59 protein-coding genes and 1 pseudogene (2 of these 60 only partly in view) are annotated in these 55320 nt (G+C 61.7%); 23 read left to right on the forward strand and 37 right to left on the reverse strand.

Translation table 11 applies throughout. From position 1 onward, the window contains the following. The 3 genes from PYH37_RS12440 to PYH37_RS12450 form a co-directional block, all read left to right on the forward strand. Positions 1–232: the 3' portion of a hypothetical protein gene (locus PYH37_RS12440; RefSeq protein ID WP_280735255.1), read on the forward strand. Its footprint begins 20 nt before the window's first position; the window shows 232 of its 252 coding nt (coding positions 21–252); its start codon lies off the left edge, out of view; its stop codon occupies positions 230–232. Positions 233–318: 86 nt separating this feature from the next. Further along, positions 319–1905: an exodeoxyribonuclease VII large subunit gene (gene xseA, locus PYH37_RS12445; RefSeq protein ID WP_280735257.1), complete on the forward strand. Its 1587-nt coding sequence runs from the start codon at positions 319–321 to the stop codon at positions 1903–1905. A 66-nt stretch (positions 1906–1971) separates the two neighbouring features. Beyond that, the gene (locus tag PYH37_RS12450) at positions 1972–2562 is read left to right on the forward strand and encodes an NAD(P)H-dependent oxidoreductase (RefSeq protein WP_280735258.1); all 591 of its coding nucleotides are present in this window, start codon (positions 1972–1974) and stop codon (positions 2560–2562) included. A 12-nt stretch (positions 2563–2574) separates the two neighbouring features. Here PYH37_RS12450 and PYH37_RS12455 read toward each other — a convergent pair whose 3' ends face one another. Next, positions 2575–3057 (reverse strand): MarR family winged helix-turn-helix transcriptional regulator, encoded by a 483-nt coding sequence (locus PYH37_RS12455; RefSeq protein ID WP_280736022.1) that lies wholly within the window; start codon positions 3055–3057, stop codon positions 2575–2577. A 109-nt stretch (positions 3058–3166) separates the two neighbouring features. Between PYH37_RS12455 and PYH37_RS12460 the strand changes: the two genes are divergently transcribed. Further along, positions 3167–4045: an EamA family transporter gene (locus tag PYH37_RS12460; RefSeq protein WP_280735259.1), complete on the forward strand. Its 879-nt coding sequence runs from the start codon at positions 3167–3169 to the stop codon at positions 4043–4045. 65 nt (positions 4046–4110) lie between these two features. Here PYH37_RS12460 and PYH37_RS12465 read toward each other — a convergent pair whose 3' ends face one another. Beyond that, on the reverse strand, positions 4111–5367 hold the full coding sequence (locus PYH37_RS12465) for an aminopeptidase (RefSeq protein ID WP_280735260.1): 1257 nt from the start codon (positions 5365–5367) through the stop codon (positions 4111–4113). Between the two features lie 38 nt (positions 5368–5405). Continuing rightward, complete coding sequence (locus PYH37_RS12470; RefSeq protein ID WP_280735261.1) at positions 5406–6143, reverse strand: glutathione S-transferase family protein; 738 nt, start codon at positions 6141–6143, stop codon at positions 5406–5408. 85 nt (positions 6144–6228) lie between these two features. Between PYH37_RS12470 and PYH37_RS12475 the strand changes: the two genes are divergently transcribed. Further along, a complete protein-coding gene (locus tag PYH37_RS12475) occupies positions 6229–6684 on the forward strand; it encodes a MarR family winged helix-turn-helix transcriptional regulator (protein ID WP_280735262.1) in 456 nt (151 codons plus the stop codon). A 26-nt stretch (positions 6685–6710) separates the two neighbouring features. Here PYH37_RS12475 and ybaK read toward each other — a convergent pair whose 3' ends face one another. The 7 genes from ybaK to PYH37_RS12510 form a co-directional block, all read right to left on the reverse strand. Then, positions 6711–7184 carry a Cys-tRNA(Pro) deacylase gene (ybaK, locus tag PYH37_RS12480; protein ID WP_280735263.1) on the reverse strand — a complete coding sequence of 158 codons (474 nt, stop codon included), beginning with the start codon at positions 7182–7184 and terminating at the stop codon, positions 6711–6713. Between the two features lie 10 nt (positions 7185–7194). Further along, positions 7195–7554, reverse strand: coding sequence for an ArsC family reductase (locus PYH37_RS12485; protein WP_280735264.1), 360 nt, complete (start codon positions 7552–7554; stop codon positions 7195–7197). 70 nt (positions 7555–7624) lie between these two features. After that, on the reverse strand, positions 7625–8260 hold the full coding sequence (locus PYH37_RS12490; RefSeq protein WP_280735265.1) for a YitT family protein: 636 nt from the start codon (positions 8258–8260) through the stop codon (positions 7625–7627). A gap of 13 nt (positions 8261–8273) precedes the next feature. Then, positions 8274–9443, reverse strand: a complete 1170-nt coding sequence (gene tatA, locus PYH37_RS12495; RefSeq protein ID WP_280735266.1) for a tyrosine aminotransferase — start codon at positions 9441–9443, stop codon at positions 8274–8276. Positions 9444–9717: 274 nt separating this feature from the next. Further along, positions 9718–10779: a succinylglutamate desuccinylase/aspartoacylase family protein gene (locus tag PYH37_RS12500; protein WP_280735268.1), complete on the reverse strand. Its 1062-nt coding sequence runs from the start codon at positions 10777–10779 to the stop codon at positions 9718–9720. A 115-nt stretch (positions 10780–10894) separates the two neighbouring features. Continuing rightward, the gene (locus PYH37_RS12505; RefSeq protein WP_280735270.1) at positions 10895–11461 is read right to left on the reverse strand and encodes a 2'-5' RNA ligase family protein; all 567 of its coding nucleotides are present in this window, start codon (positions 11459–11461) and stop codon (positions 10895–10897) included. 168 nt (positions 11462–11629) lie between these two features. Further along, on the reverse strand, positions 11630–12529 hold the full coding sequence (locus PYH37_RS12510) for a LysR family transcriptional regulator (RefSeq protein WP_280735271.1): 900 nt from the start codon (positions 12527–12529) through the stop codon (positions 11630–11632). A 104-nt stretch (positions 12530–12633) separates the two neighbouring features. On the opposite strand from PYH37_RS12510, the gene PYH37_RS12515 reads away from it, so the two are divergent. Continuing rightward, positions 12634–13623, forward strand: coding sequence for a zinc-dependent alcohol dehydrogenase family protein (locus tag PYH37_RS12515; RefSeq protein ID WP_280735272.1), 990 nt, complete (start codon positions 12634–12636; stop codon positions 13621–13623). Positions 13624–13645: 22 nt separating this feature from the next. Here PYH37_RS12515 and PYH37_RS12520 read toward each other — a convergent pair whose 3' ends face one another. Both PYH37_RS12520 and PYH37_RS12525 read right to left on the reverse strand, forming a co-directional pair. After that, positions 13646–14542, reverse strand: coding sequence for an arginase family protein (locus PYH37_RS12520; protein WP_280735273.1), 897 nt, complete (start codon positions 14540–14542; stop codon positions 13646–13648). 487 nt (positions 14543–15029) lie between these two features. Then, positions 15030–15641 (reverse strand): TetR/AcrR family transcriptional regulator, encoded by a 612-nt coding sequence (locus tag PYH37_RS12525; RefSeq protein ID WP_280735274.1) that lies wholly within the window; start codon positions 15639–15641, stop codon positions 15030–15032. A gap of 97 nt (positions 15642–15738) precedes the next feature. On the opposite strand from PYH37_RS12525, the gene PYH37_RS12530 reads away from it, so the two are divergent. Together PYH37_RS12530 and PYH37_RS12535 are read left to right on the forward strand one after the other, a co-directional pair. Further along, the gene (locus tag PYH37_RS12530) at positions 15739–17166 is read left to right on the forward strand and encodes a coniferyl aldehyde dehydrogenase (protein WP_280735275.1); all 1428 of its coding nucleotides are present in this window, start codon (positions 15739–15741) and stop codon (positions 17164–17166) included. Positions 17167–17207: 41 nt separating this feature from the next. After that, a complete protein-coding gene (locus tag PYH37_RS12535; RefSeq protein WP_280735276.1) occupies positions 17208–17669 on the forward strand; it encodes a GFA family protein in 462 nt (153 codons plus the stop codon). A 348-nt stretch (positions 17670–18017) separates the two neighbouring features. Here the strand turns inward: PYH37_RS12535 and guaA are convergent, their stop codons facing one another. The 3 genes from guaA to PYH37_RS12550 form a co-directional block, all read right to left on the reverse strand. After that, on the reverse strand, positions 18018–19580 hold the full coding sequence (gene guaA, locus PYH37_RS12540) for a glutamine-hydrolyzing GMP synthase (RefSeq protein ID WP_280735277.1): 1563 nt from the start codon (positions 19578–19580) through the stop codon (positions 18018–18020). A 94-nt stretch (positions 19581–19674) separates the two neighbouring features. Beyond that, positions 19675–20313, reverse strand: a complete 639-nt coding sequence (locus PYH37_RS12545) for a 5'-methylthioadenosine/S-adenosylhomocysteine nucleosidase (protein ID WP_280735278.1) — start codon at positions 20311–20313, stop codon at positions 19675–19677. Next, positions 20310–20762: a PaaI family thioesterase gene (locus PYH37_RS12550; RefSeq protein WP_280736023.1), complete on the reverse strand. Its 453-nt coding sequence runs from the start codon at positions 20760–20762 to the stop codon at positions 20310–20312. The genes PYH37_RS12545 and PYH37_RS12550 overlap by 4 nt, the downstream gene beginning before the upstream one ends. A 229-nt stretch (positions 20763–20991) precedes the next feature. Between PYH37_RS12550 and PYH37_RS12555 the strand changes: the two genes are divergently transcribed. After that, positions 20992–21546, forward strand: a complete 555-nt coding sequence (locus tag PYH37_RS12555; protein ID WP_280736024.1) for a GNAT family N-acetyltransferase — start codon at positions 20992–20994, stop codon at positions 21544–21546. Here PYH37_RS12555 and PYH37_RS12560 read toward each other — a convergent pair. The 7 genes from PYH37_RS12560 to PYH37_RS12590 form a co-directional block, all read right to left on the reverse strand. Beyond that, complete coding sequence (locus tag PYH37_RS12560; RefSeq protein WP_280735279.1) at positions 21492–22643, reverse strand: DUF1513 domain-containing protein; 1152 nt, start codon at positions 22641–22643, stop codon at positions 21492–21494. The genes PYH37_RS12555 and PYH37_RS12560 overlap by 55 nt on opposite strands. An 80-nt stretch (positions 22644–22723) precedes the next feature. Next, the gene (locus PYH37_RS12565; RefSeq protein WP_280735280.1) at positions 22724–23713 is read right to left on the reverse strand and encodes a magnesium transporter CorA family protein; all 990 of its coding nucleotides are present in this window, start codon (positions 23711–23713) and stop codon (positions 22724–22726) included. A gap of 219 nt (positions 23714–23932) precedes the next feature. Continuing rightward, on the reverse strand, positions 23933–25060 hold the full coding sequence (locus tag PYH37_RS12570; protein WP_280735281.1) for an imelysin family protein: 1128 nt from the start codon (positions 25058–25060) through the stop codon (positions 23933–23935). After that, positions 25060–26601, reverse strand: coding sequence for a di-heme oxidoreductase family protein (locus tag PYH37_RS12575; protein WP_280735282.1), 1542 nt, complete (start codon positions 26599–26601; stop codon positions 25060–25062). Before PYH37_RS12575 ends, PYH37_RS12570 begins: the two co-directional genes overlap by 1 nt. 48 nt (positions 26602–26649) lie before the next feature. Continuing rightward, positions 26650–27930 carry an imelysin family protein gene (locus tag PYH37_RS12580; RefSeq protein WP_280735283.1) on the reverse strand — a complete coding sequence of 427 codons (1281 nt, stop codon included), beginning with the start codon at positions 27928–27930 and terminating at the stop codon, positions 26650–26652. A gap of 154 nt (positions 27931–28084) precedes the next feature. Further along, on the reverse strand, positions 28085–29374 hold the full coding sequence (locus PYH37_RS12585; protein ID WP_280735284.1) for an RsmB/NOP family class I SAM-dependent RNA methyltransferase: 1290 nt from the start codon (positions 29372–29374) through the stop codon (positions 28085–28087). Between the two features lie 127 nt (positions 29375–29501). Further along, positions 29502–29876: a septal ring lytic transglycosylase RlpA family protein gene (locus PYH37_RS12590; RefSeq protein WP_280735285.1), complete on the reverse strand. Its 375-nt coding sequence runs from the start codon at positions 29874–29876 to the stop codon at positions 29502–29504. A gap of 178 nt (positions 29877–30054) precedes the next feature. Between PYH37_RS12590 and PYH37_RS12595 the strand changes: the two genes are divergently transcribed. After that, entirely contained in the window at positions 30055–30315 is a 261-nt protein-coding gene (locus PYH37_RS12595; protein ID WP_280735286.1) for a hypothetical protein, read from the forward strand. 25 nt (positions 30316–30340) lie between these two features. On the opposite strand, the gene PYH37_RS12600 is transcribed toward PYH37_RS12595, so the two are convergent. The 3 genes from PYH37_RS12600 to PYH37_RS12610 are packed head-to-tail and all read right to left on the reverse strand — an operon-like array spanning position 30341 to position 33076. Continuing rightward, entirely contained in the window at positions 30341–31213 is an 873-nt protein-coding gene (locus PYH37_RS12600) for an SDR family oxidoreductase (protein ID WP_280735287.1), read from the reverse strand. Then, on the reverse strand, positions 31201–32373 hold the full coding sequence (gene queG, locus PYH37_RS12605) for a tRNA epoxyqueuosine(34) reductase QueG (protein WP_280735288.1): 1173 nt from the start codon (positions 32371–32373) through the stop codon (positions 31201–31203). Before queG ends, PYH37_RS12600 begins: the two co-directional genes overlap by 13 nt. A 10-nt stretch (positions 32374–32383) precedes the next feature. Continuing rightward, a complete protein-coding gene (locus PYH37_RS12610) occupies positions 32384–33076 on the reverse strand; it encodes a glutathione S-transferase family protein (protein ID WP_280735289.1) in 693 nt (230 codons plus the stop codon). Between the two features lie 159 nt (positions 33077–33235). Between PYH37_RS12610 and PYH37_RS12615 the strand changes: the two genes are divergently transcribed. Next, on the forward strand, positions 33236–34042 hold the full coding sequence (locus tag PYH37_RS12615) for an undecaprenyl-diphosphate phosphatase (protein ID WP_280735290.1): 807 nt from the start codon (positions 33236–33238) through the stop codon (positions 34040–34042). Positions 34043–34179: 137 nt separating this feature from the next. On the opposite strand, the gene PYH37_RS12620 is transcribed toward PYH37_RS12615, so the two are convergent. From PYH37_RS12620 to dnaN, 7 genes are all read right to left on the reverse strand, one after another. Further along, positions 34180–34341, reverse strand: a complete 162-nt coding sequence (locus PYH37_RS12620) for a hypothetical protein (RefSeq protein WP_280735291.1) — start codon at positions 34339–34341, stop codon at positions 34180–34182. 231 nt (positions 34342–34572) lie between these two features. Beyond that, the gene (locus PYH37_RS12625; protein ID WP_280735292.1) at positions 34573–35553 is read right to left on the reverse strand and encodes a complex I NDUFA9 subunit family protein; all 981 of its coding nucleotides are present in this window, start codon (positions 35551–35553) and stop codon (positions 34573–34575) included. 121 nt (positions 35554–35674) lie between these two features. Next, positions 35675–35962, reverse strand: a complete 288-nt coding sequence (locus PYH37_RS12630) for a DUF1330 domain-containing protein (protein WP_280735293.1) — start codon at positions 35960–35962, stop codon at positions 35675–35677. 136 nt (positions 35963–36098) lie between these two features. After that, complete coding sequence (gene pyrF / locus PYH37_RS12635; RefSeq protein ID WP_280735294.1) at positions 36099–36803, reverse strand: orotidine-5'-phosphate decarboxylase; 705 nt, start codon at positions 36801–36803, stop codon at positions 36099–36101. Between the two features lie 7 nt (positions 36804–36810). Continuing rightward, positions 36811–37389, reverse strand: a complete 579-nt coding sequence (locus PYH37_RS12640; RefSeq protein ID WP_280735295.1) for a histidine phosphatase family protein — start codon at positions 37387–37389, stop codon at positions 36811–36813. Positions 37390–37501: 112 nt separating this feature from the next. After that, positions 37502–38104 (reverse strand): phospholipid N-methyltransferase PmtA, encoded by a 603-nt coding sequence (gene pmtA / locus PYH37_RS12645; protein WP_280735296.1) that lies wholly within the window; start codon positions 38102–38104, stop codon positions 37502–37504. A 224-nt stretch (positions 38105–38328) separates the two neighbouring features. Then, positions 38329–39447 (reverse strand): DNA polymerase III subunit beta, encoded by a 1119-nt coding sequence (gene dnaN, locus PYH37_RS12650; RefSeq protein WP_280735297.1) that lies wholly within the window; start codon positions 39445–39447, stop codon positions 38329–38331. 239 nt (positions 39448–39686) lie between these two features. On the opposite strand from dnaN, the gene rsmI reads away from it, so the two are divergent. The 9 genes and pseudogenes from rsmI to PYH37_RS12695 all read left to right on the forward strand — a co-directional run bounded on the left by rsmI (position 39687) and on the right by PYH37_RS12695 (position 48919). Continuing rightward, positions 39687–40634: a 16S rRNA (cytidine(1402)-2'-O)-methyltransferase gene (rsmI, locus tag PYH37_RS12655; protein ID WP_280735298.1), complete on the forward strand. Its 948-nt coding sequence runs from the start codon at positions 39687–39689 to the stop codon at positions 40632–40634. After that, a complete protein-coding gene (locus tag PYH37_RS12660) occupies positions 40624–40992 on the forward strand; it encodes a YraN family protein (protein WP_280735299.1) in 369 nt (122 codons plus the stop codon). Before rsmI ends, PYH37_RS12660 begins: the two co-directional genes overlap by 11 nt. 220 nt (positions 40993–41212) lie before the next feature. Continuing rightward, positions 41213–42529 carry a sn-glycerol-3-phosphate ABC transporter substrate-binding protein UgpB gene (gene ugpB, locus PYH37_RS12665; protein ID WP_280735300.1) on the forward strand — a complete coding sequence of 439 codons (1317 nt, stop codon included), beginning with the start codon at positions 41213–41215 and terminating at the stop codon, positions 42527–42529. Positions 42530–42626: 97 nt separating this feature from the next. After that, a complete protein-coding gene (gene ugpA / locus PYH37_RS12670; protein ID WP_280735301.1) occupies positions 42627–43511 on the forward strand; it encodes a sn-glycerol-3-phosphate ABC transporter permease UgpA in 885 nt (294 codons plus the stop codon). Between the two features lie 9 nt (positions 43512–43520). Then, the gene (gene ugpE / locus PYH37_RS12675; RefSeq protein ID WP_280735302.1) at positions 43521–44369 is read left to right on the forward strand and encodes a sn-glycerol-3-phosphate ABC transporter permease UgpE; all 849 of its coding nucleotides are present in this window, start codon (positions 43521–43523) and stop codon (positions 44367–44369) included. Between the two features lies 1 nt (position 44370). Beyond that, the gene (locus tag PYH37_RS12680) at positions 44371–45492 is read left to right on the forward strand and encodes a sn-glycerol-3-phosphate import ATP-binding protein UgpC (protein WP_280735303.1); all 1122 of its coding nucleotides are present in this window, start codon (positions 44371–44373) and stop codon (positions 45490–45492) included. Positions 45493–45696: 204 nt separating this feature from the next. Continuing rightward, positions 45697–46656, forward strand: coding sequence for a glutathione synthase (gene gshB / locus PYH37_RS12685; protein ID WP_280735304.1), 960 nt, complete (start codon positions 45697–45699; stop codon positions 46654–46656). A 147-nt stretch (positions 46657–46803) separates the two neighbouring features. Continuing rightward, positions 46804–48336 (forward strand): annotated as a pseudogene (locus tag PYH37_RS12690) (YifB family Mg chelatase-like AAA ATPase). A gap of 103 nt (positions 48337–48439) precedes the next feature. After that, positions 48440–48919: an SRPBCC family protein gene (locus tag PYH37_RS12695; RefSeq protein ID WP_280735305.1), complete on the forward strand. Its 480-nt coding sequence runs from the start codon at positions 48440–48442 to the stop codon at positions 48917–48919. Positions 48920–49500: 581 nt separating this feature from the next. Here PYH37_RS12695 and cysK read toward each other — a convergent pair. Both cysK and PYH37_RS12705 read right to left on the reverse strand, forming a co-directional pair. After that, positions 49501–50481: a cysteine synthase A gene (gene cysK / locus PYH37_RS12700; protein WP_280735306.1), complete on the reverse strand. Its 981-nt coding sequence runs from the start codon at positions 50479–50481 to the stop codon at positions 49501–49503. 136 nt (positions 50482–50617) lie between these two features. Then, positions 50618–51235: a LysE family translocator gene (locus tag PYH37_RS12705; RefSeq protein WP_280735307.1), complete on the reverse strand. Its 618-nt coding sequence runs from the start codon at positions 51233–51235 to the stop codon at positions 50618–50620. A 177-nt stretch (positions 51236–51412) separates the two neighbouring features. On the opposite strand from PYH37_RS12705, the gene PYH37_RS12710 reads away from it, so the two are divergent. Next, positions 51413–52045, forward strand: a complete 633-nt coding sequence (locus PYH37_RS12710; RefSeq protein ID WP_280735308.1) for a LysE family translocator — start codon at positions 51413–51415, stop codon at positions 52043–52045. Between the two features lie 7 nt (positions 52046–52052). Here the strand turns inward: PYH37_RS12710 and PYH37_RS12715 are convergent, their stop codons facing one another. Beyond that, the gene (locus PYH37_RS12715; protein ID WP_280735309.1) at positions 52053–52358 is read right to left on the reverse strand and encodes an NIPSNAP family protein; all 306 of its coding nucleotides are present in this window, start codon (positions 52356–52358) and stop codon (positions 52053–52055) included. Further along, a complete protein-coding gene (locus PYH37_RS12720; protein ID WP_280735310.1) occupies positions 52355–53269 on the reverse strand; it encodes a DMT family transporter in 915 nt (304 codons plus the stop codon). The genes PYH37_RS12715 and PYH37_RS12720 overlap by 4 nt, the downstream gene beginning before the upstream one ends. 133 nt (positions 53270–53402) lie before the next feature. Between PYH37_RS12720 and PYH37_RS12725 the strand changes: the two genes are divergently transcribed. After that, entirely contained in the window at positions 53403–53840 is a 438-nt protein-coding gene (locus PYH37_RS12725) for an Lrp/AsnC family transcriptional regulator (protein WP_280735311.1), read from the forward strand. Here the strand turns inward: PYH37_RS12725 and dut are convergent. Next, positions 53833–54303: a dUTP diphosphatase gene (gene dut, locus PYH37_RS12730; RefSeq protein ID WP_280736025.1), complete on the reverse strand. Its 471-nt coding sequence runs from the start codon at positions 54301–54303 to the stop codon at positions 53833–53835. The two genes, PYH37_RS12725 and dut, sit on opposite strands and share 8 nt — an antisense overlap. A gap of 96 nt (positions 54304–54399) precedes the next feature. Between dut and PYH37_RS12735 the strand changes: the two genes are divergently transcribed. Further along, on the forward strand, positions 54400–55320 hold the 5' portion of the coding sequence (locus PYH37_RS12735) for a peptide chain release factor 3 (protein WP_280735312.1). It continues 663 nt past the right edge of the window; 921 of the gene's 1584 nt are visible here — the first part of the coding sequence; the start codon lies at positions 54400–54402; its stop codon lies beyond the right edge, outside the window.

Here is a 55320-nt window from a genome sequence, read left to right on the forward strand (position 1 = left end):
CGGATTGGCTGCGTCGGATGAGGCGGCGCGGATGCTGAAAGCACTCGGCGATCCGTTGCTGGCCTTCTGTGCCCGCGATCCGCAGACGAGGATGATTGTAAAAAGGGCGCCCAAAGGCTTCTACGGACGTCTCGACTCGCGCGCGGTACCGGAGTTCCTTGAGCTTCTGCCGGTTACGCCGGGAACGGGCGTGAAGCTCTTTCGGCTCAAGCCCGACGTGGTGCCGCTGTAGCGAATTCGACCTTGCGCCGGCAGAAAAACGGTAGATAGCGCCGCGTGGCTACTGATCTTACGGGCGCTGTCGGATACAAAGAGCGCATGAGTACGTTCTTCGATTCCGATTCTCCGTCGAATGTCACCGAATATTCGGTGTCGGAGCTTTCCGGCTCGATCAGGCGCACGATCGAGCAGAACTTCGAGCATGTCCGCGTGCGGGGCGAGATTTCCGGCTATCGTGGCCCGCATTCGTCGGGCCACGCCTATTTTGCGTTGAAGGACGATCGCGCCCGCATCGACGCGGTCATTTGGAAGAGCGCCTTTTCGCGGCTGAAGTTCCGCCCGGAAGAGGGGATGGAGGTGATCGCGACTGGCAGGGTGACGACCTTTCCGGGCTCGTCGAAATATCAGATTGTCATTGAGACGTTGGAGCCGGCGGGTGCGGGCGCGCTGATGGCGCTGCTCGAGGAGCGCAAGCGGAAATTCGCGGCCGAAGGCTTGTTCGATGCCGCTCGCAAGCGGCCGCTGCCCTTCATGCCGAAGGTGATCGGCGTCGTCACCTCGCCGACCGGTGCCGTCATCCGCGACATCCTGCATCGCATCGCCGATCGGTTCCCGGTCCATGTCATCGTCTGGCCGGTGCGCGTCCAGGGCGATGGGGCCGGCGACGAGGTTGCGGCCGCCATTCAGGGCTTCAATGCGCTGGAGACGAGTGGGCCGATCCCGCGGCCGAACGTTCTGATCATCGCGCGCGGCGGCGGCAGCCTCGAGGATCTCTGGTGCTTCAACGACGAGGCGGTAGTGCGCGCAGCGGCCACCTCCGGCATCCCGTTGATCTCGGCCGTGGGTCACGAGACAGACTGGACGCTGATCGACTATGCGGCCGACCAGCGGGCGCCGACGCCCACAGGTGCCGCCGAGATGGCGGTGCCAGTGAAGGCGGACCTCGAGGCGCAGGTCGCCAATCTTGCGGCGCGGCTTAAGGGGGTCGCCACGCGGCAGATGGACAACCGGCGCCAGGCGCTGCGTTCGCTCGCCCGCGCCCTGCCGTCGCTCGACCAATTGCTGGCGCTGCCACGGCGGCGCTTCGACGAGGCGGCCGCCGGTCTCGGCCGGGGGCTGCAGATGAACACGGCGAACAAACGCCGAAGCTTCGAACGCGTCGCCGCCCATCTCCGGGCCGATCTGCTGAGGACAAGGATACGCGATCGTCGTCGGCATCTTCTGGAGGCTATGAATCGCGTCGAGCGGTGCGTGGAGCGTCAACTCGATCGCCGGCAGTCGCGTGTTTCTGCCGCCGACGCTTCACTCCGGGCGCTCCCTTCGCGGCTTGTGGGGCAGATCCATCGGGCATCGGACCGTATCCGCGGTCTCGGGGCACGCGCGGATGCGGCGATGGCCGCTGAGACGCGCAGGCTCAAAGGCGCGCTGGTGGCGCAGGACCGTGTCCTGCAATCGCTTTCCTATCGCAATATTCTGCAGCGCGGTTTCGCGCTCGTGCGCGATGAGGCCGGCGAACCAGTGAAGCAGGCAGCCGCGGTCGCACCTGGAATGGCGCTCTCGCTTGAGTTTTCGGATGGCCGCGTCTCGGCGGTCGCTAGCGACGGCGGTGCTCCGCCTTCACCGCAATCGCCGAAAAAACGGCCGACGCGACCGCCGGAACCAACGAAGCAGGGCAGCCTGTTCTAGCGCGGATGAGGGAAAAGTGTGCGGTTTTCCGCCCGCATCCCGCTTTAACTATTGGAATGGACCACGATGCACATCCTGATGGTGCTCGCCCATCCTCTTGAAGAGAGCTTCGCGGCCAGCGTCGCGCGCGCCGCTAGGGAAACGCTGGAGGGCCGGGGGCACACGGTCGACCTGCTCGACCTCTATCGCGAGGGTTTTGATCCGCGGCTGAGCGACAGGGAGCGGGGCAGCTACTTCAACGATCGCTATGATGCATCCGAAGTCTCGGGTTGGATCGCGCGGCTGCAGGCGGCCGACGGGCTCATATTCGTCTTCCCGCAATGGTGGTTCAATTTTCCGGCGATCCTCAAGGGGTTCTTCGATCGCGTTTTCGCACCTGGCGTAGCCTTCGATAACGACCCGGCTGGCGGCCGCATCGTTCCGCGGCTCGGCAACATCAAGTTGTTCTGGGCACTGACCACCACCGGCTCGCCCTGGTGGGTTGTGCATCTCTATATGGGAAATCCGGTGCGGCGGCTGCTCAAGCGCGGTATCGCCGCCTTATGCGGCAAAGGTTTGGATTTCCGCATGATCAGCTTGCATGACATGGACAGGGCGACGGACCGCAAAAGAAAGCGCCATCTCGATCGGGTGAGGGCTCACCTCAGCCGCATCTGATCCGTCTTCCCGTCATTCGAACGCAGCAAGGAACTTCCTGAGCAGCGCATCCAACCTATCCCGCTCTTCGGCGCTGAGCGAGGCGACAAGACGTTGCTGATTGGCGACGTGGGCGGTCACGGCCGCGTCGACGCGCTTCAGACCCTCGGGCGTCAGCGAAATGATGACGCCGCGCCGATCTTCAGGGTTGTTCAAGCGTTCGACGAGTCCGGCCTTTTCAAGCTGGTCGATGCGGTTGGTCATCGTGCCCGAACTGACCATGGTCGTCGCCAGGAGATCGCCCGGGGAAAGTTGAAACGGCGGGCCGGAACGCCGGAGCGCCGCCAGGACGTCGAAACTCGCCGATGTCAGGCCATGGTCGGTGAAGGTCTTCTCGATTTCGCGGCCGAGGTGGGTTCTGAGCCGCGCGAAGCGGCCGAGAAGGCCCATCGCCGAAACGTCCAGTTCCGGCCGTTCTCTGCGCCATTGTGCCAGGATCTTATCTACGTGGTCCATCATCCGTCGCCATCTATCCTCCCCGTCACTAGTCGCGCTATATCTTGACGTCAAGATAAATTGCGCTATGCTGCGATTATCTTGATATAGAGATTCTTGAGGCAAAGATATGCCGACGACCCGAAGCTTTGATATCCCACTTACAGCCGTGGCCCCGGCGATCTGGGGCAGTACCTATCTCGTCACGACCGAATTGCTGCCGGCCGGCTATCCTTTGACGGTCGCGATGCTGCGGGCGTTGCCGGCCGGTTTGCTGCTGCTTCTCGTCGTCCGGCAGTTGCCGAAGGGTATCTGGTGGCCGCGTACCCTCCTGCTTGGTGCACTCAATTTTTCCTTCTTCTGGGCGATGCTGTTCGTTTCCGCCTACCGCCTGCCCGGTGGCGTCGCGGCCACCGTCGGTGCTATCCAGCCGTTGATCGTCGTCGTGCTGTCACGGATCGTTCTCGGCTCGCCGATCAGGCTCTTAAGCATCGTTGCCGGTGCCGCGGGCATGGCAGGCGTTGCCCTCCTGGTGCTGACGCCTGGAGCAGCGCTCGATCCGATCGGAGTGGCCGCGGGGCTTGCGGGCGCGGTTTCGATGGCTTTCGGCACGGTGCTCAGTCGTCACTGGGCGCCGCCGGTCTCGCCGCTGACTTTCACCGCCTGGCAACTGACGGCAGGCGGGTTCCTGCTGATTCCGGTTGCGCTCTTTTTCGAGCCGTCGCTACCGGCGCTCACCGCAGCCAACCTGACGGGTTTTGCCTATCTCGGCCTGATCGGAGCGGCATTCACCTATCTGCTCTGGTTTCGCGGCTTGTCACGGCTGGAGCTATCCCAGGTCGCGCCGCTCGGCTTCCTCAGCCCGGTTGTTGCGATCCTGCTCGGCTGGGCCGTCCTCAACCAACAACTGACAGCCGTACAGTTGCTCGGGATCATCGTCGTGTTTGGGAGCGTCTGGCTGAGCCAGCATGCGCAGACGGCACGGCGGGTACAGCTTGCACGCGCGTGAAGAGATCGCCGACAGTCGAGATAGCCGCGGCACATATAGCCGCGGCAAATCTTTTCCGCGTGTCGTCAGGCCCACTCGCCCATGCGCATGACCGGCACGCGCCTGCCGTCCGCATGCACGCCATCGATATCGACCTCACCCGAACCGATCATCCAGTCGATGTGGATCAGGCTCGAATTGCCACCCTGCGCGCGAATTTGCTCCTGGCTGAGATTTGCCCCGTCCAGGAAGCACTTCGAGTAGCACTGGCCGAGTGCAATGTGGCAGGACGCGTTTTCGTCGAACAGCGTATTGTAAAAGAGGATGCCGCTCGCTGAGATCGGCGAGGAATGCGGCACCAGTGCCACTTCGCCGAGGCGACGCGCGCCCTCATCGGTGTCGAGTATCTTCTTCAGCACTTCCTCACCGCGCGATGCCTTGGCGTCGACGATGCGGCCTCCGTCGAAACGCACCCGGATATTGTCGATCAGCGTGCCTTGGTGCGACAGCGGCTTGGTGCTCGAGACAAAACCCTCGACGCGCAGCGCATGCGGCGTGGTGAAGACCTCTTCGGTCGGGATGTTCGGATTGCAGGTGATACCGTTTTTGGCGGTCGAGGCGCCGCCGTGCCATTCGTGGCCGTCGGCAAGTCCAGCGGTCAGATCCGTGTCCGGACCGGTGAAATGCAAGGCTGCGAAACGTTCGCCGTTCAGCCAGGAAGAACGCCTGCGAAGATTTCCGTTGTGCTCCTGCCAGGCGGCGACCGGGTCGTCGACGTCGACCCGGGAGGCGGCGAAGATGGCGTTCGCCAGTTTTTCGATAGCGATCGCCTCCGGATCGTCCGGAAACACCTGCTTTGCCCAGGACGGATTAGGATAGGAGACGATGTTCCAGTTGATGTCAAAGTTCGAGATCTTCTCGAGCGCCGGCTTGTAGGCGATCGAATTGGCCCTGTTGGCGCGGGCCACCTTCTGCGGGTCCTGTGACGAAAGCAGCATCGGGTTGTCGCCGGCTATCGCAAGCCGGGCCGCGCCGGCGGCAAACGCCTTCGCCATGCCATCGTAAAGCCAGTCGCTGGCGCGGTCGAAGCTCTCGTCCGGCGCATGGGCATAGCGGGCAAGTGTCGCTTCCTCGTCGCCATAGAACGTGGTCACCAGTCCGGCGCCCGCCATATAGGCATGCTTGGTAATCAGGCGGACAAGCGGCAACGCCGCGATCGGCGCCGTCATCACCAGATCCTGACCCTTCTGCAACTGCAGACCGATCTTGACGGCGACCTCTGCGAGTTTTTCTAGTTTAGCGAGATCGACGGGATTTCTGGTCGATTGAAGGGGGGCGTTCATGGCAGCTCCTTGGCGGATGTTATGCGATGCGCCCCGTTTTAGACCGGATCAGTGGAAAACAGAAGGCGCCTGCGATCCCTCACCGTAAGCCAGGCGGCCGCCTTTCCCGTCCTTAGCAGGGCCGCATCGTGCTTCTTCAGGAAATCCATCAGGCGCTGCGGATAGTCCTCCGTGACCGCCGCTTTCACGCTCGGTCGTGCGGCAAGCGCCTTTCGCCAGGCAGCAACGCGCGGAAGGCCGTCAAAGATCCCCATGTCCGAAATCGTGTCGAACACGTCGAAGTAGCGGAAGATCGGCGCGAAGACGGCATCGACCAGGCTGAAATCGGTGCCAGCGAAATAGGGGCCATCTCCAAGCTCTGCTTCGACAGCGGCGAACTTCGTCTTGAGAATCTTTCGCTTGGTTTCCAGCGTCTCCGCATCCTGGGTGGTCTCATAGACCCAGAGATCGGAAAGAATGGTCGAGCCGAATTCCATCCAGCCGCGATGGCGTGCACGCCTCAGCGGATCGGCCAGGTGCAGTTTCGCGCCGGGTTGCGTCTCCTCGAGATATTCGCAGATCACCGTACTTTCGAAGAGGACGGCCTCTTCGTCGCCTTGAGAGATGCGCAGCAGAGGCACCTTGCCCAGCGGCGAGATTTTCAGGAACCAATCAGGCTTGTTGGCGAGGTCGATATAGACGCGTTCGAACGGGACGCCCTTTTCGAGAAGTGCGATCGCCGCCCGCTGAACGTAGGGGCAGAGATGATGGCTGATCAGGGTAAGCGCTGCGGTCATTGGTAATCTCCCTGCTTCGACAAAGTAGATGCAAATGCATATATTATGACTTGCCAAATTCGTCAAGATAGATGTAATTGCATTTATGGAAGACGAGCGATTGATAGAGAGTGGTCAACCTACATTGGCAGCCACGCGCGCATGGATCGCGCTCATGCGGGCACAGCAGCGCGTGCTCTCTCACATCGAGAAGGATTTCAAGGCGGCTGGCCTGCCGCCGCTTGGCTGGTATGACGTGCTCTGGGAACTGGTGAAAGCCGAAACCGGGAGGCTGCGCCCCTTCGAGATCGAGGCTCGAACGCTGCTCGCCCAGTACAATCTCTCACGCCTGATCGATCGGCTGGAGAAGGAGAAATTGGTGCGCCGTGAAGCGTTTGATGAGGACGGCCGAGGCCGTTGGGTCGCCATCACCGAAGCGGGCCGTGCGATGCGCAGTCGCATGTGGCAGACTTATTCAGGGTCGATTGAAAGGCATGTCGGCGCGAAGCTCAGCGAAGCGGAAGCAAGCGATCTCGCCGACCTTCTTTCGCGACTAACCTGAACGATTGGGACGGTCTGCCGAGAAAATCAGCCAATCAAAGGGGCGGCGATCGCCTTGAGCACCGCTTGCGCGTCTTTCGGTGCAAGCCGCACCTGCAGCCCCCGCTGACCGCCATTGATGAAGGCCAGCGCTTCGCCGAGCGCCGTTTCCTCTATCGCTGTCGGCACGATCTTCCTTTGGCCGAAAGGGCTGATGCCGCCGACATGGTAGCCCGTCAGCCGCTCTGCTTCGGCGGGTTTCATCATGTTTGCCGATTTGCCCCCGAAAGCGGCTGCGAGCTTCTTCATGCTGACTTCGCGATCGGAGGGCACGATGCAGCAGACCGGCTTGCTGTCCACCTCGGCCATCAGCGTTTTCAGGACGCGGGAAGGATCTTCGCCGAGCGCCTCGGCGGCCTGCAGACCGACGCGTTCTGCCCCGGGATCGTAATCGTAGCTGTGGACGGTGAAGGAAATGCCGGCCTTGGCGAGCGTCTGGGTGGCGCGGGTCGTCTTCGACATGGCTCGCCTCTCAGGCGCCATTTACAGCGAACAGAGCTTCGTAGAGCTCCGGCTTGAAACCGACCAGCAGCCGGCCGTCGGCCTCGATCACCGGACGCTTGATCATGGACGGCTGTCCCAGCATCAACGAAATAGCCTTCTCGACCGTCAGCTCGTGCTTCTCCGCCTCGGGCAAATTGCGGAAGGTCATGCCCGACCGATTGAGAACCGTCTCCCAGCCAAATTCTGCGCACCAGCGTTCGAGATGCGCGCGGTCGATGCCTTCGAGCTTGTAGTCGTGGAACCCGTAGGCGACGCCCCGGCCGTCGAGCCAGCCGCGAGCCTTCTTCATCGTGTCGCAGTTCTTGATGCCGTAAATCGTGACCGTCATTGCCAAACCTGTTGCGTATAGAGATCTCCGAGCGACCGCGCGCCGCCCCGGAGAAAAGACATGCCGGTGATCAGCTTATACCGACATAGCGGCCCGGCTTGTGGTTGATCGCGAGCGTCATGTTCACGGCGGCCGCGCCGAGGATCGAAAGCAGCAGGTTTGCAGGCGGCAGCACGAAGAAGGCGGCCGCGAGGATCGCCAGATCGACTGCCAACTGGAAATAGCCGGCACGGATTCCCAATCTGTCCTGCAGATAGATTGCCAGGATGTTGATGCCGCCGAGGCCGGTGCGGTGGCGGAAGAGAACGAGCAGGCCCACCCCCATCAACCCGCCGCCGACGATTGCGGCGTAGACCGGATCGAGCCTGGCGAATTCCACCCATTGCGTGGTCAGGCGCGAGAACAGCGAAACGAGGCTGACGGCAACAAAGGTGCGCAAAGCGAACGGCCAGCCGAGCCGCTTGATTGCCAGGAGATAGAACGGCAAGTTGACGAGCGAGAAGACAAGCCAGAAAGCGGTACCGGTCGCGTATTGCAGAAGCAGAGCGAGGCCGGCCGTGCTGCCTGCAAGCAGCATGGCCTTGCCGTAAATAACGACGCCGAGTGAGACGATCAGCGTGCCGGTGAGGATGGCAAGTGCATCCTCATAGAAGCTGTGGCGCTCCGGCGATGCGGTGCTGATGTGCGTTGTCCCCTCGGCTTTCATCGCGCGATCCAAACTAAAGACTGGTGAAGTTGCGAACGACGTCGGCGACTTCCGCCGTCTTCAGCCCGGCGATGTTGATGCGGCCTGACGTCGGCATGTAGATGCCGTGCTCGGTCCGGAGCCGCATCACCTCCGCTTCGCTGAGCGGCAGCATTGAGAACATGCCCTCCTGATCGGCGATCGCGCCGAGCGTCTGCCAGCGCGTTCTGAGACCTTCGGCGAGCGCGCGGCGGATACCGATCATGCGGAGCCGCATCGCCTCGAGCTCCTCCGCCCAGTCGCGCGCAAGGTCCTGATTGGCGAGAATGGTGCGCACGACGGCGGCGCCGTGATCCGGCGGCATCGAATAGCTGGTGCGGGCAAGGCCGGCGAGGTTGGAGCGTACGGTATCGGCCGTTGCGGGCGAGGCCGTCAGTGCGAAGATGGCGCCGGTGCGTTCGCGATAGAGGCCGAAGGACTTGGAGCAGGAAACGGCGACAAGCGCTTCTGGAACGATGCCGATGAGGTGCCTGAGGCCGGCGACGTCCTGGTTGAGGCCGCGGCCGAATCCCTGATAGGCGAGGTCGACCAGCGGCAGCAGACCACGCTGCGCCACGATCGCTGCGACCTCCAGCCATTGCGCCTCGGTCAGCGCGCCGCCGGTCGGATTATGGCAACTCGCATGCAGCAGCACGGCGTCGCCGGCCGCCGCGCCCTCAAGCGCTCTGATGATGTTGTCGAAGAGCACCGCCTGCGAGGGAATGTCGAAAAAATCGTAGGGTGCGGTTTCGAGGGCGGCCGCCTTGAAGATGGCCGCGTGGTTGGGCCAGCTCGGCAGACCCAGCCAGATCCGTCGGCCGCCCAGGCGATGGATGAGGTCCGCCGCCAGCCGCAGCGCGCCCGAGCCGCCAGGGGTCTGCACGCCTGCAACACGGCTCCGCTCCACAGTGTCGCCGCCGACGAGCGACCAGAGGTGATCCAGGAAAACGGGATCTCCCTCGGGGCCGACGTAGGCCTTTGTATTCTGCGTTTCCAGAAGCCGCTTTTCCGCCGCCTTCACGGCACGAAAGATCGGAGTGTGCCCCGTTTCGTCGCGATAGACCCCGACGCCGAGATCCACCTTGCCGGGGCGCTCGTCCTTTCCATAGAGGCCGATCAGGGCCAGCAGTGGGTCGTCGGGTTGGCGGGCGAGAGCATCGAACATGGCGGAGTTCCCCTTGGTGCCGCGGACGAGGAATAGTCGTTTCGGGCAGGAAGAAAGGCAAGCCGCGTGAGCGACATGTCTCTTTCTTCTGTAAAATAATCGTGGCGCAAAATCGATGCTATATTTGCCCGAATTTCCGCATGGAACGTGCGAAATTCACGCTGTACCGCGGTTGATTTGTGCAAATTCGCGCATAGGGCCTGGAGGCGTCCGATCGAGCGATCGCGCCCCAGCCTCGCGATCAATGTTGACTGCCCGGGCGACCGTCAGGCGTTCAAGCTTCGAGCGTGCCGGGCTTGCGGATCGCCCGCGACGGTTCGGCGCAAGCGACCTTCATCAGATCCGACCGGCGGCGGGCGAAGCGGGTCGAGACACGGGTGACGATCAAGCCGTCCTGGGGCGCCCGGACCTCGACTGTGCCGTCGGGCATGCCGGGTTTGGTAACGATCGTCGCGAGCACGTCTCCAGCCTTTACGCTCTCGCCGATATCACGGTGAAACAGGATCGCACCTGCTTGCGGAGCGCGGATCATCTCGACATTGTCGAGGGGTACGGCCTTACCTGCGAACACCGGAGGCTCGGGGAGGGTGGCCGCGATGACGCCACGGCCGACGAGAAATCGCCAGACGCCTTCAGCGTCGTTGCGTGCCGTTTCCGAAGAAACATCACGCGTGCCGCGCAATTCCACGGTCACGGAAAGACGGCCGGGCAGGCGGGTCTTTCTTTCACCTTCCGCCTGATATTTCCACGCGTAGGCGACGGCCTCCTCGAAAGCGGAGCTTTCCCCGTCGGAGAGGAGCACGGCTTTCATGTCGAGCGCCGCTGCGAGATCCGCCGCTTCCGGCCAGAAGGCCTCGTCGATATAGGCGTATTGCAGTCCTTCGTCGTCGCAATGCAAATCGAGGATCAGCTCGGCGCCGAGCGCCATGTGCAGCAGATGCCGCTTCAGCCTGTCGGTTGCCGGATACCGGTCGATATTCTCGAGCAGGCTGCCGCGCTCTCGAAGGGCGATCAGCGGAAAGTCGCGGTTGAAATTGGTCCGCGAGCCCAGGTCGAAACGGCCCTCCAACTCCCCGAAATGCGTTTGCGCCGCACCGATCGGGTTTGCTTGGGGAACGATGATGACGTCGCCGAGGATTGCGCCGTTCCGGTCTGCATGGCGGAGCTTCTCCAGGAGGAAATGGGCGAGCGCGGTGCCGGGGAGCTCGTTGGCGTGGAGCGCCGCTTGAATATAGGTTCGCGGCGCACCCGGCTCTATTCCGGCAAATCGGAACACCGGCAGCCGCCATTCGATTCCCATGGTGTCGCCGGCGATGATGATTTCGGAAATTTCCACTTTTCTCGTCCCTCGCGATTGTCGGCTGGAAGCCGGTCCGGTTTATGGCGCTTTGAGCTAACCTAGGCAAGGCGAGGGCTCTCAACCGGCGCAGCTTGGACGCGACGGAAGTTGATCACACGGCAAGCGGCCAGCGATTGAGATGACGCTGGCGGCTTTGACCATAAAGACTGTGCACAAGCGTGAACTCGCGTACCGTCCAGGTGATGGGCTCTTCGAGGCGAACCTCAGGAACGACCCGATAATCGTAGAGCAAGGTCATATGCGGCTCGAATGGCCTGCGCTGATGCAGAAGATCGGCAAGCTGTCCATGAATCTCGCCGAGCATGCCGGCACCCTCGCGACATCTGAGGACGAGCGCCCGACTGTTCCTCGTCCGGAAGCTCGATGTTCGGTCGAGTGTCAACTCGAAAGGAGGGGCTCTGACCCTGCTGCCAATGTTGCCTGCGGCCGAAATTGCGCGCCGAAACATATGACTCGGAACGGCGAGACTGACGAGCGAGATATGCAGCCGCTCCGGTGGATAGAGCCGCCCTGATAGGCTGTATTCCCGCTTCAACCGAAGTCCCGCATCGAGGATGCGCTGAGCGGCGCTCAGCTCCGGCAAAACGGCGAAATAGAGGAGGTCGTTTTCGGCAGGTGCCGGCGTCGGACCGAAGCACAATGAAAGCTGATCGCTCATGGCACCCTCCACCAGCCTCAGGATCGCGATGCGGCTGCTCCGCAGGAATGGGAATATAGTCCCATACTGCGATCGTACCAAGCCCTGCGCCGACTCGAGCGACGATTCGGCGCTAGATCGTGCCGGGCGTCACTCGGAGCGACCATGCGAACGATCGCCTCTCGGCTTTCACATCATGAACTTGGGCAATGCAGCCGCCAACGCATCCACAGCAACGCGGACCTTGAGCGGCAAGTGAGGTGTCTTCACCCATAGGGCATGGTTGTCGAAAACATACCCGGGTTCATTCGGCAAAAGCGCAATGAGCGCGCCCACGCGTATGCGCTCACGGACGAGCCAGGACGGCAGCCAGGCAAGCCCTAGGCCGGCTGCTGCAGCATCGGCGATTGCATCGAGATCGTCGAGCCGCAACCGGACGGTTGGCGTGACCTCTGCCGTTGGCTGGTCGTCGCGCGGAAACAGCCATGGGTGGACCCAACCCGGCCGATTGTAGATGATGGCGTCATGCCCGCTGAGATCCTCGACGGCCACCGGCCGGCCGTGTGTCTCGAGATAGGATGGCGAGGCGCAGACGACCATGCGGTGGCGCGCAATGCGACGCGCAATCACCCCGGCCCTGTCCTCCAGATTGCCAGTTCGAATGGCGAGATCATAGCCATCCTCTACCAGGTCGACGAGGCGGTCGCTGAACGACAGATCAAGCTCCAGCCTGGGATATTGCTGGGCAAGCTCAAGCAAAATGGGAGCAACGCAGTGTCGGCCGAGCAGCGCGGGCATGGTGATGCGCAGCCTTCCGCGCGGCTCGGAAAGCTGCCCGGTCACCAGCGCGTCCGCGGCTTCAGCCTCAGCGACCACCAGCCGGCATCGCTCATAATAGGTACGCCCGAAGTCCGTCAGGCTTTGGCGGCGTGTGGTCCGGTTGATGAGGCGCACGCCCAGACGTTCTTCAAGAAACCGGACATGCTTGCCGACCATAGGCCCAGATAGACCGAGAGCGTTCGCGGCGGCCGCAAACGAACCCAGATCCACGGCCTTGACGAACACGGCCATGCTCGTAAGGCGGTCCATATTCAAAACTCCCGGTTTCTACTATCCTTCCTTTGCAGCTATTTATCCGCCTGACGCCCGCTGGCATAGCTTATTCAGTTCAATCATTTTGGGGTTATGGCCGGATGACACGAGTTGTTCGCTTTCATGAGCATGGTGGTCCTGAGGTTCTGCGTATAGAGAATGTCGATGTTCCGGCGCCCGGTCGAGGCGAGGTGCAAGTTCGTGTCAAGGCGTTGGGCCTAAACCGAGCGGAGGTCTTGCTGCGGACGGGCTCCTATATCGAAACGCCGACACTGCCTTCCGGTCTTGGCCTCGAAGCAGCAGGTATCATCGAATCGGTCGGCGAAAGCGTGGATGGTTTCATGCGAGGTGACGCGGTCAGCATCGTTCCGCCACGATCGATGGTCCGCTGGCCTGCCTATGGCGAGCTCGCCACATTTCCTGCCGAACTCGCGGTCAAGCACCCGCCATCGCTTAGCTTCGAAGCGGCGGCCGCCCTTTGGATGCAATATCTCACCGCCTATGGCGCGCTGATCGACATTGCCAAACTCCACAGCGGCGACTTTGTTGTCATTACCGCGGCGTCGAGCAGCGTCGGACTTGCCGCGATCCAGATCGCCAACATGGTTGGCGCGACCGCCATCGCGGTCACGCGAGGGTCGGCGAAGAAGCAGGCCTTAGTTGAGCATGGCGCGACACATGTCATCGCTTCGGCGGAAGAAGATCTGGAGGCCCGGCTGAAGGAGATCGCCGGCCTGAATGGCGTACGCGTGGTGTTCGACGCTGTCGGCGGCCCGATATTCGAGCCGCTGACGGCCGCCATGGCCCCGGGTGGCATTCTCATCGAATATGGTGGCCTGAGCCCAGACCCGACACCCTTCCCGCTGTTTGCCGTTCTCAGCAAGTGCCTGACGCTGCGTGGTTACCTCGTTCACGAGATTGTCGGCGATCCCGCGCGATTGCAGGCGGCCACGGCATTCGTCCTCAAAGGACTGGAAGCGGGTGCTCTCAAGCCTGTAATCGCCAGGACCTTCCCGTTCGATCAGATCGTCGAAGCGCATCGCTTTCTGGAGTCGAACGAACAATTCGGCAAGGTTGTCGTGACCGTTTGAGCGACCATGTGCACCCCTTGCGTTAGGCAGGCGCGGCCGATCCCAGGGTTTCCGCGAGCACGTCAGCCAGACCGCGACCGGCGCTGCCATCCTCATCAAGGTGCGGATTGTAGATGGTCACTTCGATGCCGACCGCCTTGCCACTCGCCAGAATGATCCGGAGCGCCGCCCCCAGCTCATCCCATGACAGCCCGCCCGGAACACGGAAATCAACCGCCGGCATGATGGCATCGTCGAGACAGTCGGCGTCCAGGTGTATGAAGAAGCCATCCAGTTCCGCCCGCGTCAGGTGTTGAACCGCCGCGCGGGCGGCGTTGTCAATGCCCAGGCGACGCACGGCGTAGAGATCGTAGGCGCGGAGCTCCCGGGGCAAAGGCTGGCTACCGAAATCTGCCTGATCTTCATGGTCGCGAAAGGCGAAGGCGACGGCATCCTCTGGCCGCACCAGCGGACGACGACCTTCGAGATCGGTCAGCAGTGCCGGGCCATAGCCGGTGACGAAGGCGAGGTCCATCGATGCGCCCTCGCTATTGGGCTCCGCCTCCGGCTGAAAAAAGTCGGCATGGCCGTCTATGAAAAACAGGCCATAGCGGCCGCGCCGCCGCAACGCGAGCATTGGACCCAAGAGGATCGTGCAGTCGCCGCCCAGTACCACCGGAAACTCGCCCGCGTCTAGCACCGCCGTAAAAGCGTCGGCGAGCCTCGGCGACCAAGCGGCGATCGCCTTGGCGTTCAATGTCAGGGTTTCGGGGTCAGGTATCGCGTCCTTCGGCGGAACGGCGAGACGGCCGGCACGGCGCGCCCGGAGGCGATCCGCCAGCCCCAGCTCCAGGAGCCGGGCAGGCAACTCCTCCACGCCGTCGGCCGCCAGACCGAGCGCGGAAGGGGCTTCGAGGATGGCATATCGGCGCGTGGACATGCAAAGCTCCGGCTGCTGTGAGCTCGAACCCATGCAAGGCCGGAATGTTCCTCACGCCGATCTGCTTACTCCCACTCTATTGTTTTTGATCCAGCTAGACGATTGATCTACCTAGGTTTTTCTTGTTTCTGGCCTGGAGAGCCGGCGCTCGAGCCGGCAAAAAACTACGGTGTTGATATTAAGGGGAAATCGCCACAAAAATATTTTTGACATTTCACCAACTATCGGGACCGGTCGTAGGATTTACGCCCCTCGCGTCGCGACTAACACGACGCACCTCGAAGAGTACCGTCATCAACGCCCGGCGGGCCAAACCGGCCTTCTTCTCTTGGCGAACAGATCGTGATGCTACCGGGGCGACAAGGCAACAGGCACTGTCCGCCTTCCACCTGCTGGCGACGGTGCCACCGAGCATCGGCACGCCGGAGGACTTGCTGCCGCGCGGGATTCCGTTCACGAAGAAGACGTCAACCATGCACAGCCAGTGTCATGTTGCTGGGGTTCCCAGCCCTTCCAGCAGCGTGCTCAAGGCCGCATCCAAGGGGGCCGATCCCACCTTCTCGGGCACCAAGAGCCCATCGATCGCAAGCATGGTCATGCCGTGGATGAGCCCCCACCAGGCTGCCGCCTGACCTTCTATCGGCCGCTTGCGAATGCTCCCCGCGGCCTGACCGCGCCGGAGGATTTCGAGCGCCACATCGAAGACCGCGAGCGCCCGCTCATTGAGATGCATCCCTGCGGCTTTCTCCTCCCCTGCGCTAAACATCAGGCGGTAGAGAGCCGGGTTGTCCGTTCCGAACGCGACGTAGGCCCTAGCTATCGGAGTGATTTCGTCGCGCAGAGTTTTGGGCGCTTCAGACTTCGCAGCCGATAGGGACTCGCGCAGCCGGTCGAACCCAATCATAGCGAGTTCTGCAAGCAGCGCGGCCTTATCGGGGAAGTGCTTGTAGGGTGCCGCGTGGCTTACGCCAGCCCGGCGGGCGACTTCCCGCAGCGTGAACTGCCAGCCCTTCTCCTCCCGAAGCATATCCAACGCCGTCTCGATAACCGCACGACGGAGATCACCGTGGTGATAGGGGCGGTTGGGTGCGTCCTGCATGGTACCTCGAAGTTTCTTGTGCTTACATTGTTGACAGTGGCTACTTAAGCGCCTATGTCAAGGGCATAAGTTTCTCTTGTCTACATTGGAGTGGACCATGAACGCAACCGCAAATATCACCGACGCTAATCGGCTGGGCAGTCTCCTCGTGGCCCAGCGTGCTGCCTTCCTGCGTGACGAAGCGCCATCGCTGGCGCAGCGACGCGCTGATCTGGCTAGGTTCAGGGCCACGATAATCGGGCACCGCAAAGCGATCGAAGATGCCATCAATGCCGATTTCGGGCATCGCTCGAGGTATGAGACGGCGATCATGGAGGTTGGAGGGGTTGCCGAGGGCACGAAGTATCTGATCCGCAACCTTCGTAAATTCATGGCGCCTTCCCGCCGCCACGTTGCTCTGCACATGCGGATGGGCAACGCCCGCATTGAATATCAGCCGCTTGGTGTCGTCGGCGTGATGTCACCGTGGAACTATCCGGTGAACCTCGCGCTGATGCCGGTCGTAACGGCCATCGCTGCCGGAAACCGGGTGATGCTGAAACCTTCGGAGTTTACACCCGTCACCAATGCGCTACTCGCAAACATGTTCGGCGAGATATTCTCCGAGGACCAGTTCGCGATCGTGACCGGTGATGCGGCGGTGGGGGCGGCATTCACTGCCCTACCGTTTGACCATCTCGTCTTCACCGGCAGCACCGCAGTGGGGCGGGCGGTGATGAAGGCTGCTAGCGACAACCTTGTCCCGGTCACCCTTGAACTGGGGGGCAAATCGCCGGTCATCGTCGCCAAAGGCCACTCCCTCGACCAAGCGGCGGCGTCCATTGCTTTCGGCAAGCTGCTCAACGCCGGCCAGACATGCATCGCCCCCGATTACGCACTCGTCCACGAAGACGACGTCGACTCGTTCGTCGGGGCGTATGACCGGAAAGTGGCGTCCTTCTATGCGGATGGGCCGACGAGTGAACACTATACTTCCATCATCAACGAGCGGCACCACGCCCGGCTCCAGGGCCTGATCGAGGATGCTAGAGCCAAGGGAGCGCGGATCATCGAGGTCGGCAACCGGCCCGGTGATGCATCTCGTCGCCCCAACACGCTGGCGCCAACCGTCGTGCTTGGCGTCACAGACACCATGCGCATCGCTCATGAGGAGATCTTCGGCCCGGTCCTGCCGATCTTTCCCTACCGCGACATCGGCGATGCGATTGCCTATGTGAACGCCCGGCCTCGGCCGCTCGCGCTCTACTATTTCGGTGCCGCTGATGAAGACCGACGCATGGTGCTGAGCCGAACAACCTCAGGCAACGTCACTATCAACGGCACGATCATGCACATCGCCCAGGATGACTTGCCCTTCGGCGGCGTCGGGCCCAGCGGCATGGGCGCTTACCATGGCGTCGAGGGCTTCCGTACGCTCAGCCATGCCAAGGGGATCTACGAGCAGGGTCGCTGGAACCTCTCCAACCTGCTCCATGCCCCGTTCAGACAGCCGATCGACATCATCCTCAACATGATGCTCCGGTGACCAGCATGCCCTCGTCAAATCAAGCTCAGGAGCATCCGCACATGACCACCCACACATCGTTGCCGCTACGCGGTTCCTGCGAATGCAGCGCTTGCTCGTTCGAGGTGCATACGTCGCCGAGAGCCAGGTTCCGGTGCCACTGCCTGATCTGCCAGGCGTTCAACGACAAACCGTTCGCGGATGTGGTCGCTGTTCGCGCCAGGGATGTCGTGCTGAAAAACGCCGGCAATATCTCATTCAAGAAGTACCGTCCGCCACCGAACTTCAATCGCGGAGTCTGCCGGACCTGCGGCAAGCCCGTTGTGGAGGTTGCGGGCGTCGGGCCGTTCAAGGTGATGTTCATCCCGGCGAGCAACTTCGAGCCCGAGGCCCGGCTGCCGCCGGTTCGGATGGATATTTTCTATCACCGTCGTGTGCTGGACATGCCCGATAGCTTGCCCAAATACAGCGGCTATTTCGCGAGCGAGCTGGCGATCGGGAAAATGATCATGAGTGGCTTGTAGGGCGCCGGCTAAAGTATCGTTCGCACGGAAGCGCCACGTGAAGGCCTGCTTTCACATTGGATTTCAATGCCTTGATCGGCAAAAAAGTACCGTCAGACCGAAAATGGATTGACGGTACTTTTCTCAGACGTTCGGCCGCACACGACAAGTACCGTCAAAAGTACCGTCAAACAGATCCGCTTCACTTTCGCCGCCCGTGACCGCCGGCGGATAAATTTAACGAAATCAGTCGCTTGAGCATCAACGATTCAATTGATGATGCATCTTGGATAGTGCTTGCACTGTTCGAAATCGTTGTATTTTTTCAACGACAGGCTACGATTTCCTACGCCAGGCTGCGCTATTCCCCTACTCCCACTCGATCGTGCCCGGCGGCTTCGAGGTGACGTCGTAGACGACGCGGTTGATGCCGCGGACCTCGTTGATGATGCGGGTTGCCGCACGGCCGAGGAATTCCATGTCATAGTGGTAGAAATCGGCGGTCATGCCATCGACCGAGGTAACGGCGCGCAACGCGCAGACGAATTCGTAGGTGCGCCCGTCGCCCATCACCCCGACCGTCTGAACCGGCAGCAGGACCGCGAAGGCCTGCCAGATGGCGTCGTAGAGGCCAGCCTTGCGGATTTCGTCGAGATAGATCGCATCCGCCTCGCGCAGGATTTCGAGCTTCTCGCGGGTGATGCCGCCGGGGCAGCGGATCGCGAGACCCGGGCCGGGGAACGGATGGCGGCCGATGAAGCTGTCGGGCAGGCCGAGTTCGCGGCCGAGCACGCGGACTTCGTCCTTGAACAGTTCGCGCAGCGGCTCGACCAGCTGCATGTTCATGCGCTCCGGCAGGCCGCCGACATTGTGGTGCGACTTGATCGTGACTGAAGGACCGCCGGTGAAGGAGACGCTCTCGATGACGTCCGGATAAAGCGTGCCCTGGGCGAGGAAATCCGCGCCGCCGAGTTTCTTTGCCTCTTCTTCGAAGACCTCGATGAACAGGCGGCCGATGATCTTGCGCTTCGTTTCCGGATCGCTGACGCCTTCGAGTTCGCCGATGAAGCGATCGGACGCGTCGATATGGAGCAGATGCAGGTTGTAGTGCTCCTTGAACATGGCGACGACGTTGTCCGCCTCGTCCTTGCGCATCAGCCCGTGATCGACCAGGATACAGGTGAGCTGGTCGCCGACGGCTTCGTGGATGAGGAGCGCGGCGACCGAGGAGTCGACGCCGCCGGAAAGCGCGCAGATCACCTTCCTGTCGCCGACCTGCTCGCGGATCGCCTCGACCGCCTTGGCGCGGTAGGCCGACATGGTCCAGTCGCTCTTGATGCCGGCGATCTTGTGCACGAAATTCGCGATCAGCTTGGCGCCATCCGGCGTGTGGACCACTTCCGGATGGAACTGCACGGCGTAATACTTGCGCTTCTCGTCGGCGATGAAGGCGAAGGGCGCATTCGACGAGGTTGCGACGACCTCGAAACCGTTCGGGATCGCGGTGACGCGATCGCCGTGCGACATCCAGACCTGGTGGCGCGAGCCGACCGACCAGACGCCGTCGAAGAGAGCACATTCCTTCTCGACGTCCAGGAAGGCGCGGCCGAATTCGCGGTGATGGCCGCCCTCGACCTTGCCGCCGAGCTGCGCGCACATGGTCTGCTGGCCGTAGCAGATGCCGAAGACCGGCAGGCCGCTGTCGAAAATGATCGACGGCGCACGGGGAGAATCGATATCAAGCGTCGAGGCCGGGCTGCCGGAAAGGATCACCGCTTTGGGTTTCAGCCGCTTGAAGCCGTCTTCCGCCGACTGGAAGGGGACGATTTCGCAATAGACACCGGATTCACGCACGCGCCGGGCGATGAGCTGGGTCACCTGGCTGCCGAAATCCACGATGAGAACGGTGTCGGGATGGGCTGTCTGGGTCATGTCGGGCCTTCAAACAAGCTTGATCATGGCGAGCCTTTAATGAAAGCCCGGCGTTGGCGCAACGATTACATTGCACCCCGACAATTTAGGCCCGTCAGAGCCCGATTTCACCGGTTTCGATCGCTCTTTCCAGCCTGTCGATCACTGCTGCGAGCTTTTCGTCGATGACGTGGAGATATTCGGTCCAGTCATCGACATGCTTCAGCTCCGCCTTGCCGTCCGAGATGCCGCGCAGTCCGATGAGCGGCACCCCGAAGGATTGGCAGGCGCGCAGGACGGCGAAGGTCTCCATGTCGACCATGTCGGCGTCGATGCCGTCATAGGCGTCCCCGGAAACGATGTCGGCGCCGGTCGAAAGCCGCGCCTGCTTTACGCCGGGGATGCGCAGCGGCAGTTCGATGACGGCGGGCAGATCGAGGAAGGGTGTCGCGCCTTTTTTAAAACCGAGCGGCGAGGCGTCCATGTCGCGATAGCTGACGGAAGCGGCCTGGTAAATTTCGGTCTGTTCGAGTGTGGCGGAGCCCGCCGAGCCGAGCGAGACGACGAGATCGGGCAGGCTATCGCTGGCCGCGAGTTCGGCGAGCGTTCGGGTCAAGGTGACTGCCGCCTCGACCGGGCCGACGCCGGTCATCAGCGGCGCAAACCGGTCGCGCAGACTTGGGCCATATTCCGCATCGACGGCCATGACATAGAGGACCTTCCTGCCGGCGACCGGCTTCAGCTCGAAGCTCATCCCTCGATCCCCTCGCGTCCGCGCACCACCATCATCGTTCCGGTCATCGAGGCGATCAGTTTGGCCGGCCCGTCGGATCTCACCGCATAGGCGCGCCCGTCCGAAACGATGATCGTCGAGCCCGGCTTCGTCACCTCGCCACGGAAGAGGAAGCGCTCGCCGCGGCCGGGCGAAAGAAGGTTCACCTTGAACTCGATCGTCAGCAGCGATGCCTCGGCATCGATCACCGAATAGGCCGCATAGGTGCCGGCGGCATCGAGGGCGGCGGAAATTACGCCGGCATGTAAGAGACCGTGCTGCTGCGTCAGCTTGGGATCGAACGGCAATTCGATCTCGACGGTCCCCTGTTCGACGCGCGTCAGTTCGGCGCCGATGGTGCGCATGGCCGCCTGACGGTCGAAGCTTTCCCGAATACGGGCGCGGAAGTCGTGCGGCTCGCTGTCGTCGATCAATATAGAAGACCTTCCCGAGAACGGGCCCAACCGCCCGCGTCGGCTGACAGTCGCATGCGCGCGGAGACAGGACAAGCATGAGAGATGCGGAAAATCGACGCGCTCGGGGCACCAACACGACGCGGCGTACCGCGCATGAATCCGACGTGGAAAATACCCTCCCGCAGGCGCGATATTGAAGCCGGTGCCGCTTTCGCAAGGCCCGCCCGATCCATATATTTCTATGATGAAGAACATCAGACGCATTGAAATCCGTCCAGCCGTGCCCAGCGACGCCCTGATGATGGCATCCGTGCTGGTCGAAACCTGGCGGTCGACGTTTCGGGGGCTCATCTCGGACGCCTATCTTGACGCGATGACGGTCGAAGACCAGGCGATCCGGCACGCGCGACGAATGCGCGTTGCCGGCGTTTTTCATACCGTCGCGGTCGAGATGGCGACGAAGAAGGTGATCGGCCTGGCAAGTTACGGTCGGGCGCGATCGATGCCGCCGGCCTTCGACCGGGAGCTCTATACGCTTTATCTCCTAGAGGAGTTCCAGGGTGCCGGCATCGGTTCTGCCCTGGTGCGCACGATTGGCGGGCATTGTCGGCAGATGGGTGCCTCGTCGCTTTTTGCCTGGGTGCTTGCCGGCAATCCGAACCGTGTTTTCTATGAGCGGCTCGGTGCCCGTGCGGTCGGTCAAGGGCGCGTCAGCGTCGGCGGCGAAAGTCATGACCAGGTCGCCTACCGCTGGGATGATCTCGCGGCGCTCGCGGGCGCCGGCACTGTCGCTATGTGACGCGGCGCGGAACGCCATTGCAGTCTGACGATATGTTGATCCCAGGCAACTGCGCTTTGGCGTTGCTTGAACCGACCGTCATAGGAAGAGATCGCGAAGCCGTGTTCGGCCGCCGCCACGCCTGCCGCGTCTGCTACCGGCTCCTCCTTCACTACCGCCCCCGTCCTTGCGTCGAGCGTGACGGCGACACTGCCTTTCGGAGAGGTGAGGCCGACGAGCCCCTCGTGGCGGTTGACGGCAATGGCGCCGACATAGTTGGCGAGCGCCTCCGTGGTCCTGTCCGGCAGCGTGATGAGGGTCAGGTCCTTGCCTTGCGAGAAGTGCCCGACGAGCGGTGGCAGGTCGTTGCGGGCCCCTTCATATTGGCAGGCAAACCATATCCTGCCATCGGCGCCGATATCGACATGGCGGGTCGAAAGCCGGCTGAGTTCCTTTGGCAGCATGTGCTTCTGGATAAGCGCTCCAGTCGCCGTATCGACGAGGGTGAGGCTCGGCTCCATATGGTCGAGATTGAGCTTGGTGCGGCCGAAGTCCGGGTGAGTTTCGATACCGCCATTGGCGATCGCGAGCGTCCGTCCGTCGGAGCCGAGCGCCATGTCATGCGGACCTATGCCGTAGGTCGGGAATTCGCCGATGCGGGCAAAGCTCCTCGTCCCGTCATAGACGCCGATCATGCCCCGATTGGCGGAAAAATCGTTCTCGGTGGCATAGAGCAGGCGCCCGTCTGCGGAGAAGCAACCGTGCCCGAAGAAATGGCGGCCCTCAGTGGCGGCGATCACGATCGGCTCGGCGGCACGGTCCGTCGCAAGGATCATGGCGTAGGTGCCGGGCCGGCGGGCAAAGGCGACCGCGTGCCGGCTTTCTGGCGAGAAGGCCATGCCGTGCGCCCGCGCCGGCAGCAGCGTGCGCTCGATGATCTCTCCTTCTTCAGTGAGGGTCGCAATGCCATAGCCGCCGTCCGGCGCCATGAAGGCGGAGGCGAAGACGGCATCGGCTCTCTGGAGCGCGAAGGCGTCTCGCGGGGCAAGTGTTGCCACCCAGGCCGTGCCCGCCATCTTGACGAAGCTGCGTCGGTCGATGAGCTTTTTGGCGTCCATCCGGTCCTCGCCATAAGCAGGGCACCGACGGCAGCGATGCTGCCGCCGAGTTTCCGTTGAGGCTGTAGCAGATTGCGGCGTCAGAGCCATCCCCGCCGCTTGAAGTAGAGATAGGGCAGCACCGCCGAAAGCACCATCATCGACAGCACGTAGGGATAGCCGAGCTGCCAGTGCAACTCCGGTATCACCTCGAAATTCATGCCGTAAATCGAGGCGACCAGTGTCGGCGGCAAAAACATCACCGCAGCGACCGAGAAGATCTTGATGATCTGGTTCTGCTCGAGATTGATGAGGCCAAGCGTCGCATCGAGCAGGAAATTGATCTTGTTCGACAGGAACAGGGCATGATCGCCGAGCGAGGCCGCATCGCGCTGGATCAGCTTGATCCGCTGCCGGCTCTCCTTGGCGGCCTTGCGAGGGGCGCTTCCTTCGAGAGCGACATGATAGGCGACGAGCCTTCCGACACTGACCAGGCTTTCTCGGATGATCGTCAGCAGGTCACCCTTTTGGCCGATCTGCTCGATCAGCGACTGCAGATCACGCGTCTTCTTGGTGGCGCTGGGGCCGGACTTGCGGAAGACTTCGCGCGAGATCGCGTCGACGTCGCTGCCGGCGCGCTCCAGCGCATCCGCCGTACGGTCGATCATCGCTTCCAGTAGCCCGAGCATCACCAGCTCGCCCGTCTCGCAGGCTGCTCCATTCGGCTTCTGGATGCGGTTGGCATAGACCTGAAACGACTTCGGATCCGCATGGCGAACGGTCACGAGGGTCGTTCCCTTGAGGATGAAGGTTACCGGCACCTTGACCGGATAGTCACTGTCGAGCTTGGCCGTCGCCGTCATGGTCATGAACTCGGCGCCGTCTTCCTGATAGAGCCGATCGGAAAGCTCGATCTCCTGCATCTCGTCGCGCGTTGGAATTTCGAGGCCGAGCCGGCTTTCAACCAGCCGCGTCTCCTCGGCGGAGGGACTGAAAAGATCGAACCAGATCACCGGCTCGGCGGAGGCGAGACCGTTGAGCAGATCGACGAGCGCGAGGTGGCTGTTCTGGCTTTTGTAGATGCGCAGCATTTTGGGCTCCATGGGGCGAGTCATCCGACCGCCTGGAGCCCTGATCAATCAGGACAGGACGGCCGTGAGCATGAAGGCTCGACTTCGACTGTCGGGGTTCATCTTGAGTTGATCCTTGATGCGTGAAACATGCTCATGAAAGCGGACACGGAATGCGCTTTGCTCCCAAAAGCCTGGCTTGTCAACCGCCGGGCTCTGCGGACCTTTCATGTTCGTGTGTCAATCGCCGTCGGCAAAGGAAAAGCCCGCCCCAAGTCCGATAGCGCCGCCGAAATCCCGATTCAGCCGGTCGAGCAGGTCGGCGGTGTTAAGCGCGATGAAATCGAGTTTCGCGCGGTGCCTGTCATCGGTGAGCGCCGCATCGATCGGCCCGTCGACACGGTCTGCCGCGCTGATCAAAGCCTTGAAGAGAAAATTCACCGAGCCGGCGATCGAGCGGCTATCGGCCGGGAGCAGGTTCTCCATGCCGGCCGTATCGAAGAGCCTCTGCAGGCCACGGAAATTTCCGGAAACGGCGGCCATCGTACTGCCCGAGCGCCAGTAGATGGCGAGCTTCGGGTGGCCCTTGTCCTGTTTTCCGCTAATCGCTCCGGCATAGAACGGCCGTAGCCGCTGATCCTTTATCATCTCGACGCTGTGCACGAGAACGCCGAGCAGTTCCGTTGCCGCTTCCCTGTTGTCGCGGAAGAGCGGATTGCCAAGGCCCGGTTTCTTCCAGGCGGCCTGGATGCCGTCGGGCTTCTCCCATTCGGCAAGGAACTCGCCGGCAATCGCTTTCAGGTTCTGCGATATCGCCACGCCATAGCGGCAGCGAAAGTCGCCTTGCTTGCTGGAGAGGGCCTCCGCTCCCGTGCCGTAGAGCACATATTCGAGCGCGCCGAGGCCCTGGACTGCGACGCTCTTCATCTTCAGGCTTTCCGCGCGCGTTGCGCTTTTGTCGCCCTTGGCGAGGATCGCCTGCACCTGCTTAAGGCCGGTGCTTTTGCGGTCGGGATAGAACAGGAAGCGTTCGAAACGGTTTTGCTCAAGCGCCGGTCCCAAACGCACGATCTCGATCGTGGACCATTTTTGCACGACGTCGGAAAAAGCTGATCGTGTGGTTTGCAGCGCCGCATCGGAGGGCACCTTGCAGAGCGCCGCGCTTGCTTCTGAAAGGGCAGTCGTCACCTGTGAAAGCTCGCGGTAGCCGGGAATGATGAAATCGTCCACCGCCTTCGCCATCACACCCGGCAGAGCGGCCTCGTCAAGAACGCGCGGGGAAAGCGCGTTGCCCTCCTGCGCGGCCGCCGGCGCGCCGACAGCGCTTGCGAGGAGAAGGCCGAGGATAAGGGCGAACCTTGAACGCATCAAAGTGACTCCAAAAATGCCAGCAGGGCTTGTCGGTCATCCTTGGACAGAGCGGCGAAAGCATTGCGGGCCTTTTCCGCTTCGCCGCCGTGCCAAAGAATAGCCTCGGTAAAATTGCGGGCGCGCCCGTCGTGAAGCAGGAAAGTGTGCCCACTCACCGTTCGCGTCAAACCGATGCCCCAGAGCGGCGGCGTGCGCCACTCGCGGCCATTGGCGACTCCGACCTCTTGGCCGTCGGCAAGGCCCTCGCCCATGTCGTGCAGCAGGAAATCGGAATAGGGCCAGATCAGTTGGAAAGCCTGCTCCTTATGCGGAGCGTCTCGCCGCGTCACGTATTTCGGCGTGTGGCAGCCGGCGCAGCCCTTTTCATAAAAGATCTGCTTGCCCGTCAAAGTCTCCGGGAAGCTTGCCCTGCGCCGCGCGGGTACCGCGAGATTGGAGGAATAGAACGTCACGAGACCGAGCACCGGATCCGGCGCCTCGACCGGGCCGAGGCGTGCTTGCACGCCGGTCGGAAGCGCGAGGCAGGCGGTCTGAGCCGGGCTGCAATCGCCGAGGCTGCGGTCGACGTCGGGCGTGGAGATGCCGATGTCGGTGGCGAAGGCGTCAGCGGTCTGCTGGCGAACCGAAGGGTTCTGCGCCTTCCAGCCGAAGCGCCCGAGTGCGATGCTGCCCGTCTTGCGGTCGCGCACCAGTGCCGCCCGGCCGCTGATGCCGTCCCTGTCGCGATCATCCGGATCCGCGCGCGCCAGGATGTCGGCCGCGTGGATCGCTTCGACCAGGCCGAGACCGATCATCGGAGAGGCGACACGCGGTGACAGCGTCGTTGCCGGATCCATCTCGCCATAGCCAATATCGGCGACCGCATAGTGTGGTTTACGAAGCGAAATCGTCTCGCCGTCCGCGAGCGTCACCGGATGCTCCGTGTAGGCGATCTTGACGCGGCCCTCGGCGGCAAGGCCGGGCACCGCACTGTCCTGAAGCTGCGCGCCGTAGACCGGATCGGGAAAATTGAGCGCCTCGTGGGCAGCGATCATATCGCGTTCGGCGTTGTCGCGCGGCGGGCGGGCGAGTCGGTAGAACATCGATGTCGCGTCCGCCGCGCCTTCGGGAGGACGCCCGCGCCCGTCGCGCAGATGACAGCTTTCGCAGGCGCGGGCGTTGTAGAGCGGCCCGAGCCCGTCGGAGGCTTGCGTGGAGGAGGGAGAAGAGACCCAGAGCTTTTCGAAGAGCGCCTTGCCGAGCCTGAAACTCTCCTCGGCTTCGAACGGCAGGTTGGCTGAGAACTGGGAGAAGACCTTCTCGTCGACGGGTGCGATCGTCGTCGTTGCGCCGGCGGACATGGCTTCGAACCGCTCGGCGTTCGAAAAGTCGGTCGCCGGCCGGGTGACGGCCTCTACGCGCCGGAGTTCGTCTTCGGTAAGGTCGTCCCGCTTCGAATCCAGAATGGGATCGTTGCCCGATATCGCCGACGCGGCTGCGGCAAGGCTGATGAGCGCCGCGAGCGGCAGGGCGAGGAAGCGGGCGGTCAGGACACTCATCGGGCGAGGGCCGGGCCGCGCCTTCCGGAGTGGCCCGCCTTTTTCAGCTTATTGAAAGACGGCGTTAGGATTATCCAAGCTGTCCGAACCTTCAAGCTCGATCGTGCCGAGATCCAGCGCCGCAATGACGCGCTCGACCGTCTTGGCCTGGGCGATCAGTCCGTCGATGGCGGCCTGGACGGTGGCGTTGCCCTCGGCATTGCCTTCGCCAATCATCTGGTCATAAGTCTCGACCGTTTCGGCGCGCTTCGCCATCGCCTGCATCTTCTCGACGGTGGCTGTGAGGTTGTCCTTCATTTCCTTGTCGAGGGCCGCGTCCTTGGCCGCAACGAGCTCCGAAAGCGAAGGCCCGGTCAGCTTGGTGCCGTCGACACGCGTATATTCGCCGGTATAGGCCGACTGAATGCCGATCGCGTCGTGCAGATGCGAGTTATGGGTATTGTCCGAGAAGCAATCGTGCTCTTCTTCCGGATCGTGCAGCAACAGGCCGAGTTTCATGCGCTCGCCGGCGAGTTCGCCGTAGGAAAGCGAGCCCATCCCGGTGAGGATCGCCGCCAAACCGGCCTTAGAATCGGCTTCAACAGCCTTGGCGGCGGCACCGTCCGGCGTCCAGTTTGCGACCATTTCCTTGAGGTCGGAGACGAGCAGGCTCGAAGCCGCCTTCAGATAGGCGGCGCGGCGGTCGCAATTGCCGTTCGTGCAGGTCTTCGTGTCGAAGTCGGTATAGGGGCGGTTGCCGGCGCCAGCTCCGGTGCCGTTCAGATCCTGGCCCCAGAGCAGGAATTCGATGGCGTGATAGCCGGTTGCGACATTCGCCTCGATGCCGCCTGCTTCCTGCAACGTTCCGGACAGGAATTCCGGTGTGATATTCGTCGCATCGACGTCTTTGCCGTCGATCTTGATCGTCTTGTTGGCAATCACGTTCGCGGTGAAGAGCGCGTTCTCGTCGCTCTCCGTGCCGTAGCTCGGATCGACATAGTCGATCAGGCCTTCGTCCAGCGGCCAGGCATTCACCTTGCCTTCCCATTCATCGACGATCGCATTGCCGAAGCGATAGACTTCCGTTTCCTGGTAGGGATTGCGCGCCTTAAGCCACGCCTCGCGTGCGGCCTTCAGCGTCTCTTCACTCGGGCTTGCGATCAGCGCGTCGACGGCCTTGTCGAGCGCTTCGGCGGTCGTCAGCGCGTCCTCGTATTTGGCATGCGCCACGACGGCATAATGCTCGAGAACGGCAGCAGCATCGCTCGCGGCGTTGGCGGGCTGCAAGGCCAGTGCCGATGTCGCCGTCATGAGCGCCAGCGCCGCGGCGCGGATGAAGTTTTTGGTCATGACCCTCTCCTTTGCTTTCCGCAGGGCGAGTAAACGTCTAGGCGCCCGTTGAAGCCCAGGTGTCATGGACCAAAACTAAACTTGTGTCAAAGCGTATAGTTTAGAACATTTTCAATCTATATTGTCGCCTTGCGCGGAAGACGATTGAGGGTCACTACCCTCTTCTACCCATCAGGCAGAAAAAAAAGCCATCGGTTCCGGTCGAAGCGGGCGTCAGCGTGACGCTTTTCATATCGGCAGACCACGGCTGCGGCTTGTCGGTGCCGAAGAGCTTCGCCCAGTTGTCCGCGGCAGAAAGAATTTCGAACTCCGGGTTGTCCTCGCAGAAGCCGTAGACCTGCGATTCGTTTTCCTCGGGCAATACGGAGCAGGTGACGTAGATCAGATATCCGCCGGGGCGAACGAATTGGGCGGCGTTGGCAAGAGCCTCTTCCTGTTGGGCCAGCCTCTCTTCGAGGTTCTTCTGCGTGAGGCGCCATTTCGTGTCGGGGCGGCGTCGCCAGGTTCCGGTGCCGGTGCAAGGTGCATCGACAAGCACGCGGTCGAAGCGTGCGCTGAGCGGCGCTAGGGAGTCCACGGATTCATGCACCTGCACGTTGCGGGTGCCGGCGCGCTTCAGCCGCTCGATGATCGGCGCCAGCCGCTTGCGGTCGGTGTCATAGGCGTGGACCTGGCCCTTGTTGTTCATCGCCGCCGACATGGCGAGCGTCTTGCCGCCTCCGCCGGCGCAATAGTCGAGCACCTGCTCGCCCTCCTGTGCGAAGACGAGATCGGCAACGATCTGCGAGCCTTCGTCCTGAACTTCGAACCAGCCCTTCTGAAAGGAGATTTCCGCCGTCACGTTCGGCAGGCGCGAAGCGCCTTCGCCGGCGGGAATACGCACGCCATGGCGGGCAATGGTGGCTGGTTCCGCACCACTGCGCTCCAGCGCTTTTAGCACCTTCTCGCGGGTGGCCTTCAGCGTGTTGACGCGCAGATCGAGAGTCGGCCGCCCGGCAAGCGCCTTCGCCTCATCAAGCCAGCTGTCGGAAAAATTCGCTTCGAACGAGCCCTGCGTCCATTCCGGAATATCGGCCTGTACGTGAGCGGGCGCACCTTCGAGCCGGCGTTCGCTGAAGGCCTTCGTCATCTCCGCCGAAAGCGGCGCGGGGGCGAATTTGTCGCCCTCCAGCTCCGCGGCAAGCGCATCGGCGGTAAAGCCCCATTGCCGGAACATGACTGCGTGGGCAAGCGCGGTCGGGCTGTCGCTGTCCATCAGGTAGGCGTGGGAGAGTTTCATGCGCAGCGCGTCGTAGACGATGTTGCCGATCGCGGCGCGGTCGCCGGAGCCAGCGAAGCGGTGGGACAGTCCCCAGTCCTTGAGCGCGTCGGCGACGGGGCGCTTCCGCTTTTCGATGTCGTCAAGAACCTCAATGGCTCCGGAGAGCCGTCCGCCCAATCGCATTTTCGATGAACTCCTTTTTCGCCGTGGTAGCGGCGATGGCATCGAAGAGCAAGACGAAAGCCGGATAATTGCGCGGGCGCGCGGTCGTAGAAGCAAAGCCGCCCGCGCCAAGCGCGGACGGAATCGATCAGGAATTGATGACGCGGTAACAGATGCTTGCGGTGCCGGAGCGGATCATTCCAATCTGGGAGGCGGCGGCCTTGGAAAGATCGATCACTCGGCCACGGATGAATGGGCCGCGATCGTTGATCCTGACGACGACGGTCTTGCCGTTGCGCTTGTTGGTGACCTGGACCTTGGTGCCGAACTTCAGGCTGCGATGTGCTGCCGTCAGGCGGGCGGCGTTCATTCGTTCGCCGGAGGCCGTCTTGGAGGTGAGGGCGTACCACGATGCCCCGCCGCAACCAGCGCCTGCTGCCTGACTATCGGATGCCGAGACCAACCCCATCCCGACGGTGAATAGCGCTGCCGCGGCAGCAGTCTTGATTTTCGCTGGCTTCAAGCGATGCCCCCTTCGGTTTGAAAATTTAATTAGTTCCCTTGCTGATCGAGCTATTTGAGGTGAAAAATGGCAAAAGCGTGCTTCAACCGTTAACGTTCCATTAGGATTTATCGAAAAGCTGCAAAAATTTAAAATTAACGATTGTTTGAATTATTTTAGAGAGTCCCAGGAAATTCTTTTGAATCAGCAACTAAACGTCCTTCGCCGCTCAGAGTGGCAGCCAAACTTCCGGCTGGCGAAAAAAATCATTAAAAATTTCGATCCCGATGAAATTCCACGAATTTCGATCGATAAATTTTCGCCACTATCGCGATGGTTGCATAAAATGGCAGAGTATAGGCGAAATATTGACGACATAGGGCAGTCAAGCGGCGGCCATCGTCGCCGTTACTTTCGGATGATCTGCCGACATGCTTTTGCGGTCACGCAGATATTCTGATCCACCGGTCTCGCAGCGGGATCTACTATCCGCGCCACGTGCCGCTCGCCCATAACTGTGCAAGCGAGACGCGATAGGTGGGGAAGGCGAATTCAAAGCCGGCCTCACGGAGGCGGGCATTCGAGACACGCTTGTTCTCGCCATAGAAGGAGCGGGCCATCGGCGAAAGCTCGGCGGTTTCGAAAGGGATTTCCGGCGGCGGCTCGACACCCATCAGCCGCGCGGCTTCAGCGACCACGTCCTGTGGCGGGGCCGGTTCGTCGTCGGTGACATTGAAGATCCCGCCCATGCCCCGGTTCGCGAGGAAGGCGGCCGCCGAGCCGATGTCTTCGACGCGGATGCGATTGAAGACCTGGTTCGGCTTCACCAATCGGCGCGCCGTGCCTTCGGCGAGATTGCGAAAGGCGTTGCGGCCCGGCCCGTAAATGCCGGCAAGCCGCAGCACTGCGACCGGAATGCTCTGTCGGGCCCCGTAATCCATCCAGGCGTTCTCCGCCGCTACCCGCTCGATGGAGCGCTGCGAGACGGGGTTAAGCGGCGTATCCTCCGTTACCCAACCGCCGCCATGGTCGCCATAGACACCGACGGTGGAGAGATAGCCGGCCCAGCGAAGGTTCGGCAGAAGTTCGGCAAGCGGCGGAGTGCCCGCGCGGAACATCGGATCGCCGTCGCGCCCGGGGGCGATGGACTGGACGAGGTGCGTCGCCTCACGCATCGCGTCGGCAAGCTCGGCGGAAATCGTCGTTCCATCGAAAACGACGGGGCGGATGCCGGCTTGCTCAAGTTCGGACAGCTTTTCCGGCGAACGGGTCGTGCCGGTCACCGACTGTGCGGCGGGGGCAAGCGCCTTCGCGATCGCCGTGCCGGAATAGCCGGCGCCAAGAATCAGGACATGCATCGGCTCACTCCTGCCATTTCCCATTCCGAAAGTACCTCACTGTCGGTCTCCGGCCGGCACTGCCCGGCGAATGTCGCAAGTTCTCCGGGCCCCATCAGCCGCGAGAGCGCCCAGATAGCCATGCCCCTTACTGTCGGCGAGGCGTCGCCCGCCAGCGCCTTGCAGATTGGTATCAGCTTTCTTTCACCGGAATTGCCCGCGGCGATCAAGGCATTTCTGACAAAACGGTCACGGCCGATGCGCTTCACCGGGGAGCCGGAGAAGAAGGCGCGGAACGCCGCATCATCCAGCCTCAGCAGGTCGGCGAGCTCCGGCTCCTTCAGGTCTTCGCGCGCCTTGAGCTTTATTTCCGAAGCGGACTGCGCGAACTTGTTCCACGGACAGGCCGCAAGACAGTCGTCGCAGCCATAGATCCGATTGCCGATCAGTGGACGAAGTTCTGGCGCGATCGGTCCCTTGTGCTCGATCGTCAGATAGGAGATGCAGCGGCGCGCATCGATCCGATAGGGTGCCGGAAAGGCTCCTGTCGGACAGACGTCAAGGCAAGCGCGGCAGGAACCGCAATGATCGCGCTCGGGCTCGTCGATGTCGAGATCGGCGGTGGTGAAGAGACTGCCGAGAAACAGCCATGAGCCGAATTCCCGACTGACGAGATTGGTATGCTTACCCTGCCAGCCGATGCCGGCTTTTTCCGCAAGCGGCTTCTCCATAACCGGGGCTGTATCGACAAAAACCTTCACGTCCTCGCCAGCGCGCGCGGCAAACCGCGTCGCGATCTCCTTCAACCGCCCCTTGATGACGTCGTGATAATCGCGGTTCTGGGCGTAGACGGATATCGCCCCACGATCCCGCTTGGTCAAAATGTCTCGCGGATCCTCTTCGGGGCCATAATTCATGCCGAAGATCACGACGGCGCGAACATCGTTCCAGAGAGCGCGCGGATCGGATCGGCGCTCCGCCGTCTCGGCCAGCCATTCCATGGTGCCGTGGTAACCCGTGGCCAGGAATTCCCGCAGTCGGCCAGGCGCCGCGGGAATCGAGTCTGGCCGCGTGACGCGACAGATGTCGAATCCCTTATCCGCAGCCTCGGCCTTCAGAAACGCGGTGAGTGTCCGTCGTCTCTTGCCCTGGTTCTCCGCTCTTGCAGCGTTGCCGGGCATGGCAATGTCCTTAGAAATCGAGATCCGCATAATGCGAAACCGGCGTGACGCCGCGTACCCGCTCCGCCAGCAGCGGCCGGAAGGAGGGGCGGGATTTCAGCCTCTGGTACCACTCCTTGGCGGTCGGGGAGTCGGACCAGTCGATCTCTCCGAGGTAATCGAGCACAGAGATCGCGGCGGCTGCCGCAAGGTCGGCATAGGATATACGGTCGCCGGCAAGCCAGGGCCGCGATCCCGCGAGCCAGGAGAGATATTTCATATGCTGGCGGATATTGGCGCGCGAGGTGCGCAGGACCTTCGAGTCCGGCGCGCCGCCGCCCTGGTCCGGGGTCATCTGCAGCTTGAAGATGCGTTCGCGCACCAGCGGGCGCGTCACGTCGGCCTCCATCTTCTGCAGAAACCATTCAGTGAGGCGGCGGATCTCCGCCCGCTGAAACGGATCCTCGGCCAGGAGCCGGCGATCCCGTTTCAGGATGCCGTTGGTCTCATCCAGATATTCCGAAATGATCGTCGCGCCGCAGAGCGCGCGCATGCTGTCATCGACATAGACCGGCAACGTGCCGGCCGGATTGAGCGCCAGAAAGTCGCGCCGGTTCTCCCAGGGCTGTTCCTCGCTGAGCTCCGTCTGATAGCCATATTCGGAGAGAATAAGGCGTACGAACCGCGAGGCTGAGGACATGGGGTGATGGTACAGTGTCGGCATCGATGATCAGGTTTCGCAGCTATTTTCCGGGGTTGACAGCATCGCGGCACATGCGTCTGGCCACGGCTTATCATAACGAGCTATAGGTAGTTGCGGTGGCAAAAACAAGCGAATCGACCTTTTCCTCCCAAATCCCAAGATATCAGGAACAACTTATTCATGGCGGATCAATCGATCATCAGCGCGCTCGTTCTCGGGCTCATTGAGGGACTGACAGAGTTCATCCCGGTATCGTCGACGGCGCACGTTCTTCTGGCCGGACACTTCCTCGGCTTCAGGTCGCCGGGAAATACCTTCGCGGTTCTGATCCAGCTCGGCGCCATACTTGCCATTCTGCTCGTCTACTTCCAGCGGCTGCTCAACATCGCTTTTTCCCTGCCGACGAGCGTCAAGGCGCGCCGTTTCGTTTTTTCGGTGCTGCTCGCCTTCCTGCCGGCTGCCGTCATCGGCGCGGCGGCGCATGGCTTCATCAAGTCGGTGCTGTTCGAAACGCCGATGCTGATCTGCGTCGTGCTGATTGCCGGCGGCATCGTTCTCTACGTCATCGATCAACTGCCGCTGACGCCGCGTTATACCGAGGCGATGGACTATCCGCCGTCTCTGGCGCTCAAGATCGGCCTGTTCCAGTGCCTGGCGATGATCCCGGGCACGTCGCGTTCCGGCGCCACGATTGCCGGCGCCCTCCTGATGGGGGCCGACAAGCGTTCGGCTGCGGAGTTCTCCTTCTTTCTCGCGATGCCGACAATGGTCGGCGCCTTCGCGATCGATCTCTACAAGAACCGCGCCGCACTCTCCTTCGATGACATCTCCCTGATCGCGTTCGGGTTCGTTGCGGCCTTCGTCGCCGGGATCTTCGTCGTCCGCTCTCTGCTCGATTTCGTTTCGAACCGCGGCTTCACGCCGTTCGCGATCTGGCGCATCCTGATCGGGACGGCCGGTCTCATCGGTTTGTGGCTGCTTGGATAGCCTCAGGCCGGGAACATAAAGCCGCATGCGTCTCTTTCGAAACGCATGCGGCCCCTGGCCCCCGCCAAAACTTGAAATGTCTCTGCCTCTCAACGGTGCCGCGCGTCTCAGATGCGTCAGGCGAAGGAGGCGTCGGCTTATTCGCCGGAAAACTCGATCGAGGCCGTGGTGCAGGGATCGACGCCATAGGCCGGGGTGCAGCCCTTGCTGCTGCTCGCCACGGTGCTCGGAGCCATGAATGAGCCAGCCAGAATGATCAGTGCCGCAGACGCAAAAAAGATTGCGATCGACTTGCCCATGGGACGTCGTGCCTTTCGAGTGTGATGTTGCCGCCGCTCGCCGAGCGATGTGGCGCGAGCGGTGTTTATTCGCTGGATTTGTCATGATCAATATCAGCGCATGCTGAATCCGCGGTAAACAGTATTCGCATTCTCGGTTGCGGCAGAACTGCAACAGTGTTGCGCCATGGCCACAACAAAAAAACCGCCGGGCTGCCGGCGGTTATGGGAAGAAAAACGCGCGGAAGACGTTCAGGCCGCGCGTCCACCGCGCGTATACTGCCCGTGCGGGCGATAGCGCACCAGATAGGTGGGCAGGATCGAATCGAGCATTGTCGGTTCGATGCCGATCCCGCTGAGGGTTCGCCCTTCCGCCTCGGCCTTTGCCGAGACGACATTGTCGGATTTCAGCAACAATACCTGGTCGGCGGTCAGCGGCGGCGTGATGAACGGCACCAGCGACGAGACGCTCCCGAGAAGCGAGGCGAGCCCGAAGGGCAGGGATACGAAGCGGCGCTTCCGGTCGATCGTTTTCAAAAGGAGTTCGAGACAGTCGCGGAAGGACAGAACCTGCGGTCCGCCGAGTTCATAGATCTTGCCGCGTGCGACCTTGCCGTCGACGGCACGCGCCACGGCCTCCGCGACGTCGGTCACGTAGACCGGCTGGAACTTCGTACGGCCGCCGCCGATTAGCGGCAGGACAGGCGAGAAGCGGGCCATCTCGGCGAACTTGTTGAAGAAGTCGTCCTCAGGTCCGAAAATGATCGATGGACGAAGGATGATCGCCTCCGGCAGCGTTTCCATTATCGCGGCCTCGGCGCGCCCCTTGGTGCGGGCGTAGCGCGATTCGGACTTCGCGTCGGCGCCGATCGCCGAGATATGCGTGAGCGTCGCGCCCGCCGCGCGCGCCGCTTCGGCGACGGCGCGTGCGCCGAAGTCCTGCACTGCCTCGAAGGTGTTGCGGCCGCGCTCGAAGAGCACACCGACGCAGTTGATCACATGGTCGGCGCCTTCGACGGCACGATCCACCGAGTTGCGATAGCGGAGGTTTGCCTGGACAAGCGATATCTGCCCGACATTGCCGAGCGGTTGGAGATGACCGCCGAGATCCGGCCGGCGAACGGCGACACGGATACGATAACCGCGTTTGGCGAGCGCGCGCACCACATGCCGACCGACGAATCCGGACCCGCCGAAAATCGTCACCAGCGGCGGAAGGTTGGACAAGGTCATGGGAAGCGCACTCCTGATCTCATTGGGAAGAATTGCTTGCTACATAGCCCAAGCGGCGGGCAAGGTGAAGGCCAATCCGCGCACGTCCCAAGGCGGCTTTCGTACCCGCAGTCGACGATGCCTAAACGCCTTCCACCACCACCATTTCGGCGTCGGCGACCTCCTGGCGAATTGCCGCGGCAACCTGGTATTCCGGCGAGTTGTAGCAGTCGACCGCCGCCTGCAGGGAGGGGAATTCGATTACGACATTGCGGGCGCGAACGGCGCCTTCCAGCCGGTGGAATTGCCCGCCGCGCGCAAGGAAAGTCGCGCCATATTTCTCGAAGGCCGGCTTTGCCGCCGCCACATAATCCTTGTAGCGCTCAGGGTCTCTAATATCGACCCGAGCGATCCAATATCCCTTGGCCATGATGAGCTCCTCGTCTTCCGGAAAAATACAGACGGGATCGTTACTTCCGGCAAATTGCGGCCGAGGTCAAGCGTGCCTCGGCACGGCGGCACGATTCGTTAAATCGGAGCTGTTTCGATTGTTTCCGGCGCGGCGCTCAATCGGAAAGAGCGCTATCCATCTCGGCCAGAATGGCGCGGCTCGCGGCGAGCGGATCGGGCGCCATGACGATCGGCCGCCCGACGACGAGATGGCTCGAGCCGGCGCGGAGTGCCTGCGCTGGCGTCATTACCCGCTTCTGATCGCCCTTGTCGGCGCCCACCGGGCGAATGCCGGGCGTCACAAGTGCCATTTCGGCGCCGATGATCTTGCGCACGGCGGAGGCTTCTTCTGCCGAGCAGACGATGCCGCCCATGCCGGCGGCGCGCGCCTGTTCTGCTCGCCGCAGCACCAGCGTATGCGGATCATATTCATAGCCTGCATCGATTACGTCCTGCTCGTCCATTGAGGTCAGTACCGTGACGCCAAGCAGGCAAAGTCCGGAGCCTCTCGCTGCCTCGACAGCGGCCCTCATCGCCTTCGGATAGGCGTGCAGCGTCAGCATCGACATGCCCATCTTGACGATGTTCTCGACGCCCTTGGCGACCGTGTTGTCGATATCGAGCAGCTTCATGTCGAGAAAGATCTTCTTGCCGCTGCCGGCGAGATCGCGCGCGAACTCGAGTCCTCCGGCAAATGCAAGCTGATAGCCTATCTTGTAGAAAGCGACGTCGTCGCCAAGGGTCGAGACGATCTTTTCCGCCTGCGCGGTCGTTGGAAGGTCAAGGCCGACGATCAGCCGGCCGCGTGCGCCTGTGGTCATGTCGAGGTCACCCCTGCCAGAACTCCATCGGCGTCCAGTCGCATGTGACGCAGCGATCCGCAAGACGGAAAGCAAAGAGATTGCCGCCTCCAGGCAATTGGTCACTGCGGCCGATCGACCTCCCCATCATCTGACATTTCAGCAAGGTACCGACGCCGCCATGACCGACAAATGCGATCGGAACAGTCGGGTCGTGACGATCGAGGATGTACGACACCGCCGCCGAGATACGCCTTTGCGCGTCGCTTGCCCGTTCCCAACCCCTAAAACTCTCATCAGGATGGGCGAAAAACCAATCGGCCGCCTTTTCGAATTCCTGCGGAGGCAGGAAGCCCGTTGCCGAACGATCGTTCTCGCCCATCTCCTCGTCGGTTTCGACTGCAGTGCCTGCCGCCTCTGCTAACGTCGCCGCCGTTTCGATCGCCTTCTTCTCCTTGCTCGAAACGATGCGCCCCAGAGACCGGACCCAGACCTGGCCGGCGGTCGCGCGCGTGCGCTCCCTCCCAAGATCCGAAAGCCCCCATTCAGGCACCGGAACTGTGGGATCGATCGTTACTTGCGGATGGGTGAGATAGACGCCGAACATTACTGCATGTTTCCTTAAACCGGATCCGGTTTAAGGATAAAAACATGCAGCCATTCAAAGCGCTACAGCGATCTTTGTGCCTCTGAAAGATGCACGAAACTGCGGGCCGGCCTCAATGGGCCCTGCGGTAGACCCAGAGCTGCGCTGGCGGAATGTTGCGGACGACGAAATCAAAATGCTGGATGCGATAACGATCCGGCATGGCGACGACCGGCGAGAGCGGCCCGTAGGAAATTTGCACCACGGGGCGGCCAAAGGGGATACGGGAAAGCAGATCGTCGATCAGCTCGACGCGCCGGCTCATCGGAAAGTTCAAGAGAGGCACTGCCGACACGACGCTGTCGAACTGCTGGTCCTTCATCGGTCCAAGCGTGCGCGAGAGATCGAAGGCGTCGCCGTTGATGAAATTCACACCGGCAAAATGTTCTCTCAGCTGATGGAAGAATTCGGTGGAATATTCGACCGAAACGAGCTTTTCCGGTGCCACGCCGCGCTCCAGGATCGCCTTCGTGATCACGCCTGTGCCGGGTCCGAGTTCGAGTACCGGCAGGCCGGAATGCGGGTTGACCACGCTCGCCATTCGTCGTGCCGTGATCGAGGATGTCGGCAGGATCGCGCCGACCGCGCGGGTGTTGCTCATCCAGCCCTTGAAGAAGCGGATTTCTTCGTCGAACTTCCGGCCGAATTTTTCCTTCACCTTCAAGCGCAAATTCATCGATTCCCCTCGAGCCTCGTTGTCACTCTGCATTGCTTGCGCTTCGCATTGCCTCGATTCGGCCGAATGCGCGAGCACTTTGTTCATAATGTGCTCCCATCTGCGGCGAAAACAAGTCTAGCTGCGTCTAAAAGCGACAGCTTATCAACAAAGGGCGACAGTCGAAGGCACGAAAAACTCGCCATGCGGACGCATGACGGGTTGGGCTTGCCGCGATTTAGGCCTCATACGCGCATCGGCATGAGCACGTAGAGCGCGTCTTCCGCAGCGAGATCGCGCACCAGCGTCGGCGAACCGGGGTCCGCCAGCATGAAGATCGCCTCGCCACCGGTAAGCTGGGCGGTAATGTCGAGCAGGTACTTGGCATTGAAGCCGATTTCGAGCGGATCGCTATCATAGCCGACCGGCAGCTCTTCGGTAGCACTTCCGGAATCCGGGTTGTTAACGGTCAGCGTCATCTGTCCTTCGGTCAGCGCCAGCTTCACGGCGCGGCCGCGTTCGGACGAAATCGTCGAGACGCGATCGACAGCCTGCGCGAAGGACTGGCAATCGACGCGCAGTTCCTTGTCGTTGTTGGCCGGGATCACTCGCTGATAGTCGGGAAACGTTCCGTCGATCAGCTTCGACGTCATGATGATCGAACCGATCGTCAAGCGGATCTTCGCGTCCGAGACTTCGACTGTCACCACCACATCCGGATTGTCGAGCAGCTTCTGCAATTCGCTGACGGTCTTGCGCGGAATGATGATCCCCGGCATGCCCTCGGAGCCGCCGGGAGCCTCGACGTCGGCGCGGGCGAGGCGATGGCCGTCGGTCGCGACCGCACGCAGCTTCAGCTGGCCCTTGTTCTCGACCGTGTGCACGAAAATGCCGTTGAGGTAGTAGCGGGTTTCCTCCGTCGAGATCGCGAATTGCGTCCGGTCGATCAGCATCTTCAGATCCGTCGCCTTGAGGCGGAAGGTATGCGAGAAGCTTCCAGCGGTGAGATCCGGGAAGTCGGACTGCGGCAGGCATTGCAGCGAGAATTTGGAGCGCCCGGAGGCAACGGTCATCGCCGTGCCCTCGGCATTGGTGGCGAGCAGCACTTCCGATCCGTCCGGAAGCTTCCGAACGATGTCGTAGAGCAGATGAGCGGGAACAGTCGTGGCACCGGGCTGTTCCACTTGCGCCGGCGTTGCCTCGGTAATCTCAAGGTCGAGGTCGGTCGCCTTCATTTCCAGGCTTGCGCCGTCCGAGCGCAACAGCACGTTCGAGAGGATCGGGATCGTATTTCGCCGTTCGACCACGCGGTGAACATGGTTCAGCGATTTCAAAAGGTTGGACCGCTCGAGAGTAATGCGCATGGGATGCTACCGCTTTCAACCGTTGCCGGGCGGACGTAGTGCCCGCCGCAGCGTCAACTGCGAGTATTCCGGCCGATCGGCCGGAAGGATGTGGACGGGCAAAATGGCAGAAAGAGAGCCGCAAAAGCAAGGGGTTTTGCCGGCTGTTTCCCCAAATGCAAGCGCTTCCCGCCATGGCCGGCCCTTGCCCTGCCCTGTCCGCTCACTCATAAAGGGCTCGAACCGGCGAGCCGGGCGTCATGATCGGGAAGATAGAGTTGGAAAAGCGGCAGTCGACTGAAGCGGCGGAGAAGGAAAGACAGCGCAGCTATCGTCTGCACAATGCCAGCATTCCTGCTCGTCCGCTGGAGCCGGCGCTCTATCTCGTGGCGACGCCGATCGGCAATCTCGCCGATATAACCTTGAGAGCTCTGGAAACGCTTGCTGGCGCCGATGTGCTTGCCTGCGAGGACACGCGCGTGACACGCGTCCTGCTCGATCGATACGGCATTGTCAATCGCCCTTTCGCCTATCACGAGCACAATGCGGCGGAAGCGGGACCGCGGCTGTTGGCGGCGCTCGGCGAAGGCAAGTCGGTGGCGCTCGTCTCCGATGCCGGCACACCGCTCGTCTCCGATCCTGGTTATCGCCTGGCGCAGCTTGCGATCGAATCCGGATATCGCGTCGTGCCGATCCCGGGGCCGTCGGCTCCGCTTGCAGCCCTTGTCGGCTCCGGTCTCCCGAGTGATGCCTTTCTGTTTGCGGGCTTTCTGCCCACCAAGGACAAGGCCAAACGCGACCGGCTGACGGAACTCGCCATGGTCCCGGCCACACTCCTGTTCTTCGAGTCGCCGCATCGCATTGCCGCGACCCTTGCTGCGGCGGCCGATGTTCTCGGTGAAGCGAGAAAAGCAGCCGTCTGCCGCGAACTGACCAAAACCTTTGAGGAGTTCCGCCGCGGCACGCTTGGCGATCTCAAAGCCGTCTATAGCCAGACGGCGGGTGTGAAGGGTGAGATCGTGCTGGTCATCGGTCCGCCCGAAGCCGCACCGGTTCCGGAGGAGGCCGATGTGGACGCGCTTTTGAGAGCGCTTGCACGGGATATGCCGATGGGCAAGGCGGCGACGGAGGCCGCCCGCCGGACAGGCCTGCCCCGCAAGGATCTTTATGACCGGCTCCTCAGTCTCAGGGTACGCGATGAAGGCTGAGCGGCCCGATGCCCGCAAGCTGAAGGCGCTGAAGCGCGGGCTTTTCGCCGAATACCGTGCCGCGCTCTGTCTCGTGCTGAAAGGCTATCGTATCGTCGCCATGCGCTACCGCACGAAGCTCGGCGAAATCGACATCATCGCCCGGCGGGGTGACCTCATCGCCTGCGTCGAGGTGAAGGCCCGGCGCGGCTTCGACGAGGCCGTCTTTGCCGTGTCCGATGCGGCGCAACGGCGTATTCGTGCTGCAAGCGACATCTGGCTCTCCCGCCAGGCCGATTTTCACCGCCTCTCCGTCCGCTACGACATCGTCGCCGTCACACCCTGGCGCTGGCCGCAACACCTGCCGAATGCCTTTTGACCAACTAGAGCGCGATGACGAAAAGTGTATACGGCTTTCCACCCGCATCCCGCTCTAACTTCTTAGAATCGATCACGTTTATGATTTTGGATCGCTTCGACCCAAAATCATCGTAATCCAGGCAAATTTGTAATCGTTCCGACATAAAAGCGTTACCCGCCTGTCATCGAAGGTCACTAGTCCACTGCCATCCCAATGGAAGCTGGAGAGGGCAATCGACATGATCAGGAAATTCATCACTGCCGGGTTCGCCCTGGCGCTTTCGGCATCCTCCTCGCTGGCCGCGACCGAAATCACCTGGTGGCACGCCATGGGCGGTGAAGTCGGGCAGAAGCTCGAAGAAATCGCCAAGAAATTCAATGAGAGCCAGACCGACTACGTCGTGAAGCCGGTCTACAAGGGGACCTATCCGGAGACGCTGACGGCAACGATCGCCGCGTTTCGCGCCGGCGAGCAGCCGGCCATCGCGCAGATCTTCGAGGTTGGTACCGGAACGATGATGGCCGCCAAGGGCGCCGTCTATCCGGTTTACAAGCTGATGGCGGATCAGGGAGAGCTCTTCGAGCCGGCTTCCTTCATCGCGCCGGTGGTCGGCTATTATACCGACATCGAGGGTAACATCCTCTCCATGCCCTTCAACTCCTCGACGCCGATCCTTTATTACAACAGGGACGTGTTCAAGAAGGCCGGCCTCGATCCGGAGGTTGCCCCAAAGACCTGGGCGGAAGTCGAGGACTTTTCCCGGAAGATCGTGACTTCCGGCGCGGCGAAGTGCGGCTTCACCAGTGCCTGGATCACCTGGATTCAGACGGAGAATCTTTCGGCCATTCACGATCAGCCCTTCGGCACCCTGGAAAACGGCTTCGGCGGTACCGGAGCGGAGTTCACCTTCAACGGCCCGGTCCAGGTTCGGCATTGGGGCAACCTGAAGAAATGGGCCGACGAGGGCCTGTTCCAATATGGTGGCCCCGCCGGCGGCGACGATGCCGCGACGAAGTTCTATGCCCAGGAATGCGCTATGACCATGAACTCGTCGGCTGGCCGCTCTGGCGTCATCAAGAACGCCAAGGACTTTACGCCCGGTTTCGCGCCGCTTCCCTATTACGACAACGTCACGAAGGAGCCGAAGAACTCGATCATCGGCGGTGCGACGCTCTGGGTTCTCAACGGCCAGAGTGACGATGTCTATAAGGGCGTCGCGAAGTTCTTCACCTACCTGTCTGAGCCACAACTCCAGGCCGATTGGCACCAGTACACGGGCTATCTGCCGATCACCAACGCGGCCTATGAGCTTGGTCGCAAGCAGGGATATTACGAAAAGAATCCCGGTTCCGAGATCGCGCTTGGACAGATCACCCGCGGCACGCCCTCGGCGAACTCGAAAGGCGTGCGTTTCGGCAATCTGACCCAGGCCCGCATTATCGTGGACGAGGAGTTCCAGGCGCTGCTCGCGGGCAGCAAGGATGCGCAGCAGGCGCTCGATTCCGCTGTTCAGCGCGGCAATGAACTGCTTCGCGAGTTCGAGGCGGCCAACTGAAGCACGGTGGCAAACGGGAGAAGCCGGCAGTCGCCGACTTCTCTTCGTTTTTCCAGTCGATGATGGCGCCTCCGCGACAGGTCAAGAAAGACGACGCATGGACACGAAACGCACGATCTTTCCGAACCGAATGCTGCCCTATCTGCTTCTGGCACCGCAACTCGCCATTACGTTGGTGTTCTTCATCTGGCCGGCGGGACAGGCGGTGAAATCCTCCTTTGAGCGGGAAGATCCGTTCGGGCTGTCGGCCAGTTTCGTCGGCTTCACTCATTATGCCCGGCTTCTGCAGGACCCGCTCTATCTCGGCTCGCTCGGGCGCACGGCGGTTTTCGCCATCGCAGTGACTGTGCTTTCCATGGCGCTGGGCCTAGTCTTCGCGGCGGCGGTCAATCGTCTGGTCAAAGTCGGACGCGTCTACACCACGCTGCTCGTCTGGCCCTACGCCGTGGCGCCGGTCATCGCCGGCCTGCTCTGGTGGTTCCTGTTCAATTCGACGACGGGCGTGCTCGCTTATTTTCTCGGTCAGATCGGCATAGGATGGGACCATAATCTGAACGGCACGCATGCGATGATCCTGATCATCATCGCTGCCGCCTGGAAGCAGATTTCCTATAACTTCCTCTTCTTCCTCGCCGGGCTACAATCCGTGCCGCATTCGCTGATCGAAGCGGCGGCGATCGACGGCTCCGGTCCGGTCAAGCGTTTCTTAACGATCGTCTTGCCGCTCCTGTCCCCGACGACCTTTTTCCTGTTCATCGTCAACGTGAACTACACCATGTTCGATACCTTCGCGATCGTCGACGCCACCACCGGGGGCGGTCCGGCTCAGGCGACTAATATCCTCGTCTACAAGGTCTATGGCGACGGCTATCTCGGCCTCAATCTCGGCTCGTCTTCGGCGCAGTCGGTGCTCTTGATGCTGATCGTCGCCGTGCTCACCGTCATCCAGTTCCGCTATGTCGAGCGGCGCGTCCAGTATTGAGGAGCTGCGATGGTCGAAGATCGCCCATTTCTAACCTTTCTGACGCATCTGGTATTGATTGCCGGCGTCGTCCTCGTGGCCTTTCCGGTATACGTCGCTTTCATCGCCTCGACACATACACGCGAGGCCCTGGTCGGCGGCATGATTCCGCTCATGCCCGGCGGTCACCTGATCGAGAACTATACGCAAGTGCTGACCAGCAGCTCCGCCGCCAACGGTCTGCCATCCTATATGCTGATGGCGCTGAATTCGCTCGGCATGGCGCTGATCATCACCTTCGGCAAGATCGCGATTTCGATCATATCGGCTTATGCGATCGTCTATTTCCGCTTTCGTTTCCGGCTTCTTGCCTTCTGGATCGTCTTCATCACGCTGATGCTTCCGGTCGAAGTGCGCATCATTCCGACCTACAAGGTGGTGGCCGATCTGGGAATGCTCAATTCCTACGCCGGTCTCACCGTACCGCTGATCGCCTCGGCAACCGCCACCTTTCTCTTCCGGCAATTTTTCATGACGGTGCCTGACGAACTCATGGAAGCCGCGCGGGTCGACGGTTCCGGACCATTGAAATTCTTCCGCGACATCCTGCTGCCGTTGAGCCGCACCAATATCGCCGCCCTTTGCGTCATCCTCTTCATCTACGGTTGGATCCAGTACCTTTGGCCGCTGCTCGTGACCACCGACCCCAGCTATTACACCTTGATGATGGGGCTGAAACGCATGGTCGCAGTCCAGGACGGCGAGGTCCAGTGGCACCTGGTCATGGCCGGCGCCATCCTCGCGATGCTGCCGCCGGTTCTCGTTGTCATCCTCATGCAGCGCCTCTTCATCCGGGGCCTCACCGAAACGGAGAAGTGACATGGCTGCCATCGAAATCGACGCGGTTCGCAAAATATATACCGGCGGCGTAGAGGCGGTGAGATCCGTTTCGATCGATATCGACGACGGAGAATTCATCGTGCTCGTCGGGCCGTCCGGCTGCGGCAAATCAACGCTCCTGCGCATGGTCGCGGGGTTGGAAACGATCAGCGCCGGCACCGTCTCGATCGGCGGTCGCGTCGTCAATGCCGTCGAACCGGCCGAACGCGACATCGCCATGGTCTTCCAGAATTATGCGCTCTATCCGCACATGACCGTCTATGAAAACCTCGCCTATGGTTTGAAGAACCGGAAGACGCCGAAGGCCGAGATCGAAGCGCGCGTCGCGGAAGCTGCGCGCATGCTGGAGATCGGAGCCTATCTCGACCGCAAGCCGCGCGCTCTCTCGGGCGGCCAGCGCCAGCGTGTCGCCATGGGGCGCGCGATTGTCCGTAAGCCCGCCGCCTTTCTCTTCGATGAGCCTCTGTCGAACCTCGACGCCAAGCTGCGGGTTTCCATGCGCGGCGAGATCAAGCGGCTGCAGAAGCGCCTCGGCACCACCTCTCTCTATGTCACCCACGATCAGCTCGAAGCGATGACACTCGCCGATCGGCTGGTCGTGCTGAACGGCGGCCGGATCGAGCAGATCGGCCGGCCGCTCGATGTCTATCACGCCCCCGCCTCGACCTTTGTCGCAAGCTTCATCGGCTCGCCCGCAATGAACCTCGTCAAAGGCGTTCTCGAAGGTGGGCGCCTGCATGTCGGCACGCATATGATCGATCTCGACTATCCGGCGCCGGCGGAAGGGCCGGTGACGGTGGGGCTGCGGGCAGAGGATTTTCGCCTCGCTGCCGTTGGCGAAGAGGCATTGCTGTTTCGGGTCGACTATGTGGAGGAACTGGGCGCGCAGCGGCTGGTCCACGGCATGCTCGAGGATCAACCGCTGACCATCGCACTGGCGCCGGAAGTGCCGCTGTCGGATGAGCTTGCCATCACGATTGCGACCGATCGTCTGCACTTCTTCTCGACGGACACGGGAAAGAGACTGTACCGGCAAAGCGGGTCGGCGGTGAAGCCGGCCGTTTCGCGCCTCGAAGGAACGCATCTCGAGCCGACCTCGTGATCGAAGCGCGCAATTTGAGGGGACGACGGCGCTTCGGATTGCTGGCAGCCGGCTGCGCCGCGCCCGGACGCAATGGTCTCCCTGCTCCTTGCCTAAGTGCGTCGCGCATTCTACATGTTGCGGACTTTTCTGCCGCGGCGCACCTCTCGAACGAATTTCGATTTAAGGGGTTATGTGGCTGAATATCCAATCAGGAATGAAAAGATGGCAAGTATCGTCAATGTCGGGGTCCAGATGGACCATGTGTCGGGCATCACCATTGCGGGCGACTCGACCTTTGCCATGAGTCTCGAGGCGCAGGCCCGCGGCTATCGCCTGTTCCACTACACGCCCGACAAGCTCTCGCTGCGCGACGGCAAGGTCTATGCGACCGTGCAGCAGATGACGCTCCGCGACGTCAAGGGCGATCACTTCACCCTTAACGAGCCGCAGCGGGTCGATCTTTCGACCATGGATGTCATCCTGCTTCGCCAGGATCCGCCCTTCGACATGGCCTATATAACCTCGACGCATCTGCTCGAGCGCCTGCATCCGAAGACGCTTGTCGTCAACGATCCCGCTTGGGTCAGGAACTCGCCCGAGAAGATTTTCGTCACCGAATTTCCCGACCTGATGCCGAGGACGTTGATCACCCGCGACGCAAACGAGATCGCGCGCTTCCGCCAAGAAATGGGCGACATCATCCTGAAGCCCCTCTACGGTAATGGCGGTGCGGGCGTGTTCCATTCCTCGCGCGACGACCGTAATCTTTCCTCGCTCTTGGAAATGTTCAGCCAGATGTTTCGCGAGCCCTTCATCGCGCAGGAATACCTGCCGGCGGTCAGAAAAGGCGACAAGCGCATCCTGCTCGTCGACGGCGAGCCGGTTGGCGCCATCAATCGCGTTCCCGCCGAACATGACTCGCGCTCCAACATGCATGTAGGCGGGCGTGCGGAGGCGACCGAACTTACCGCACGGGAGCGGGAAATCTGCGCCCGCATCGGCCCGGCATTGAAGACGCGTGGCTTCCTTTTCGTCGGCATCGACGTGATCGGCGACTACATGACGGAGATTAACGTCACCTCGCCGACGGGCATCCGCGAGGTCAAGAGGTTTGGCGGCGCCGATGTCGCGAGCCTCCTCTGGGATGCTATCGAAAAGAAGCGCGTCGAGCCCTCGTCCTGAGGCAGGAGGTCGTCTCTTCTTTGAGGCGGCATACCTGTTTGTTCTATTATTGTTCTTGTTTTTAAGCGTGAACCGTGCAAGATTTGCCGCTGCAACCGGCGGCGGTTGTGGCGGTCCGTCAGCGATCCGCCGGCACAAGGGGGCATCATGGTCGCGCGCGTCAGTACGGTTGCGTTTCAGGGTATAGAGGGCGTGCCGGTCGACGTGCAGGTGATGGTCGCGCCGGGAAAGGTCGGCATGCAGATCGTCGGCCTGCCGGATAAGGCGGTCGCCGAAAGCCGCGAGCGCGTGCAGGCGGCACTCCATGCATCGGGCCTGGCGCTGCCGGCAAAGCGGGTCACGGTCAATCTCGCGCCCGCCGATCTGCCGAAGGAGGGCAGCCATTTCGATCTCGCCATCGCGCTTGGGCTGATGGCAGCGCTCGGCGCTATCCCGGCAGATGCGCTCTCCGGCTATGTGGTCATCGGCGAGCTCAATCTCGACGGCACGATCGCCGCAGTCGCCGGCGCGCTCCCGGCGGCGATCGGCGCCAACGCGCTCGGCAAGGGGCTGATCTGCCCGGCTGAGAGCGGCTCGGAGGCGGCCTAGGCCGGGTCGGAGATCGATATATTGGCGCCGCGCAGCCTAATCGCCATCGCCAATCATTTTCGCGGCACCCAGGTGTTGTCACGTCCCGAACCGGCTGTCCGGGCGGCGGCAGCCAACCTGCCGGATCTCGCCGATATCAAGGGCCAGGAAAGCGCCAAGCGGGCGCTGGAAGTCGCGGCGGCTGGCAATCACAATCTCCTGATGGTCGGCCCGCCCGGTTCCGGCAAATCGATGCTCGCCGCGCGCCTGCCCTCCATTCTGCCGCCGCTGTCGCCGGCCGAACTTCTAGAAGTCTCGATGATCCATTCCATCGCCGGACAGCTGGCGGGCGGCAAGCTCTCCGACCGGCGGCCGTTCCGCGCGCCGCATCATTCCGCGACCATGGCGGCGTTGATCGGCGGCGGCCTGCGAGCCAAACCCGGCGAGGCGTCGCTCGCCCATCACGGCGTTCTGTTCCTTGACGAGTTTCCGGAATTTCCGCCGCAGGTGCTCGATGCGCTGCGTCAACCGCTCGAGACCTCGGAATGCGTCATAGCGCGCGCCAACCACCGTGTCAGCTATCCGGCGGCGATCCAACTCGTCGCCGCGATGAATCCCTGCCGCTGCGGCATGGCCGGAGAACCCGGGCGCACCTGCGCGCGCGGGCCCCGTTGCATGACCGACTATCAGGCGCGGATTTCCGGACCTTTGATGGACCGCATCGATATCCGGATCGACGTCCCGGCCGTCAGCGCCGCCGACTTGATCCGCCCGGTCGCGGCCGAGCCGAGCGCCGCGGTTGCCAAGCGTGTCGCCCGCGCCCGGGCGCTGCAGGCGGACCGCTTTGCCAGCCGCGGCCATCCGGAACTGACGAGCAACGCCCGCTGTTCGACGGCGATGATCGAGAAGATCGCCGAGCCCGATGCGTCTGGCTTGCAGCTCCTGAGAGATGCGGCGGAAAAGCTCAAGTTTTCAGCGCGCGGCTACCATCGCGTCTTGAAACTCGCCCGCACGCTTGCAGACCTCGATGAGGCGCCGACGGTCGGCCGTATTCATCTCGCCGAAGCGATTTCCTACCGCATCGCCGGAGAACGCCTGCCCGCTGCGGCATAGGGTTTTCCGCCCGTGAGAACTCGGACGAGGGGCAAAGCCTTGCGGCGGCCCTGCGTCTGCAAAGCGGTGCGGCGCTGTGATATGGTGCCGCAGCGAGGTGGTCATGACAAAAGAACCGGCCAGCAGACGGACGGACTCCGCATCACGGATCGTCAAGGCCTCGCCGCCAACCGTCTATCAGGCGCTGCTCGATCCCGAGGCGGTGGCCAAATGGCTGCCGCCCGAGGGTATGAAAGGTGAGATCTACAGGTTCGAGCCGTGGGAAGGCGGGGCCTATCGCATGGCACTTGTCTATGAGGAGCCGGACCATCGGACACCCGGGAAAACCAGCGGGCACGCCGATCTTGTCGCGGGGCGCTTCGTGCAGTTGATCCCGGACGAACGCGTCGTGCAGCAGGCGGAATTCGAATCCGATGATCCCGCATTTGCCGGTACGATGACCATTATCTGGGCACTTGAGCCCGCTTCGGATGGGACATTGGTGACGGTGATCTGCGAGAACGTGCCCCCTGGCATTTCGCGGCAGGACCACGAGGCAGCTTTGAGCTCGACACTCGCAAATCTCGCTACCTTCACCGAATGACAGCGGAGGCGGTTGGCTACCAGCCGCCGCTATCTCGCGTCATTTCTCGGCTTGACCCGATTGGCGCCCGCTGTCCTCTCCGTCGTCGTCCTCGGGGTCGAGCCGAGGCTCCATTCACAAGCGAAATCCGGCGCCAGGAGCTCGTAAGATCGCGGGAACGCATGCTTGCGCGCGGATCCTCGGGTCGGGCCGAGAATGATGACGGAGAGAGAAATGCTCTCGGCTATTTCGCAATGTCCGTATAAGCGGCGAACTGATCTCGACGCGGTTTATCGACGATTGAAAACCAGTTTAGAGCGGAATGAGAAAAAGTGTGTACGGCTTTCCGCCCGCATCCCGTTCTAAAGTATTGGAATCGGTCATACTTAGGGGTTGATTTGATGCAACGATTTTGGCGATCCACATGGACTCGCACGTTCCCTCTGCGCCTGCGGCAAGAACGAAAAAGGCGCCTCGAAGCGCCCTTTGTTGTCATCGGAACAGGTCTTGGAGTGCCGTGCGTCCTTTCAGACGCACAAACATCGCTGTAACGCTTTGAATCACTGCATGGCTCTGTCCTTAAACCGGTTCCGACTAAGGAATCATGCAGTGGCCTGGGCCCCTAGCCCTTCGAAGAGCACCGTCGAAAGATAACGCTCGGCAAACGAAGGAATGATGACGACGATGTTTTTGCCGGCATTTTCCTCGCGCTGGCCAATCTCGATCGCTGCTTTCAGTGCGGCTCCGGCGGAAATGCCGACCGGAACGCCTTCAAGCCTAGCGATAAGGCGCGCAGCCTCCACGGCCTCACCGCTGTTGACCGTCACGACCTCGTCATAGATCGTCGTGTCGAGGATCGCCGGCGCGAAGCCGGCGCCGATGCCCTGAATCTTGTGCGGGCCAGGGGTGCCGCCAGAGAGAACCGGCGATTCCTCGGGCTCTACAGCGATGACCCTGATCGACGGCTTGCGTGATTTGAGCACCTGGCCGGCACCGGTGATCGTGCCGCCCGTGCCGATGCCGGAGACGAGGATATCGACGCTTCCGTCGGTGTCGTTCCAGATCTCCTCGGCCGTCGTCCTGCGATGAATTTCGGGATTGGCTGGATTTTCGAACTGTTGCGGGATGATCGCGTCCGGCAATGTTTCGACCAATTCCTGCGCCTTGGCGATCGCTCCTTTCATGCCCTTGGCGCCCTCCGTCAGCACCAGTTCGGCGCCAAGCAGCGCGAGCATCTTGCGCCGCTCGACCGACATCGTCTCCGGCATGGTGAGGATCAGCCTGTAGCCTTTGGCGGCCGCGACGAAGGCGAGAGCAATGCCGGTATTGCCGGAGGTCGGTTCGATGAGCGTGGTGCGGCCGGGGGCGATTTTGCCCTGCGCCTCGAGCGACTCGATCATGGCGACACCGATGCGGTCCTTGACCGAACCGATCGGATTGAAGAATTCGAGTTTGGCGAGAAGATTTGCCTTCACGCCCTTCTCTTTGGCGAGCTTGTCCAGCCGCACGATGGGCGTGTCGCCGATCGTTTCGGTGATCGAGGAAAAGATGCGGCCGCGGCCGGGCTTGCGCGCTTCAGACATTTCGATGCTCCCTTCATCTGAAATCGTTGCCGCGAGAATAGGCACAATGACCAGCCGCTTCCAGAGCGGTATGGTCGCGGACATAGGCCGCTGGAGGAAAAAACGGTTGTAGAACCGTTACTTGGGAAATCTTTTTTCAAGTCGCGCGTGTGGCGATATAGACGGCCGTTCCAGCAAGGATTCCGGCTGCAGCGCGGTTCAATGCCTTGAGCGTTGTCGGCCGCTTCAGCAGTGTCCGCGCGCGCGCCGCAAGCAGCATGTAAGGCAGGAGCACCGCAAGGAGCACGAGAGAGGTCGCCGCGAGCAGCAGGCCGTATTCCTCGGCGCCGATCGCCGTAAGATCGATCAGCGTCGGCACCAGCGCGATATAAAACAGCATCGTCTTTGGATTGCCGAGGGTCACCATCAGACCCGAGAGGAAGGACATGGCCGCACTTGCCGATTTTCGTGCCTGAATGTCCTGTGGAAGCAGGCCGGCACTCCAGAGCTTCCAGGCGATATAACTGAGATAGAGCGCGCCGGCGATCTTCACGACCAGAAAAGCGGTCGTGAAGGTTTGCGCGATGAAGGCAAGCCCGAGCACCACCGCCGTCAGATAGAGCATGTCCCCGAGGATCAGACCGAGGCCCATGAAAAAGGTCTCGCGAAAACCGGACCCGAGCGCCCGCGCCACGATCGCCGTGATGCCGGGACCTGGAATGACCGCGGCGATGAAGAGGGCGCCGCTATAGGCGATAAGGGCTGCAAGCGTCATGACGTATCTCCCCTGACATCAAAATCATGTCTACCCCATCGCCCCGCGGAAATCCAAGCGGATGGCAGCGAAAATGTTCGCGGTGAAATTGTGCGGGTGACAACATCGGCATTGCCGGGTGCAAAGGAAAAATACACTTTCCTGGCAGGAGCAATTCCGCTGCTATGGGACCGCATCATGCCTGAAACACACAGTCTCCTGGCCTTCGCCCTGATTGCGCTCGGCATGGTGCTGACGCCCGGACCGAACATGATCTATCTGATCTCCCGTTCAATCTGTCAGGGCCCCGCAGCCGGTCTGATCTCGCTTTGCGGTGTCGCACTCGGTTTCGTTTTCTATATGGTTTTTGCGGCCCTCGGCATTACCGCCCTGCTTTTGGCGGTTCCCTTCGCCTATGACGCGCTGCGCTTTGCCGGTGCTCTTTATTTGGTTTATCTCGCCTGGCAAGCCGTCAGGCCGGGTGGGCGCTCGCCTTTCCAGGTGCGCGACCTGCCCAAGGACGGGCCGCGCAAGCTCTTCGCGATGGGGCTCATTACCAACCTGCTCAACCCGAAGGTGGCCGTTCTCTATTTTTCCTTATTGCCGCAGTTCATTCATCCCGAGGCGGGAAACGTGCTCCTGCAATCGCTCGTTTTCGGCAGCGTGCAGATCATGATCAGCATCACCGTCAACGCCTTGATCGCGGTGACGGCCGGGGCGATCGCTGCCTTCCTCGCCGGCCGGCCCATCTTCATGCTGGCGCAGCGTTGGCTGATGAGTACCGTCCTTGTCGGCCTCGCCGTCAGCATGGCCGCCGAGGCTCGTCGCTAGAACGGGCTTACTCGAACACGGGGCGCATGAAGCTGCGCTCGTAGCTGACGATGCAATGCGTCTCCTCGGCGAAGGCGAAGGCCGCCCGGCATTCGGGATCCGCGGCCATCTTTTCGCGATAGGCCTCATAGGCGGCCAACGAGGGAAAACTGAAGAGGGCTAGCGCGATGTTGTTCGCGCCCTCGTGCGGCATGAAATAGCCGTGATGGCTTCCGCCGAGCCGGTTGACCAGAGGAATCCAGAGTCTCGCGTATTGCTCGAATTCCGCGGGCTTGTAGGGGTCGATGACGTATTTCAGATAGCAGGTGATCACGAAGCGCTCCCTTCGGTTTCACGCTTGATAGGCGAAATCGATCGAAGGCTCCAGCCGAGATTCATACCGGCGGCAGCCAGCAGGATGGCGGCTGAGCCGGCGATCTGTACCGGCTGCAGTTCATGGCCGAAGGCGAGGCGGTCGACCAGGATCGCGGCGATCGGATAGATGAAGGAGAGGGCGCCCGTTATATGCGTCGGCAGCTTCTGGATCGCCCCATAGAGCAGGATGTACATGATTCCGGTGTGAAGCACGCCGACGGTGATCAAAAGGGTCCACTGCAAGCCGCTCTCAGGCAGCGGCGTGGCGAGTGCGAAGGGCGCCAGCATGACGGCTCCGGTGATCACTTGGATCAGAGCGATCAGATGCGGCGGGGTGCCCATGAGAAGCTTGGTGATGAGAGCGGCGACGGCATAAAAAAAGGCTGCCCCGAGGGAAAGCGCGACGCCGGCGAGATAGTGGCCGGGCTCGAAGCCGCCGGCCGGCTTGGCGGCGACAATCGCCATCATGCCGGCGAAAGAGACCGAAAGCCAGAAGAGCTTGGTAATAGTGATCCGGTCGCCTAGGAAGACTGCGCCTAGACCAAGAAGCATGAAGGGCTGTGTATTGTAGACCATCGTCGCGATCGAGATCGAAGCGCGCGAATAGGCCGCAAAGAGCAGCAGCCAGTTGACGACGATCGCCACGCCGCCGAGCGCGGAAAGGACGATTATCCTTCCCCGAAGGTGGCGCAGGTCGATGAGACCGTACATCGCTGCGAGGACGGCGAGGGTCACGGCCCCGAACACGCAGCGCCAGAAGACGACACCCGCCACCGGTTGCCCGGACATCAGCACGAACCAGCCGATCGTTCCCGAGATCAGCATCGCGGCGCTCATCTCGATGCTTCCGCGTCTTGTCTCATTATCCATCGCCGTCATCCTTCCTGAGTTGTTGGAAGAATAATCGGATAGTTTCCGGCATGATATGGATTATGAGAGGAGTTTGCGGTATGTTACCTAATTATGGAAGGCACTTTGGCGTTTATGACTTATGGGGTTGTTGGTGCTTGACGAAGTGGATCGCCGGATTTTGGAGATTCTCGCGGTTAACGCGAGAGTGTCTCTGAAGGAACTCGCGCTGGAAGCGGGACTCTCCTCGCCAAGCGCCGCCGAGAGGTTGCGCAAGCTGGAAGAGCGCGGCGTGATCAACGGATTTACCGTCTCGGTAAATCCTGCCCGGCTGGGCTATCCGCTGCAGGCGGTCGTCCGCGTCCGGCCGATGCCGGGCATGCTGCACATCGTCGAAAGGCTTATCCAGGAGACGCCAGAGATCGTCGAGTGTGACAAGATCACGGGCGACGACTGCTTTGTGGCCAGGCTCCTGGTCCGTGACATGGAGGAGCTAGACACGATCCTCGACCGCATTGCCGAAAAGGCGCAGACCAATACTTCGATCGTCAAATCAACGCCGGTGAAGCGCCGCCTGCCGCCGCTTACTTAGAACCGGTCGAGCCGAAGCCACCCGCTCCGCGCGCCGTCGCCGTTGCGCTGTCCGATTCGCGGATGGTGGCTTGCGTCACCGGCATAATGATCATCTGGGCAATGCGCATGCCGCGTTCGACGATGAAATCCTGCTCTCCGAGATTGACGAGCAGAACCTTCACCTCGCCGCGATAATCGCTGTCGATGGTTCCCGGCGTGTTGAGGCAGGTGATGCCATGCTTGAAAGCGAGGCCGGAGCGAGGCCGCACCTGACCCTCGTAGCCGGCCGGAATTTCGAAGATGAAACCGGTAGGCACCAGCATACGGCCGCCTGGCTTAATCACAATCGGTTCGTCCGCCGGCACGGCAGCACGCAAATCCATGCCGGCGGCACCCGACGTCTCATAGGCCGGCAGATCGAGATCCTGCGCATGCGGCAGGCGGACAAGCGTGAGGGCAGGGCGATTTTCAGAGGCGTGCATGGTCATTACGTCATAAGCATCGTCGGCTTTGCCGCAGTCAATTGCATATTGGGTTCCGAGCCTGTAAAGACGCCGCAACTCACAGGATACTCGAATATGGCCGAAAGCATTGCCGAAGCGGTTTCCCGCCGCCGCACATTTGCGATTATTTCACACCCGGATGCCGGTAAGACGACGCTCACCGAAAAGTTGCTGCTCTTCGGCGGCGCGATCCAGCTTGCCGGCGAGGTCAAGGCGAAGAAAGATCGTATCCAGACCCGTTCCGACTGGATGAAGATCGAGCGCGAACGCGGCATTTCCGTCGTCACGTCGGTGATGACCTTCGAATACAACGACACGGTTTTCAATCTTCTCGACACGCCCGGCCACGAGGATTTCGCCGACGATACCTATCGCACGCTGACGGCGGTGGATGCGGCGGTCATGGTGATCGACGCGGCCAAGGGTATCGAGCCGCGGACGTTGAAACTGTTCGAAGTCTGCCGCCTGCGCGACATTCCGATCATCACCTTCGTCAACAAGATGGACCGCGAGAGCCGCGATCCCTTCGAGATCCTGGACGAAGTCGAGCAGAAGCTGGCGCTCGACTGCGCGCCGGTGACCTGGCCGATCGGCCGCGCGAAGAGCTTCTGCGGCACGTATCATCTCGCGACCAATGAGGTGCGCGGCGCCGACACGCAGGAGCGGCTGACCAAGGTCAACGATCCGGAAATGGCCTCGCATCGCCTGCCGGAGAACGAGCGCGACGCCTTCATCGAAGAGACGATGCTGGCAATCGAGGCCTGCAAACCTTTCGATCAGAAGGCGTTTCTGGAAGGCCATCTGACGCCGGTCTTCTTCGGTTCGGCGCTCCGGAATTTCGGTGTCCGCGATCTCATCAACGCTCTTAGCGAGTTCGCACCGCCGCCGCGCGCCCAGGTCGCCGACATCCGCACCGTCGAGGCGACGGACGACAAGATGACCGCCTTCGTCTTCAAGATCCAGGCGAACATGGACCCGAACCATCGCGATCGCATT

Source organism: Sinorhizobium numidicum (assembly GCF_029892045.1).
GTDB classification, from domain to species: domain Bacteria; phylum Pseudomonadota; class Alphaproteobacteria; order Rhizobiales; family Rhizobiaceae; genus Sinorhizobium; species Sinorhizobium numidicum.

Excerpts from the sequence above, each read along its gene's own strand:
- xseA (WP_280735257.1), top strand. The coding sequence starts at position 319 with ATGAGTACGTTCTTCGATTCCGATTCTCCGTCGAATGTCACCGAATAT.
- PYH37_RS12450 (WP_280735258.1), top strand. The coding sequence starts at position 1,972 with ATGCACATCCTGATGGTGCTCGCCCATCCTCTTGAAGAGAGCTTCGCG.
- PYH37_RS12455 (WP_280736022.1), bottom strand. The coding sequence starts at position 3,057 with ATGGACCACGTAGATAAGATCCTGGCACAATGGCGCAGAGAACGGCCG.
- PYH37_RS12460 (WP_280735259.1), top strand. The coding sequence starts at position 3,167 with ATGCCGACGACCCGAAGCTTTGATATCCCACTTACAGCCGTGGCCCCG.
- PYH37_RS12465 (WP_280735260.1), bottom strand. The coding sequence starts at position 5,367 with ATGAACGCCCCCCTTCAATCGACCAGAAATCCCGTCGATCTCGCTAAA.
- PYH37_RS12470 (WP_280735261.1), bottom strand. The coding sequence starts at position 6,143 with ATGACCGCAGCGCTTACCCTGATCAGCCATCATCTCTGCCCCTACGTT.
- PYH37_RS12475 (WP_280735262.1), top strand. The coding sequence starts at position 6,229 with ATGGAAGACGAGCGATTGATAGAGAGTGGTCAACCTACATTGGCAGCC.
- ybaK (WP_280735263.1), bottom strand. The coding sequence starts at position 7,184 with ATGTCGAAGACGACCCGCGCCACCCAGACGCTCGCCAAGGCCGGCATT.
- PYH37_RS12485 (WP_280735264.1), bottom strand. The coding sequence starts at position 7,554 with ATGACGGTCACGATTTACGGCATCAAGAACTGCGACACGATGAAGAAG.
- PYH37_RS12490 (WP_280735265.1), bottom strand. The coding sequence starts at position 8,260 with ATGAAAGCCGAGGGGACAACGCACATCAGCACCGCATCGCCGGAGCGC.
- tatA (WP_280735266.1), bottom strand. The coding sequence starts at position 9,443 with ATGTTCGATGCTCTCGCCCGCCAACCCGACGACCCACTGCTGGCCCTG.
- PYH37_RS12505 (WP_280735270.1), bottom strand. The coding sequence starts at position 11,461 with ATGAGCGATCAGCTTTCATTGTGCTTCGGTCCGACGCCGGCACCTGCC.
- PYH37_RS12510 (WP_280735271.1), bottom strand. The coding sequence starts at position 12,529 with ATGGACCGCCTTACGAGCATGGCCGTGTTCGTCAAGGCCGTGGATCTG.
- PYH37_RS12515 (WP_280735272.1), top strand. The coding sequence starts at position 12,634 with ATGACACGAGTTGTTCGCTTTCATGAGCATGGTGGTCCTGAGGTTCTG.
- PYH37_RS12520 (WP_280735273.1), bottom strand. The coding sequence starts at position 14,542 with ATGTCCACGCGCCGATATGCCATCCTCGAAGCCCCTTCCGCGCTCGGT.
- PYH37_RS12525 (WP_280735274.1), bottom strand. The coding sequence starts at position 15,641 with ATGCAGGACGCACCCAACCGCCCCTATCACCACGGTGATCTCCGTCGT.
- PYH37_RS12530 (WP_280735275.1), top strand. The coding sequence starts at position 15,739 with ATGAACGCAACCGCAAATATCACCGACGCTAATCGGCTGGGCAGTCTC.
- PYH37_RS12535 (WP_280735276.1), top strand. The coding sequence starts at position 17,208 with ATGACCACCCACACATCGTTGCCGCTACGCGGTTCCTGCGAATGCAGC.
- guaA (WP_280735277.1), bottom strand. The coding sequence starts at position 19,580 with ATGACCCAGACAGCCCATCCCGACACCGTTCTCATCGTGGATTTCGGC.
- PYH37_RS12545 (WP_280735278.1), bottom strand. The coding sequence starts at position 20,313 with ATGAGCTTCGAGCTGAAGCCGGTCGCCGGCAGGAAGGTCCTCTATGTC.
- PYH37_RS12555 (WP_280736024.1), top strand. The coding sequence starts at position 20,992 with ATGAAGAACATCAGACGCATTGAAATCCGTCCAGCCGTGCCCAGCGAC.
- PYH37_RS12560 (WP_280735279.1), bottom strand. The coding sequence starts at position 22,643 with ATGGACGCCAAAAAGCTCATCGACCGACGCAGCTTCGTCAAGATGGCG.
- PYH37_RS12565 (WP_280735280.1), bottom strand. The coding sequence starts at position 23,713 with ATGCTGCGCATCTACAAAAGCCAGAACAGCCACCTCGCGCTCGTCGAT.
- PYH37_RS12570 (WP_280735281.1), bottom strand. The coding sequence starts at position 25,060 with ATGCGTTCAAGGTTCGCCCTTATCCTCGGCCTTCTCCTCGCAAGCGCT.
- PYH37_RS12575 (WP_280735282.1), bottom strand. The coding sequence starts at position 26,601 with ATGAGTGTCCTGACCGCCCGCTTCCTCGCCCTGCCGCTCGCGGCGCTC.
- PYH37_RS12580 (WP_280735283.1), bottom strand. The coding sequence starts at position 27,930 with ATGACCAAAAACTTCATCCGCGCCGCGGCGCTGGCGCTCATGACGGCG.
- PYH37_RS12585 (WP_280735284.1), bottom strand. The coding sequence starts at position 29,374 with ATGCGATTGGGCGGACGGCTCTCCGGAGCCATTGAGGTTCTTGACGAC.
- PYH37_RS12600 (WP_280735287.1), bottom strand. The coding sequence starts at position 31,213 with ATGCATGTCCTGATTCTTGGCGCCGGCTATTCCGGCACGGCGATCGCG.
- queG (WP_280735288.1), bottom strand. The coding sequence starts at position 32,373 with ATGCCCGGCAACGCTGCAAGAGCGGAGAACCAGGGCAAGAGACGACGG.
- PYH37_RS12610 (WP_280735289.1), bottom strand. The coding sequence starts at position 33,076 with ATGCCGACACTGTACCATCACCCCATGTCCTCAGCCTCGCGGTTCGTA.
- PYH37_RS12615 (WP_280735290.1), top strand. The coding sequence starts at position 33,236 with ATGGCGGATCAATCGATCATCAGCGCGCTCGTTCTCGGGCTCATTGAG.
- PYH37_RS12620 (WP_280735291.1), bottom strand. The coding sequence starts at position 34,341 with ATGGGCAAGTCGATCGCAATCTTTTTTGCGTCTGCGGCACTGATCATT.
- PYH37_RS12625 (WP_280735292.1), bottom strand. The coding sequence starts at position 35,553 with ATGACCTTGTCCAACCTTCCGCCGCTGGTGACGATTTTCGGCGGGTCC.
- PYH37_RS12630 (WP_280735293.1), bottom strand. The coding sequence starts at position 35,962 with ATGGCCAAGGGATATTGGATCGCTCGGGTCGATATTAGAGACCCTGAG.
- pyrF (WP_280735294.1), bottom strand. The coding sequence starts at position 36,803 with ATGACCACAGGCGCACGCGGCCGGCTGATCGTCGGCCTTGACCTTCCA.
- PYH37_RS12640 (WP_280735295.1), bottom strand. The coding sequence starts at position 37,389 with ATGTTCGGCGTCTATCTCACCCATCCGCAAGTAACGATCGATCCCACA.
- pmtA (WP_280735296.1), bottom strand. The coding sequence starts at position 38,104 with ATGAATTTGCGCTTGAAGGTGAAGGAAAAATTCGGCCGGAAGTTCGAC.
- dnaN (WP_280735297.1), bottom strand. The coding sequence starts at position 39,447 with ATGCGCATTACTCTCGAGCGGTCCAACCTTTTGAAATCGCTGAACCAT.
- rsmI (WP_280735298.1), top strand. The coding sequence starts at position 39,687 with ATGATCGGGAAGATAGAGTTGGAAAAGCGGCAGTCGACTGAAGCGGCG.
- PYH37_RS12660 (WP_280735299.1), top strand. The coding sequence starts at position 40,624 with ATGAAGGCTGAGCGGCCCGATGCCCGCAAGCTGAAGGCGCTGAAGCGC.
- ugpB (WP_280735300.1), top strand. The coding sequence starts at position 41,213 with ATGATCAGGAAATTCATCACTGCCGGGTTCGCCCTGGCGCTTTCGGCA.
- ugpA (WP_280735301.1), top strand. The coding sequence starts at position 42,627 with ATGGACACGAAACGCACGATCTTTCCGAACCGAATGCTGCCCTATCTG.
- ugpE (WP_280735302.1), top strand. The coding sequence starts at position 43,521 with ATGGTCGAAGATCGCCCATTTCTAACCTTTCTGACGCATCTGGTATTG.
- PYH37_RS12680 (WP_280735303.1), top strand. The coding sequence starts at position 44,371 with ATGGCTGCCATCGAAATCGACGCGGTTCGCAAAATATATACCGGCGGC.
- gshB (WP_280735304.1), top strand. The coding sequence starts at position 45,697 with ATGGCAAGTATCGTCAATGTCGGGGTCCAGATGGACCATGTGTCGGGC.
- PYH37_RS12695 (WP_280735305.1), top strand. The coding sequence starts at position 48,440 with ATGACAAAAGAACCGGCCAGCAGACGGACGGACTCCGCATCACGGATC.
- cysK (WP_280735306.1), bottom strand. The coding sequence starts at position 50,481 with ATGTCTGAAGCGCGCAAGCCCGGCCGCGGCCGCATCTTTTCCTCGATC.
- PYH37_RS12705 (WP_280735307.1), bottom strand. The coding sequence starts at position 51,235 with ATGACGCTTGCAGCCCTTATCGCCTATAGCGGCGCCCTCTTCATCGCC.
- PYH37_RS12710 (WP_280735308.1), top strand. The coding sequence starts at position 51,413 with ATGCCTGAAACACACAGTCTCCTGGCCTTCGCCCTGATTGCGCTCGGC.
- PYH37_RS12720 (WP_280735310.1), bottom strand. The coding sequence starts at position 53,269 with ATGGATAATGAGACAAGACGCGGAAGCATCGAGATGAGCGCCGCGATG.
- dut (WP_280736025.1), bottom strand. The coding sequence starts at position 54,303 with ATGCACGCCTCTGAAAATCGCCCTGCCCTCACGCTTGTCCGCCTGCCG.